This is a genomic window from Rhodococcus cerastii (assembly GCF_033042195.1).
Taxonomy (GTDB): domain Bacteria; phylum Actinomycetota; class Actinomycetes; order Mycobacteriales; family Mycobacteriaceae; genus Rhodococcoides.
The window spans coordinates 178794-235871 of the sequence record NZ_JAWLKF010000006.1 but is presented as its reverse complement, the minus strand read 5'-3'; the positions used below and the strand labels follow the sequence as shown (position 1 = coordinate 235871).

Annotated in this window: 51 protein-coding genes, 1 tRNA gene, 1 other RNA gene and 1 pseudogene (1 of these 54 cut by a window edge); 29 read left to right on the top strand and 25 right to left on the bottom strand. The window is 65.1% G+C overall.

Going from position 1 to position 57078, the window contains the following annotated elements; translation table 11 throughout:
• Together R3P93_RS13950 and R3P93_RS13945 are read left to right on the top strand one after the other, a co-directional pair.
• Window positions 1–598: the 3' portion of an MFS transporter gene (locus R3P93_RS13950; protein ID WP_068050444.1), read on the top strand. 818 nt of this gene lie to the left of the window's left edge; 598 of the gene's 1416 nt are visible here — the last part of the coding sequence; the start codon falls outside the window, past its left edge; it ends in the stop codon at window positions 596–598.
• Window positions 595–1341 (top strand): 3-hydroxybutyrate dehydrogenase, encoded by a 747-nt coding sequence (locus R3P93_RS13945; RefSeq protein WP_317533261.1) that lies wholly within the window; start codon window positions 595–597, stop codon window positions 1339–1341. The genes R3P93_RS13950 and R3P93_RS13945 overlap by 4 nt, the downstream gene beginning before the upstream one ends.
• A 234-nt stretch (window positions 1342–1575) precedes the next feature.
• Here the strand turns inward: R3P93_RS13945 and R3P93_RS13940 are convergent.
• Window positions 1576–1663 (bottom strand) — tRNA-Ser (locus tag R3P93_RS13940).
• A 95-nt stretch (window positions 1664–1758) separates the two neighbouring features.
• On the opposite strand from R3P93_RS13940, the gene ffs reads away from it, so the two are divergent.
• An RNA gene (gene ffs, locus R3P93_RS13935) (signal recognition particle sRNA small type) lies at window positions 1759–1853 on the top strand.
• 53 nt (window positions 1854–1906) lie between these two features.
• Window positions 1907–3193, top strand: a complete 1287-nt coding sequence (locus R3P93_RS13930) for an aminotransferase class I/II-fold pyridoxal phosphate-dependent enzyme (protein WP_094638959.1) — start codon at window positions 1907–1909, stop codon at window positions 3191–3193.
• Between the two features lie 61 nt (window positions 3194–3254).
• On the opposite strand, the gene R3P93_RS13925 is transcribed toward R3P93_RS13930, so the two are convergent.
• On the bottom strand, window positions 3255–4772 hold the full coding sequence (locus R3P93_RS13925; RefSeq protein ID WP_317533260.1) for a DHA2 family efflux MFS transporter permease subunit: 1518 nt from the start codon (window positions 4770–4772) through the stop codon (window positions 3255–3257).
• A gap of 105 nt (window positions 4773–4877) precedes the next feature.
• Between R3P93_RS13925 and R3P93_RS13920 the strand changes: the two genes are divergently transcribed.
• Together R3P93_RS13920 and R3P93_RS13915 are read left to right on the top strand one after the other, a co-directional pair.
• Entirely contained in the window at window positions 4878–5549 is a 672-nt protein-coding gene (locus R3P93_RS13920; RefSeq protein ID WP_317533259.1) for a TetR/AcrR family transcriptional regulator, read from the top strand.
• Window positions 5550–5721: 172 nt separating this feature from the next.
• Entirely contained in the window at window positions 5722–6966 is a 1245-nt protein-coding gene (locus R3P93_RS13915) for a lipase family protein (RefSeq protein ID WP_094638958.1), read from the top strand.
• Between the two features lie 24 nt (window positions 6967–6990).
• On the opposite strand, the gene R3P93_RS13910 is transcribed toward R3P93_RS13915, so the two are convergent.
• Window positions 6991–7320, bottom strand: a complete 330-nt coding sequence (locus R3P93_RS13910) for a YnfA family protein (RefSeq protein ID WP_068050448.1) — start codon at window positions 7318–7320, stop codon at window positions 6991–6993.
• A gap of 101 nt (window positions 7321–7421) precedes the next feature.
• Between R3P93_RS13910 and phoU the strand changes: the two genes are divergently transcribed.
• The 4 genes from phoU to R3P93_RS13890 all read left to right on the top strand — a co-directional run bounded on the left by phoU (window position 7422) and on the right by R3P93_RS13890 (window position 11902).
• On the top strand, window positions 7422–8075 hold the full coding sequence (gene phoU / locus R3P93_RS13905; protein ID WP_317533258.1) for a phosphate signaling complex protein PhoU: 654 nt from the start codon (window positions 7422–7424) through the stop codon (window positions 8073–8075).
• A 37-nt stretch (window positions 8076–8112) separates the two neighbouring features.
• Window positions 8113–8916, top strand: coding sequence for a transglutaminase-like domain-containing protein (locus R3P93_RS13900; protein WP_068050450.1), 804 nt, complete (start codon window positions 8113–8115; stop codon window positions 8914–8916).
• 119 nt (window positions 8917–9035) lie between these two features.
• Window positions 9036–9182, top strand: a complete 147-nt coding sequence (locus R3P93_RS13895; protein WP_176460212.1) for a hypothetical protein — start codon at window positions 9036–9038, stop codon at window positions 9180–9182.
• On the top strand, window positions 9167–11902 hold the full coding sequence (locus tag R3P93_RS13890) for a helix-turn-helix transcriptional regulator (protein WP_317533257.1): 2736 nt from the start codon (window positions 9167–9169) through the stop codon (window positions 11900–11902). The genes R3P93_RS13895 and R3P93_RS13890 overlap by 16 nt, the downstream gene beginning before the upstream one ends.
• A gap of 165 nt (window positions 11903–12067) precedes the next feature.
• On the opposite strand, the gene R3P93_RS13885 is transcribed toward R3P93_RS13890, so the two are convergent.
• Both R3P93_RS13885 and R3P93_RS13880 read right to left on the bottom strand, forming a co-directional pair.
• Window positions 12068–12403: a hypothetical protein gene (locus R3P93_RS13885; RefSeq protein ID WP_143536588.1), complete on the bottom strand. Its 336-nt coding sequence runs from the start codon at window positions 12401–12403 to the stop codon at window positions 12068–12070.
• Between the two features lie 54 nt (window positions 12404–12457).
• On the bottom strand, window positions 12458–13528 hold the full coding sequence (locus R3P93_RS13880; protein WP_317533256.1) for a hypothetical protein: 1071 nt from the start codon (window positions 13526–13528) through the stop codon (window positions 12458–12460).
• Between the two features lie 451 nt (window positions 13529–13979).
• Here R3P93_RS13880 and R3P93_RS13875 point away from each other — a divergent pair, with 451 nt between their 5' ends.
• Genes R3P93_RS13875 through R3P93_RS13865 form a run of 3 tightly spaced genes read left to right on the top strand, consistent with a single transcriptional unit; the run spans window position 13980 to window position 19372 of the window.
• A complete protein-coding gene (locus R3P93_RS13875; protein ID WP_068050461.1) occupies window positions 13980–14555 on the top strand; it encodes an HhH-GPD-type base excision DNA repair protein in 576 nt (191 codons plus the stop codon).
• A gap of 51 nt (window positions 14556–14606) precedes the next feature.
• Window positions 14607–17000 carry a helicase-associated domain-containing protein gene (locus R3P93_RS13870; RefSeq protein WP_317533255.1) on the top strand — a complete coding sequence of 798 codons (2394 nt, stop codon included), beginning with the start codon at window positions 14607–14609 and terminating at the stop codon, window positions 16998–17000.
• 44 nt (window positions 17001–17044) lie between these two features.
• The gene (locus R3P93_RS13865) at window positions 17045–19372 is read left to right on the top strand and encodes a DNA polymerase III subunit gamma and tau (protein ID WP_317533254.1); all 2328 of its coding nucleotides are present in this window, start codon (window positions 17045–17047) and stop codon (window positions 19370–19372) included.
• A gap of 12 nt (window positions 19373–19384) precedes the next feature.
• Here R3P93_RS13865 and R3P93_RS13860 read toward each other — a convergent pair whose 3' ends face one another.
• Window positions 19385–19621 carry a hypothetical protein gene (locus tag R3P93_RS13860; RefSeq protein ID WP_068050455.1) on the bottom strand — a complete coding sequence of 79 codons (237 nt, stop codon included), beginning with the start codon at window positions 19619–19621 and terminating at the stop codon, window positions 19385–19387.
• Window positions 19622–19855: 234 nt separating this feature from the next.
• On the opposite strand from R3P93_RS13860, the gene R3P93_RS13855 reads away from it, so the two are divergent.
• Window positions 19856–21067, top strand: coding sequence for an acetyl-CoA C-acetyltransferase (locus R3P93_RS13855; RefSeq protein WP_068050463.1), 1212 nt, complete (start codon window positions 19856–19858; stop codon window positions 21065–21067).
• Window positions 21068–21076: 9 nt separating this feature from the next.
• Window positions 21077–23212 (top strand): 3-hydroxyacyl-CoA dehydrogenase NAD-binding domain-containing protein, encoded by a 2136-nt coding sequence (locus R3P93_RS13850; protein ID WP_068050456.1) that lies wholly within the window; start codon window positions 21077–21079, stop codon window positions 23210–23212.
• A gap of 59 nt (window positions 23213–23271) precedes the next feature.
• Here R3P93_RS13850 and R3P93_RS13845 read toward each other — a convergent pair whose 3' ends face one another.
• From R3P93_RS13845 to fadD5, 5 genes are all read right to left on the bottom strand, one after another.
• Window positions 23272–23934 carry a GntR family transcriptional regulator gene (locus R3P93_RS13845; RefSeq protein ID WP_068050457.1) on the bottom strand — a complete coding sequence of 221 codons (663 nt, stop codon included), beginning with the start codon at window positions 23932–23934 and terminating at the stop codon, window positions 23272–23274.
• A gap of 12 nt (window positions 23935–23946) precedes the next feature.
• On the bottom strand, window positions 23947–25119 hold the full coding sequence (locus R3P93_RS13840) for a cation:proton antiporter (protein WP_094638738.1): 1173 nt from the start codon (window positions 25117–25119) through the stop codon (window positions 23947–23949).
• 20 nt (window positions 25120–25139) lie between these two features.
• Entirely contained in the window at window positions 25140–25622 is a 483-nt protein-coding gene (locus R3P93_RS13835) for a cation:proton antiporter regulatory subunit (RefSeq protein WP_094638737.1), read from the bottom strand.
• Between the two features lie 67 nt (window positions 25623–25689).
• Window positions 25690–26004 carry an integration host factor, actinobacterial type gene (gene mihF / locus R3P93_RS13830; protein WP_008712632.1) on the bottom strand — a complete coding sequence of 105 codons (315 nt, stop codon included), beginning with the start codon at window positions 26002–26004 and terminating at the stop codon, window positions 25690–25692.
• A gap of 246 nt (window positions 26005–26250) precedes the next feature.
• The gene (fadD5, locus tag R3P93_RS13825) at window positions 26251–27807 is read right to left on the bottom strand and encodes a fatty-acid--CoA ligase FadD5 (RefSeq protein ID WP_094638736.1); all 1557 of its coding nucleotides are present in this window, start codon (window positions 27805–27807) and stop codon (window positions 26251–26253) included.
• Between the two features lie 188 nt (window positions 27808–27995).
• Between fadD5 and R3P93_RS13820 the strand changes: the two genes are divergently transcribed.
• Entirely contained in the window at window positions 27996–29183 is a 1188-nt protein-coding gene (locus R3P93_RS13820) for a TetR/AcrR family transcriptional regulator (RefSeq protein ID WP_068050467.1), read from the top strand.
• Window positions 29184–29195: 12 nt separating this feature from the next.
• Here the strand turns inward: R3P93_RS13820 and R3P93_RS13815 are convergent, their stop codons facing one another.
• Together R3P93_RS13815 and R3P93_RS13810 are read right to left on the bottom strand one after the other, a co-directional pair.
• Window positions 29196–30092 (bottom strand): oxygenase MpaB family protein, encoded by an 897-nt coding sequence (locus tag R3P93_RS13815; protein ID WP_068050468.1) that lies wholly within the window; start codon window positions 30090–30092, stop codon window positions 29196–29198.
• A gap of 2 nt (window positions 30093–30094) precedes the next feature.
• Window positions 30095–31612 carry an aldehyde dehydrogenase family protein gene (locus tag R3P93_RS13810; protein ID WP_373455129.1) on the bottom strand — a complete coding sequence of 506 codons (1518 nt, stop codon included), beginning with the start codon at window positions 31610–31612 and terminating at the stop codon, window positions 30095–30097.
• Window positions 31613–31714: 102 nt separating this feature from the next.
• Here R3P93_RS13810 and R3P93_RS13805 point away from each other — a divergent pair, with 102 nt between their 5' ends.
• The 3 genes and pseudogenes from R3P93_RS13805 (at window position 31715) to R3P93_RS13795 (ending at window position 34348) form a co-directional block, all read left to right on the top strand.
• Entirely contained in the window at window positions 31715–32890 is a 1176-nt protein-coding gene (locus R3P93_RS13805) for an acyl-CoA dehydrogenase family protein (RefSeq protein WP_317533253.1), read from the top strand.
• Between the two features lie 6 nt (window positions 32891–32896).
• Complete coding sequence (locus tag R3P93_RS13800; RefSeq protein WP_255183170.1) at window positions 32897–33532, top strand: GntR family transcriptional regulator; 636 nt, start codon at window positions 32897–32899, stop codon at window positions 33530–33532.
• A gap of 29 nt (window positions 33533–33561) precedes the next feature.
• Window positions 33562–34348 (top strand): annotated as a pseudogene (locus R3P93_RS13795) (oxygenase MpaB family protein).
• 8 nt (window positions 34349–34356) lie between these two features.
• Here the strand turns inward: R3P93_RS13795 and R3P93_RS13790 are convergent.
• From R3P93_RS13790 to R3P93_RS13780, 3 genes are read right to left on the bottom strand one after another with little or no spacing between them, the layout of a single operon-like run.
• Entirely contained in the window at window positions 34357–36723 is a 2367-nt protein-coding gene (locus R3P93_RS13790; RefSeq protein ID WP_317533252.1) for an FdhF/YdeP family oxidoreductase, read from the bottom strand.
• Between the two features lie 48 nt (window positions 36724–36771).
• Window positions 36772–37032, bottom strand: coding sequence for an acyl-CoA-binding protein (locus R3P93_RS13785; protein ID WP_032379982.1), 261 nt, complete (start codon window positions 37030–37032; stop codon window positions 36772–36774).
• Between the two features lie 27 nt (window positions 37033–37059).
• Window positions 37060–37632: a TetR/AcrR family transcriptional regulator gene (locus R3P93_RS13780; RefSeq protein ID WP_317533251.1), complete on the bottom strand. Its 573-nt coding sequence runs from the start codon at window positions 37630–37632 to the stop codon at window positions 37060–37062.
• Window positions 37633–37655: 23 nt separating this feature from the next.
• Between R3P93_RS13780 and R3P93_RS13775 the strand changes: the two genes are divergently transcribed.
• Entirely contained in the window at window positions 37656–38588 is a 933-nt protein-coding gene (locus R3P93_RS13775) for an oxygenase MpaB family protein (RefSeq protein ID WP_317533250.1), read from the top strand.
• Between the two features lie 28 nt (window positions 38589–38616).
• On the top strand, window positions 38617–39399 hold the full coding sequence (locus tag R3P93_RS13770; protein ID WP_068050476.1) for an alpha/beta fold hydrolase: 783 nt from the start codon (window positions 38617–38619) through the stop codon (window positions 39397–39399).
• A 54-nt stretch (window positions 39400–39453) separates the two neighbouring features.
• Here the strand turns inward: R3P93_RS13770 and R3P93_RS13765 are convergent, their stop codons facing one another.
• Together R3P93_RS13765 and R3P93_RS13760 are read right to left on the bottom strand one after the other, a co-directional pair.
• The gene (locus R3P93_RS13765) at window positions 39454–40770 is read right to left on the bottom strand and encodes a class I SAM-dependent methyltransferase (protein WP_317533249.1); all 1317 of its coding nucleotides are present in this window, start codon (window positions 40768–40770) and stop codon (window positions 39454–39456) included.
• Window positions 40767–42212, bottom strand: a complete 1446-nt coding sequence (locus R3P93_RS13760; protein WP_179276523.1) for an FAD-binding oxidoreductase — start codon at window positions 42210–42212, stop codon at window positions 40767–40769. The genes R3P93_RS13765 and R3P93_RS13760 overlap by 4 nt, the downstream gene beginning before the upstream one ends.
• A 257-nt stretch (window positions 42213–42469) precedes the next feature.
• Here R3P93_RS13760 and R3P93_RS13755 point away from each other — a divergent pair, with 257 nt between their 5' ends.
• Window positions 42470–42865, top strand: a complete 396-nt coding sequence (locus R3P93_RS13755; RefSeq protein WP_317533248.1) for an SRPBCC family protein — start codon at window positions 42470–42472, stop codon at window positions 42863–42865.
• Between the two features lie 35 nt (window positions 42866–42900).
• Here the strand turns inward: R3P93_RS13755 and R3P93_RS13750 are convergent, their stop codons facing one another.
• Complete coding sequence (locus R3P93_RS13750; protein ID WP_141215222.1) at window positions 42901–43551, bottom strand: hypothetical protein; 651 nt, start codon at window positions 43549–43551, stop codon at window positions 42901–42903.
• A gap of 63 nt (window positions 43552–43614) precedes the next feature.
• Between R3P93_RS13750 and R3P93_RS13745 the strand changes: the two genes are divergently transcribed.
• From R3P93_RS13745 to R3P93_RS13730, 4 genes are all read left to right on the top strand, one after another.
• Window positions 43615–44046, top strand: coding sequence for a cytidine/deoxycytidylate deaminase family protein (locus R3P93_RS13745; RefSeq protein WP_317533247.1), 432 nt, complete (start codon window positions 43615–43617; stop codon window positions 44044–44046).
• Between the two features lie 206 nt (window positions 44047–44252).
• Complete coding sequence (locus R3P93_RS13740) at window positions 44253–44588, top strand: YbaB/EbfC family nucleoid-associated protein (protein ID WP_094638725.1); 336 nt, start codon at window positions 44253–44255, stop codon at window positions 44586–44588.
• A 3-nt stretch (window positions 44589–44591) separates the two neighbouring features.
• The gene (gene recR, locus R3P93_RS13735; RefSeq protein ID WP_317533246.1) at window positions 44592–45200 is read left to right on the top strand and encodes a recombination mediator RecR; all 609 of its coding nucleotides are present in this window, start codon (window positions 44592–44594) and stop codon (window positions 45198–45200) included.
• Window positions 45201–45326: 126 nt separating this feature from the next.
• Window positions 45327–46334: a type IV toxin-antitoxin system AbiEi family antitoxin domain-containing protein gene (locus tag R3P93_RS13730; protein ID WP_317533245.1), complete on the top strand. Its 1008-nt coding sequence runs from the start codon at window positions 45327–45329 to the stop codon at window positions 46332–46334.
• Between the two features lie 32 nt (window positions 46335–46366).
• On the opposite strand, the gene R3P93_RS13725 is transcribed toward R3P93_RS13730, so the two are convergent.
• The 3 genes from R3P93_RS13725 to R3P93_RS13715 all read right to left on the bottom strand — a co-directional run bounded on the left by R3P93_RS13725 (window position 46367) and on the right by R3P93_RS13715 (window position 49415).
• Window positions 46367–47077 carry a type 1 glutamine amidotransferase gene (locus tag R3P93_RS13725; RefSeq protein WP_317533244.1) on the bottom strand — a complete coding sequence of 237 codons (711 nt, stop codon included), beginning with the start codon at window positions 47075–47077 and terminating at the stop codon, window positions 46367–46369.
• The gene (locus R3P93_RS13720; protein WP_300519845.1) at window positions 47070–48332 is read right to left on the bottom strand and encodes a Mur ligase family protein; all 1263 of its coding nucleotides are present in this window, start codon (window positions 48330–48332) and stop codon (window positions 47070–47072) included. Before R3P93_RS13720 ends, R3P93_RS13725 begins: the two co-directional genes overlap by 8 nt.
• Window positions 48333–48518: 186 nt before the next feature.
• Window positions 48519–49415, bottom strand: coding sequence for an EamA family transporter (locus R3P93_RS13715; protein ID WP_317533243.1), 897 nt, complete (start codon window positions 49413–49415; stop codon window positions 48519–48521).
• A gap of 72 nt (window positions 49416–49487) precedes the next feature.
• On the opposite strand from R3P93_RS13715, the gene R3P93_RS13710 reads away from it, so the two are divergent.
• On the top strand, window positions 49488–50399 hold the full coding sequence (locus R3P93_RS13710) for a LysR family transcriptional regulator (protein WP_068053494.1): 912 nt from the start codon (window positions 49488–49490) through the stop codon (window positions 50397–50399).
• Here the strand turns inward: R3P93_RS13710 and R3P93_RS13705 are convergent.
• From R3P93_RS13705 to R3P93_RS13695, 3 genes are all read right to left on the bottom strand, one after another.
• A complete protein-coding gene (locus R3P93_RS13705) occupies window positions 50368–50745 on the bottom strand; it encodes an SHOCT domain-containing protein (protein WP_094638721.1) in 378 nt (125 codons plus the stop codon). The two genes, R3P93_RS13710 and R3P93_RS13705, sit on opposite strands and share 32 nt — an antisense overlap.
• A 133-nt stretch (window positions 50746–50878) precedes the next feature.
• Window positions 50879–52690 (bottom strand): 2-isopropylmalate synthase, encoded by a 1812-nt coding sequence (gene leuA, locus R3P93_RS13700; protein ID WP_068053950.1) that lies wholly within the window; start codon window positions 52688–52690, stop codon window positions 50879–50881.
• Between the two features lie 151 nt (window positions 52691–52841).
• Window positions 52842–54518 carry an FUSC family protein gene (locus tag R3P93_RS13695; protein WP_141215221.1) on the bottom strand — a complete coding sequence of 559 codons (1677 nt, stop codon included), beginning with the start codon at window positions 54516–54518 and terminating at the stop codon, window positions 52842–52844.
• Window positions 54519–54667: 149 nt separating this feature from the next.
• Here R3P93_RS13695 and R3P93_RS13690 point away from each other — a divergent pair, with 149 nt between their 5' ends.
• Both R3P93_RS13690 and R3P93_RS13685 read left to right on the top strand, forming a co-directional pair.
• On the top strand, window positions 54668–55933 hold the full coding sequence (locus R3P93_RS13690) for an aspartate kinase (RefSeq protein ID WP_032395287.1): 1266 nt from the start codon (window positions 54668–54670) through the stop codon (window positions 55931–55933).
• 3 nt (window positions 55934–55936) lie between these two features.
• A complete protein-coding gene (locus R3P93_RS13685) occupies window positions 55937–56959 on the top strand; it encodes an aspartate-semialdehyde dehydrogenase (protein WP_068054019.1) in 1023 nt (340 codons plus the stop codon).
• Window positions 56960–57078 lie beyond the last annotated feature (119 nt).

The window sequence follows — 57078 nt, the reverse complement described above, 5'->3', positions numbered from 1 at the left end:
CGTCACCTTCTCCATCACGTACCTCTCGGTCGAGGTGGGTACCGACACCTCCACGATCCTGTGGTGGATGCTCATCGCCCACGCGATCCACTTCTGCACGATTCCGTTGGTGGGCAAGCTCGCCGACCGCGTCGGACGTCGCCCGGTCTACTTCGCCGGAGCCGTCACCGCGGCAACGTGGGGCTTCTTCGCCTTCCCGATGATGAACAGCGGCCACAACGTCGTCATCATGCTGGCCATCATCATCGGCCTGATGTTCCACGCCTTCATGTACGCCACGCAGCCGGCCATCATGGCCGAGATGTTCCCGACGCGGATGCGGTACTCCGGTGTGTCCCTCGGCTACCAGGTCACCTCGATCGTCGCCGGTTCGCTGGCCCCGATCATCGCGGTCAAGCTGCTCGACGTCTACGGCTCGTCCGTCCCGATCGCGGTGTACTTGGCCGTGGCCTGCGCGATCACCGTCGTGGCCGTCGTCGTCGCTCGGGAGACCAAGGGGCTGGCGCTCGAAAGTATCGACATCGCCGACGCCAAGAACCTGGCCACCGAGGCCGAGCTGGCGAAGGCCGGCCTGCTCGACAAGACTGCACAGCGATGACCGACCTGAACGGACGCTCCGCCCTCGTCACCGGGGGAGCGTCCGGCATCGGGGCCGCGTGTGCGCGCGAGCTCGCCGGCCGAGGTGCCCGCGTCACCGTCGCCGATGTGAACGACGTTGCCGCAAAGGAATTGGCGTCGGAGATCGGTGGTGAGGTGTGGTCGGTGGATCTGCTCGACACCACCGCGTTGGACGACCTCCGGCTGGACGTCGACATCCTCGTCAACAATGCGGGTATCCAAACCGTCGCACCGATCGTCGACTTCGACCCGGGCGCATTCCGCAGAATCCAGACGCTGATGGTGGAGGCACCGTTCCTGTTGGTTCGAGCTGCGTTGCCGCACATGTACTCTCGCGGCTTCGGTCGGGTGGTGAACCTGTCCTCGGTGCACGGACTGCGTGCCTCGGAATTCAAGGTCGCCTACGTCACCGCCAAACATGCACTCGAAGGACTGTCGAAAGTGACGGCCCTCGAAGGTGCCGCCCACGGTGTGACGAGCAACTGCGTCAACCCGGGATACGTCCGAACGCCTCTGGTGGAAACACAGATTGCAGACCAGGCCAAGGCGCACGGAATCCCCGAGAACGAGGTACTCGAGAAAGTCCTGCTGACCGAGGCGGCCATCAAGCGACTCGTCGAACCGGCCGAAGTCGCCTCACTGGTGGGCTGGTTGACTTCCGAAAACGCCGGCATGGTCACTGGAGCGTCATACACCATGGACGGTGGTTGGTCGGCTCGCTAGTTCGGGCCCCGCCCCGCGTCAATGGACCACTGCATACGTCTGGCCGCGTCAATGTGACATCGACGCAGAGACGTGAACTGGGTGGATGGACCACTGCATACGTCTGACCGGTGCAGTGGTCCATTGACGCGAATGGGGTGGGCGCGAACGGGGTGGGCGCGAACCAGAGCGGACGGGTGAACCACCTCGCCTTGAACAGCAAGAAGCCCCCGTGACATGTCACGGGGGCTTCTTTGGCGGAGGATAGGGGATTTGAACCCCTGAGGGCGTTAACCCAACCCGCGTTCCAGGCGAGCGCCATAGGCCACTAGGCGAATCCTCCGTGGGGGAGCTTACCCGGTTACCCCCACCATCTCCCAAATCGGGAGGCGCGAAGGGTGGTGATGTGTTGTCGGACGGGAGACGGCTACACTTCCTATCGGATCCCGCGCGGCGCGCATCCTGTGAACTCCCCCAGGGCCGGAAGGCAGCAAGGGTCAATGGGCTCTGCCGGGTGCGCGGGGTCCCCTTTATTTCAGTGACATCGACACTGTCCGGGGAACCCGTCACCGAGAGGCCGCTCCGCATGCCAGCGCAAACCCAGTTGGGTCTGATGAACCATGAGGAGCTTGCCTCCGAGCACGAGCGGCAGAGCGCGAAGTACACGCAGCTCAAAGCCGAGAAGCTCACTCTCGATCTTACTCGCGGCAAGCCGTCGCCTGAGCAGCTCGACCTGGCTGCTGACCTGCTGACGCTTCCGGGTGCGGATTACAAGGACGGCAACGGCACCGACTGCCGCAACTACGGCGGCCTCGCGGGCCTGCCGGAACTGCGTGCCATCTTCGGCGAACTGCTCGGCATCCCGGTGAAGAACTTGCTCGCCGGCAACAACGCCAGCCTCGAGATCATGCAGGATCTGGTGGTCTGGGCGCTGCTGCATGGGCTGCCCGATTCCCCTCGCGCCTGGTCGGCCGAGCCGAACGTGCGCTTCCTCTGCCCTTCGCCCGGCTACGACAGGCACTTCGCGATCACCGAGAGCTTCGGCATCGAGATGATCCCGGTTCCGATGGGGCCCGACGGCCCGGACGTGCACGAGATCGCCAACCTGGTGGCGTCGGATCCGCAGATCAAGGGCATGTGGGTGGTGCCGAACTACGCGAACCCCACCGGTGCCGTCTACTCGGAGGACGTCGTTCGCGCGCTGGCCACCATGCCTGCGGCCGCACCCGATTTCCGACTGTTCTGGGACAACGCCTACGCGGTGCATCCACTGACCGAGGAATTCGCGCCGTCGTATGACGTGTTGGGCATGGCCGCCGAGGCCGGGTTCCCCAACCGCCCGTTCGTGTTCGCGTCGACCTCGAAGATCACGTTCGCCGGTGCCGGGGTCAGCTTCCTCGGCAGTTCCGAGGAGAACCTCGCCTGGTACCAGAAGCATTTCGGCAAGAAGAGCATCGGTCCGGACAAGTTGAACCAGCTGCGGCACCTGCGCTTCTTCGGTGATGCCGCCGGTGTGCGGGCCCACATGGCCAAGCATCGCGAGATCCTGGCCCCCAAGTTCGCTCTGGTGCAGCAGATCCTCGAGGACCGTCTCGGTGCCTCGAAGATTGCCTCGTGGACCGAACCCAAGGGCGGTTACTTCATCAGCCTCGACGTGCTCGAGGGCACGGCCGCGCGGTCGATCGCGCTGGCCAAGGAAGCCGGAATCGCTCTGACGGCCGCCGGCTCGGCCTTCCCGTACGGAAAAGATCCGGAAGACAAGAACATTCGCCTCGCCCCGAGCTTCCCGTCACTCGGTGAGCTGGAGAAGTCGATGGACGGCGTCGCGACCTGCGTTCTGCTGGCCGCGACCGAAAAGTTGCTCGAAGGCTGAACGCATGTGAGCGGAACCTCGTAGCAGGCTACGAGGTTCCGCTCACATGCGGCGAAGCCGCTCAGTGCCCGACTACTACCGCACCTTCGGGTGCCGACGGCAGTGGCCCACTCTTGAGCAGCGTGGCCGACAGCACCGCGCCGAGCAGGAAGATTCCCGACGCCCACCAGAACGTGGTGGTGTAGCTGGCAATCTCCGCATTGGCCTGCAGCAGTGCCGCATCGGTTGCCGTCGCCATGTTGGAGCTGACGTAGCTGGTCGCCGCATTGGCGGCCACGGTGCTCAGCAGCGCCGTGCCGATCGAGCCGCCCACCTGCTGCATCGTGTTCACCGTTGCCGATGCGACACCGGAATCGTCAGGGTCGACGCCCGAGATTGCGCCCTGCATTGCCGGGGCCATGGTGGCACCGAGGCCGAGGCCCATGATGACCAGGCCGGGCAGGATGTGCGTGACGTAGCTGCTGTCGACGTCGATCTGCGTCAGCAGTGCCATGCCGATCGAGGCCACGACCAGGCCGGTCGTCATCAGGATGCGGGGTCCGAAGCGGGGCAGGATCAGCGCCGTGGACAGCGTCGCCGTGAGGATCAGCGACGCGATCATCGGCATGAACGCGAACCCGGTGGTGATGGGCGTGTACTTCAGCGTGTTCTGCAGGTAGTACGTCAGGAACAGGAACACCGCGAACATGCCTGCGCCGGTGACGAATACAGCGAGGAACGATCCCGCACGAGTGCGGTTCAGCACGATCCGCAACGGCAACAACGGATGCTCGACGCGCATCTGGATGGTCACGAACACTGCGAGCAATACGACACCGGCGGCCAGGAATCCGAGGGTGACCGAGTTGCCCCAGCCGTCGGACTCGGCGTGAGCGAAGCCGTAGACGATGGAGAACAGTGCGGCCGAGACGGCGAGGGTGCCGGGGATGTCGAGCTTGGGGCGGACGTCGACCTTGTGCTTGGCCAGGAACAGGAACCCGCCGACGAAGGCGAGTGCGGCGAAGATCAGGTTGACGTACAGGCTCCAGCGCCAGTTGGCCCATTCGGTGAGCATGCCGCCCAGCAGCAGGCCGAGAGCGCCGCCGCCGCCGGCGATGGCACCGAAGATGCCGAATGCCTTGGCGCGTTCCTTGGTGTCGGTGAAGGTGGTGGCCAACAGGGACAGGGCCGCGGGGGCGAGCAGAGCGCCGAAGACACCCTGACCGGCGCGGGCCGCGACGAGCATGCCGAAGTTGACGGCCGCGCCGCCCACTGCCGACATCAGCGCGAAACCGACGAGCCCGATGAGGAAGGTGTTGCGTCGTCCGAAGAGGTCGCTCAGTCGTCCACCGAGCAGCAGCAGGCTGCCGAACGCGAGTGCGTACGAGGTGACGACCCAGGAGCGGTCGGCGTTGTCGAAGCCCAGGTCGAGCTGTGCGGCGGGGAGTGCGATGTTCACGATGGTCGCGTCGAGCACGACCATGAGCTGAGCCAGCCCGAGCGTCGCGAGAATCAGCCAACGATTCCGATGCGAACGTTCGTCGACCGGCGTGGTGTTCGACGTGGCGTCGCCCACGTTCTCCGATGAAAGGGTGGTCATAGTGTCCTCGGTTCGACTATGCGGAGGTGTACCCTCCGGTTGTAGAGATAAGGTAGCAGCTAAGTGGAGGGATGTCCTCCGCTTATCGGGTGAAACGGACATCGAATGAGTGTGAGAGCGGACACAACGGCATCGAAGCCACTACGGGCTGATGCCGAACGCAATCGACGTCGCATCGTCGACGCGGCCCGCGAACTGTTCGCCTCACACGGCATCGACATCACGCTCGACGACGTCGCGGCGCACGCCAAGGTGGGCGTCGGCACCGTCTATCGGCGGTTCTCGTGCAAGGAAGAACTGATCGACGGCGTGTTCGAGCAGCGTCTCGAAGACATGCTCGCGACCGCCGAACGGGCGCTCGAAGCCGAGGATCCGTGGGACGGGTTGGTGCAGTTCCTCGGCGATGTGTGCGCGGGAATGGCACTCGATCGCGGTCTCGGAGATGTCGTACTCGGGTCCGATCAGGGCTGTCGAGGGATCGCTCAGGTTCGCTCGCGCATCGATCCGTTCTTCGAGAAGGTCGTCGAACGAGCACTGGCATCCGGTCAGCTTCGGCCGGACGTTGCCGTCAACGACTTCTATCCGGTGCTCGGCATGATCGGCGCGAGCGTCGAATTCTCCAGCACCGTCGACGCGTCGAACTGGCGACGCTATTTCACCGTGCTGCTCGACGGTCTGCGCGGCGACGGCGTTCCAAGGTCGACGCTGCCGGGGCGGCCCTTCACCAGCGACGAGGTCGATGCGGCCAAGACGGCGATGCATCGTCGTCGACGCTGATCGTGAGGACACCGAACTAGCCCTATGCGTTGTGTGACGCATCACGTAAGGTGCGTCACGATAAGTGCTACACGGGGTAGCGCTCACTTGAAGACAAGTGATCGACGTTGGGGGTTATCAGGTGCGTTGCAAGCGCGTGTTCGGGTCGGCTGTGGCGGTAGCAGCAGTATTCATGGGGGTGACGGCACCCGCGGTATCGGCGGCACCCTCGACGGGATCGACCGTCGAATCCGATTTCTACATTCCACCGAGCCCGCTCCCCGCAGGCTCCCCGGGCGACGTGATCCGGTCCGAGCCCTCGCATCTCGCGCTGTCGGTTCCCGGGATCGGTGGCCCGCTGCCCGGTGCGGCAACCCGAATCATGTACCGCAGTAACGATTCCAACGGCGAAGCCAATGCCGTCACGGGAACCTACATCGATCCTGCCGCGGCGTGGACCGGTCCCGGCCCGCGTCCGCTCGTCGTCCTCGCCCCGGGAACTCAGGGTCAGGGCGATCAGTGCGCGCCGTCGAAGATGCTCAACAACGTCATCACCTACACCCCGCCGCTCGGCTTCATGGTCGAGTACGAGGTGCTCGCGGCATACTCGCTGCTCTCGCAGGGCTACGGCGTGGTCATCACCGACTACGAGGGCCTCGGTACGCCGGGTGCGCACACATACGTCAACCGCGCCTCGGAAGCTCACGCTGTGCTCGACGCGGCCCGCGCCGCACAGAACCTGCAGGGCACCAAGATCTCCGCCGACGGCCCGGTGGCCGCGTACGGCTACTCGCAGGGCGGCGGAGCAGCCGCTGCTGCAGCGGAACTCGCCGATGAGTACGCACCCGAGATGAACCTCGTCGGCACCTACGCCGGCGCACCTCCCGCAGATCTGAAGGCGACCCTCGAGCAGGTCGACGGCACCATTCTCACCGGAGTCATCGGATACACCCTCAACGGTCTGCTCAACTCCGACCCCGGTCTGCAGCCCATCATCGACGAGAACATCAACGACGCAGGCAAGGCCATGCTGAATCTGGTCGCGAATCAGTGTGTGGGAGAAACGATTCTGAACGTCGGGCTGCACCGCACCAACGAGTACACCAAGACCGGCGAGCCGCTCTCGGTGGTGCTGGACAGGCTGCCCGTCGCTCAGGAGATCCTGGCCAAGAACAAGATCGGTGAGCGGACGCCGAACGCTCCGGTACTGATTCAGTCCGGTACGTCCGACGACATCGTTCCCCACGGACAGGCCGTCGGACTGGCAGGGGACTGGTGCGGCAAGGGTGCCACCGTGCAGCTGAGCGCCGCGCAGGTTCCGGCCATCGTCCCGGGTTCGGGTGCCGGACACCTGATTCCGGATATCCTCGGCCTCGGCGAGGCGCAGAACTGGATCAAGGACCGGTTCTACGGGGTGCCCGCGCCGTCCAACTGCTGATCTTCTCGGTACGGCCCGCGTGCATCAGCGCGGGCCGTACATGATCACCGCGACGCCGATCAGTGCGATCGACGCTCCGGTGATGTCCCACCGATCAGGTCGGAAACCGTCGACCACCATTGCCCAGAGCAACGATCCCGCGACGAACACCCCGCCGTATGCCGCCAGAATCCGACCGAAGTTCGCGTCGGGTTGCAGGGTCGCCACGAAGCCGTAGGCACCCAGCGCGATCACCCCGGCTCCGGCCCACAGCCAGCCGCGATGCTCTCGAATCCCTTGCCATACCAACCATGCTCCGCCGATCTCGAACAGAGCGGCGACGCCGAACAGCACTATCGACTTCAACACAGTCATGGCGTTCAGCGTCGCACAGCGCCGTGGGAGGTGTAGAAACAAGTGTTCGGGGGTAAGGCCTACAGGCCCAACAGGGCCGAACGGTAGGGGTTGAGTACTTCATGCGGGACAGTTACGCCGAGACATTGGATTCGCTGGCGTCGAATTTGTCCGAAATGTCGCGAATTGCCGAGAAGGCGATGGCGGACGCGACTCAATCGTTGTTGACGGCAGACATCGTTCTCGCCGAGCAGACCATCGAATACCGCGAAGAAATCGACATGCTCGCAGTCGAATGGGAGCACGGAGCCTTCGGCTTCCTGGCCCTGCAGGCACCCGTTGCCCACGATCTACGACGCGTCGTCTCGGGCATCAACATCGTCGCCGATCTCCAGCGCATGGGGGGCCTGGCCGTGCACATCGCCGAACTGGTTCGCCGTCGCCATCCCGCGCACGTACTGCCGCCCGAGGTCGAGGGCGTGTTCGAGCAGATGGGTCGCGTTGCCGTCGCGCAGGCCGAGTCCACGCAACGCGTCCTGGAGACCCGAGACGCCGAACTCGCCGCCGACCTGCGAATTCAGGATCAGGAGATGGACGCGCTGCACCGCAGCCTGTTCATGCTGACCTCCGCGCCCGACTGGCCGCACGGCGTTCCTGCCGCAGTGGACATCACGCTGCTCGGGCGCTTCTACGAGCGATACTCCGACCACACTGTCGAGGTCGCCAAACGAGTCATCTTCCTGGTGACCGGCGATCGCCCCACCGACGAGTCATAGTCTGCGCGAACGGCTCGAAGATGGCAGGATCGGCACGATGAAACGTGATGTCTCTGCGTACCTCGATGTCGACGTGACCGAGGCCAGCACCCTCGAGTTCCAGATCGCAATTGCACCGCATCCAGGAACCGATGTGTGGGAAGCACTCTCGTTCACACTCGACGGTCAGCCGATCGAGGCGCAGGAGATCAGCGGTGCTCACGGCACCCGCATCCACAAGATTCACGCCGGCGTCGGCAAGCTCGAGGCGTCGTACTCGGCAACCATCTACGGAAACACCGAGCCCGCTCCGGTCTCCGACTACGACCTCTCGCTGTACCTGCGGCCCAGCCGCTACGCCGAAGCCGACAAGTTCTTCGGCTTCGCAGCAACGGAATTCGGCTCGTACCCACCCTCGGAGAAGTTGCTCGCCGAGGTGTCCTCGTGGGTCGGCGCGCGGCTGAGCTACGTACCGGGCAGCAGCGACCCCATCGACGGCGCAGTCGACACCCTCCTTGCCGGTGCCGGCGTCTGCCGCGATTACACCCACCTCGTGGTGGCGCTGCTGCGCGCCGTCAACGTCCCGGCTCGCCTGGTCGCGGTGTACGCGCCGGGCTGCGATCCTATGGACTTCCATGCGGTCGCCGAAGCATTCGTCGAAGGCCAGTGGCGAGTGGTGGACGCGACCTGCCTCGCCCCGCGATCGACCCTGGTGCGCATCGCCACCGGACGCGACGCATCCGACACCGCCTTCCTCGACAACCACGGCGGATCGATCATCCTCAACAGCGCCGTCGTCGGAGCCGTCGTCGACGGACCGCTGCCCTTCGACGACATCACGCAGTTGGTGTCGATCACCTGACATGTCTCGTGTGAGGTAACCGCGTCGGCTGTTCCCTAGGGCTCTCTCGCACGAGGGTTCGCCCGAAGATAGGGAACTCGCCTGATGTGTGGACGGTGCGGCGGAGCCAGAGTGGGTCCATGTACTCCACCTACGAAGTTCTGGCCGATCACGAACGCCGTGTTGCGGATTCGCTGCGAGCGTACGACCGTCGGGTGCGCAGGCGTGCACAGAACGACGGCCGGCCACGAGCGCGGCGTAGTTTGTTGGCGTGGCTCGCACTCTGATCGGACGGGACGCCGAACTTGCAGCGCTCGAACAGGTCGTCGCGGACGCTGCCAGAGGCGTACCTGCCGCGGCCGTCGTGTCCGGCGACGCCGGTGTAGGCAAAACGCGACTGCTGGCAGAATTGCGGCGCAATGCGGAAGCACGCGCAACTCGGGTACTGGTCGGGCGGTGCTTGGACCTCGGTGAGGTCGGCATTCCGTATCTCGCGTTCACCGAATTGTTCGGTCCACTCCCGCACACCACACGGACCGAGCTGTTCGATGCTGCCTTGGTTGCGCTGGCTGCAGCCGGGGCCGACCGCCCGGCGGTCCTCATCGTCGAGGATGCGCACTGGGCGGACACCTCCACCCGTGAGCTCATGACATTTCTGCTGTCGAGACTCGCGAAAACTCGTGTTGCACTGCTGATCTCGTATCGTAGTGATGATCTGCATCGCAAACACCCACTCCGACAGTCGCTCTCCGAGTGGACACGTCTGAGCTACGTCCGTCGAGTCGACCTGCCGGCTCTCGATGCCGAATCGTCGTACCGCCTCCTCGACTCGCTCCCCGCGGCAACGGATGTGGCATCCCGGGACGTCATCGTGGAGCGATCGGGTGGCAATCCGTTTTTCATCGAGGAACTCGTATCTGCCGGCCAGCGTCCGGGATCGTCGATTCCGCCCGGCCTTGCCGAGCTACTGCTGGTCCGGCTCGACGCCTTGTCGCCCACGGCGAAGTCGGTAGCCGAAACGATGGCGGTGGGTGGCCCCCGCGTCGCGCACGAGGTTTTGGCAGAGGTGACCGGTCTGGACGAGGACCGACTCGAAGACGTGATCCGCGAGATCGTCGACGCCCGGCTCGTGGAGACCGCCGACTTCTACTACGTCTTTCGGCACGCGCTCCTGGCCGAGGCCATCTACGACGACGTCCTGCCCGGCCGTCGTGCTAGGTTGCACGCTTCTTTCGTCGACACGCTCACCGAACACCGGCATCGTGGCGCTGCCGCGGACCTGGCTCGACACGCAGGATTGGCCCACGATCTGCCGAAGGCGTTCAGAGCCCACGTCGATGCGGGCCGCGAGGCGATGACGCTGGCGGCACCTGCTGAAGCCATGGCTCACCTCGCCGCCGCACTGGAACTGAGACAGCCGCAATGGGAGCCGACGGAAACGGCACTGGTGTTGGAGTACGCGGTGGCGTCGACGACAGCAGGGCAAGACCTGCGGGCGCTCTCTGTGGTCCGTGCCGAACTGGAACGGGGTGGGGATGCGTTGTCGATCCCCGATCGACTCGACTTGTTGCACGCAGAGGCGACTTCGGCTCTGGCGATCGAACGTGAGGATTCGGCCCTGGTGGCCGTCGAGCAAGCGTTGATCATCGCGGACGCGGAGGAATTCGCCCCATGGAGGGTGCACTTGACCGCTCTCGGTGCCCGGATAACCGATTCGTTGGGCAGGGAAGATCAGTCGCTCGCCTGGGCCGAGGAGTCTGTGCGTATCGCAGAGTCCCTCGGCGATCCGGGGCGGTCGGCAGATGCGCGAATTACGCTGGCACGCTTGCACGGACGCCATAATGACCCCGCGGCGTCGCGCAGGCTCCTCGTTCGTACCGCCGCACTCGCGCGAGAAAGCGGTGACATCGGGGATCTACTGCGCAGCAAGTTCAATCTCGGAATGGTCGAATTCGACGACGGCAATTTCCTGTCGGCCCAGGAATCGTTCGAGGAGGCAGTCGAGATCGCTCGTTCCACGGGCCGCCAATGGACGCCCTACGGAGTCGGGGCGCGGGTCCAGCTTGCGAACGTGCGGTACTACTCGGGTGATTGGACACTGGCCCTCGCCGACTTGGCTCGGATCGAATCGGCCGCACCACCTTTGGGTTCGGCCGAGCAGCTGTGCGCAGGATTTCAGATTCGAGCCGCGATCGGGGACGAGGAGCTCGCGGCCGACATCGAACGCGTGCGCCCCTACGAGTCTCAGGATGGCTTCATCACGATTCTGAGGAGCGCAGCTGTTGCCTATACCGCGTTGTGCAACGGGCGGTTCAGCGAAGTGATCACCTGCATAGAAGACGCTGTCGCCACCGTGGGTGCGCAATGGCACAACCCATGGTTCGGCGGGCGCATCAGACTGTCGGTACTGGGGATGGAAGCGGCGCGCCGCGGGTCTGCCGTCATCGGTGCGCAGGCCGCATTGGACATCGGATCACGCCTGCACTCCGAGATCGAACGCACAGCGAGTTCCAGCCCGTCCTACGGCTGGGAGTCGACCGCCTGGATACGGCGAGGCGAGGCCGAGTTGGGTCACCTGCGGCTCAATTGCGGATACGGGGACGCCGCCTCCGTAGTGGCGGCATGGCGTGCGGCCGTGAACGCGTTCGCAATTCAGCCGTTCGAGCGCGCCCGGGCGCTGCAGTCGCTCTCCGAAGCCCTCGAGGCGGCGGGTGACCGGTCGGCATCCGCACACGCGGCCGACGAGGCCATCGCGATCTACGACCGACTCGGGGCCACCGTGCGACTCGGCGATACGCGTCGACCCGCAGGCGCGGACCTGCTGACTCGACGCGAGTGGGACGTTCTGGAACTGCTCGGCGAGGGATGCACCAACAAGCAGATCGCCGAGCGACTCGTGATCAGCGTCAAGACCGTCAGCGTGCACGTGTCGAATGTGCTGACCAAACTCGGAGCCCAGAACCGCACGGAGGCAGCGCGATTCGCGAAAGGGAAGTCGAGTGAATAGGGCGGGGCGGCGGGGCTCCGGGCTGCGAGAACGAATCGGTTTGAGCAACGCTCGTCGGCGTGGGCACGTGGCTGGTGTGGTGTAACGGGCAGATTCGCACGCGCCCGACGAACGAATCGATGCTCTTTTCGGGGTCGTCTACGCGAGGCGTCGAACCGACACTCTCTATTTCGGCGGATGTGAGTGGAGCAAGGCGTTGTACAGCCGCACTATCGCCTTGCGTACTTCGGCAGGATCGATGTAGAGGTTTTTCTCTTTCAACGCGTCCTCGAGCGCCTTGCCATCGGAAATGTTGTCGGGCACCAGGACGTGCCACTTGCTTACCGGCCCGTGCGCGGTCGCGGGATGCATTGTTCGATAACATCTTCGAGGTCCTGCGATCCATGCCGTAAGTGCACCGTGCCCGTTGGGTATCACGCTGACGTACCGACCCGCCGGCAGCACGTCAGGAATCTCGTCCTCAGCGGCGGACGACGGAAAGTCGCCCCAGTACTGCGCCATGTTGTACCTCTCTGCGAGTCGCCCGAAATCTACTATCAATGATCGACCCGTTGGTTACGGGTTCGGCGGTCTTTTCGGAACGAAATGCGAGGAGTCGACCGTGATAGAGGCAACGACGTCGGCATTGGCAGGGTCGGCAAATGCATCCGGTGTTGTCGATCGCACGGTGCGCGTCGCTGACTCGGCTGTCAGGTCGATCTTCGACGCCGTACCGTCGGAGTCGATGCGGCGCAACATAGTTGTGCCGTCGACGCGCCACCGCGTGCCGTCGACCGCCGTAGCGCGGTCTGCTCGAACAAACCGGATGTCGTCGGGTCCGTCGACGGGAGTGAGGCGTCGGGTAACTCTGTTCAACAATCGAACTCGCTGCTCGTCCGGGTAAGTTCTGATCACTCCATGGCGTCGGTTACTGTTCATCGACGACCGTGTCCTACCCAGGAGATACAGCTGTCCCTCGTGGACTGTGGTGGTCCAGCTGCCTTCTGTGGTGTATCGCTCGATGTTCAGCTCTCCCTCGGGAGAAATGGTGCACAGGTGGATATCGTGCTCGGAGGTGATCCAGAAGCCGTCGTCGATCGCGTGTATCCGACGCGACCAGCGGTCGACCGAAGGTTCGATGGTCAGCGGCAGCAGGTAGCGAGTGACGACCGGAACTGCGCCCGCCGTATCGACCTGCAGAAGAACCGGGTCCGACGAGTGCATGACCCAGATCGAATTTCCCCTGATCGTCACAGCTCCAGCTACGAACGGTCTGAGCGAAGAGGGGTTGTCGTCGAGATCGATGTCGATCAGTACACCCGACGCGACGAAGCCGCCGTCTTCGGTGTCCTTGGACGGCCACCATTCGTGTGCGACGGGAATGGCATCGATCTCAGTGAGCTGGTTGGTTCCATCGATGGTGGTCCAGCCGTTTTCTGTCGGTCGAACTTGTTGGTCGACGAGATGCATCGAGCGGATGCGACCGTGGACGCGGGGTGGCGCGTCCACGCCGAAGTCGGTGAGCATCGCGTTGAACGTTCCGGTCAGAGTGACCTCGCCATCGGTGGGCTCGTCGGTCCACCACTGGGCGCTCCAGCCGTCGCCGTAGACGAGATGAAGCCAGAGTAGACGCCCATCGCAGTGCATGCTGGGTGCTCGGCCGTAGGCGGGTCTGGCTATGGCAGTGCGTGTTTCGTCGCACGGGCTAGGTGCATCCGCTAGCGAGTAGTGCTCGAGGGCGACGTCCGCGAGATCACCGACCGATGCGCGGGGAAAAGATCCATCCTGAATGACCCACCCTGCAACAAACACTCGAAGGGTGCGTGGAGACGAAGCGTTCATGCATTCCCCGACGCAGTAGGGGAGTCCGCACGACGAGGCGTGGCGGGCGTCGGGTCACCGTGTTCTGAACACTACATGCGTTGGTGGAAACGAAGTATCCACTCGAAAGGCTGCGGTTGTTGCTACGCGTACTTTCTCCCCGTCTGGCACGGAGTGAAGTCGGGCACCGAATGCGTCGAACAGTGTCCGTCCCACTGCACCATTTCCCGAGTCCAGATCGTCATCCATGGTGGAGGTGCATGGCAAGATCGAGGCCATGTCTCGCACACTGCACCTCGTCGGCGATCCTGAGGCCGATGCACTGCTCGCCGAGGATCCGTTCGCACTGCTGATCGGCATGCTGCTCGACCAGCAGGTACCGATGGAATCGGCGTTCGCAGGACCGAAGAAGCTCGTCGATCGTCTCGGCGACCTGAACGTCGACACCGTCGCCGACACCGATCCCGACGAGTTCGCTGCCCTGTGCGCGCAGACCCCGGCCGTCCACCGGTTCCCGGGTTCGATGGCCAAGCGCATCCAGGGACTCGCGGCGTTCCTGGTCGAGAACTACGACGGCAAGCCGCAGGAGATCTGGACTCGGGACGATCCCGACGGCGCAGAAGTGCTGAAGCGTCTCAAGGCCCTCCCCGGCTACGGCGATCAGAAGGCCCGCATCTTCCTCGCGCTGCTCGGCAAGCAGATGGGCGTCACGCCGGACGGTTGGCGCAAGGCCGCCGGAGCGTACGGCGACGACGGTGCGCGTCGATCCATCGCCGACGTGGTGGACGAGAAATCGCTGCTCGAGGTACGTGAATTCAAGAAGGCAGCGAAAGCCGCAGCCAAGAACGAATAAGTCTGTCGGTGCCCGTCGATACAGTGGCCAGAACTTTCACCGGGGGCCGGAATGACCGACAGTATCGAGACCTACGAGGGCTGGCTTGCGTCTCTCGACGAGGACGCACTGACCGATCTGCTGCATCGTCGGCCGGACGTGGCGACAGACCCGCCACCGCGCTCGTTCGGCTTGCTCGCGCAGTTGCTCGGTGCACCGTCTCGGGTGTCGATGCTGCCGCGTCGACTCGACAGCGGCGCGATGGCTCTCCTCGAATTGTTCGCGCTCATGGGCGATCTGAGCCGCGCCGAGATCGGGCACTGGGCGAGTGATGGATCGGTCAACGAGACGCCGCACATCGATGCCGCTCTCGCCACACTGACGGCCTACGGGTTGATCTGGCCGCACTCCTCACCCGGCGCAGGCACCGTCGAATACTCACCCATCGATCTGTCCGGGGTGTTCTCGCATCCGTTCGGACTTGCCCGCAGGCAACGAAAGCTGTTCCTGCACTGCGCTGTCGAGCAGGATCGGCTGGCCGTGCTGTCGATCCTCGGAATCGACCCGTCGCTCGAGCGAGGGGCGCGCGCCGACGCCGTTGCAGCCGCGATGACGCCCGAGCGCATCCGTGAACTGTTCGACGGCGGGCCGGAGGAGATGCGAGCGATGTTGTCTCGCTTCGTCGATGGCAAGCCGGTGTCACTGATCTTCGACATTCCACCGAGCGCGGGGACCCCTGCCTTCGAGCGGGGATTGTTGTACCGACTCGACGGGCACCGCGTCGAGATGCCGCTGGAGGTGAGCATCGCCCTGCGCGGGGTCGGGTGGCGTCTGCCCATCGAAGTCACGCCGCCGACCTTCGAGACCCGCGCGCTCTCGCACGACGACGTGCGGCGCACTCGTTCCATCGCACTGCTGCAGTTCTGCGAACACACGCAGGCATTGCTGACGGCCATCGACGCCGACGGCCTGACGACGATGAAGACCGGCGGCGTCAGTGCCAAGGAACTTCGGTCGCTGACGAGCAGGTTGGGATTCGCCGACGAACACGACACCGCGTTGATGTTGATGCTGGCACGCGAAGCCGGGCTGCTGGCCGAACGCGGAAAGACCGGCGTCGCGTTGACCTCGGCCTACGAGACATGGTCGACGAGTGCCCGAGCCGAACAGGCGGCGACGCTGGTGACCGCGTGGTGGAGTTCGCCCATCACTCCCACCCACCGCGTGCCCCGTGCGTCGCAGAAGACCGTTCCCGTGCTCAAGAAGATGCTCGACGACCCCGCGGCAGCGGACCTGCGCGCGACGGCGCTGACAGCTCTGCTCCGATACGAGGACGTCGACTCGCCGGTGACGGTTCTGCAGGATGCCGAGGAGTTCGCCCGGTACCTGGACTGGCACATCCCGGTCGTCTCGACGGGCGCCGGGCCCGGCCACGTGCACGCGCTGTGGTTGGAGGCGAGTCGGCTCGGGATACTGGCCGACGGTGCGCCGACCGATCTGTGCCGCACCCTCACCGAGTTCCCCGCGGGTCGAGACGGTGACCCGAGCGAAATCCGTGCGGCTCTGGCCGCACAGTTGCAGGACATGGCCGAGTGGGTTCCGTTCTCCGTTCGGCTGTTGCCCGATTCCACGGCGGTGGTGACCGGACCACCCAGTACCGAGGTGGCGTCGATTCTCGGCGCGGCCGCGCAGCCCGAGTCGAGGGACGTCGCATCGGTCTGGCGGTTCACCCCCGCGACCATCCGAGGGTTCTTCGACACCGGTGGCACCGGCGACGAGTTGATCGATGCGTTGACCGCGATGGCCGACACCGACGTACCCCAGGCTCTGAGCTACACGATCCGGGACTGCTGGCGTACCTACGGCGCCCTGGCCGTGCGCAGAATTCCCTGCGCCATCGTCTCCGAGGACGTCGTCCTGCTGACGAACATCGAGACCGACGAGTCCCTGTCAGTGCTGCAGTTCCAGCGCCTCGCTCCCACCGTTCTGGTCAGTTCGGCCACGCCGATCGACACCATCGCAGTGCTCCGCAGGCACGGATACTCCCCGGTGCGGCACTCCGACACCGGGCAACTCCAACTCGACAGCGCACCCCGGATCCGCGCGGGGGACACCCGGCCGACGCATCGTGCCGTCCACCAGGCACGGCACCGACGCGAACCACGCGAGCTCGCGCGGCTCCTGCTGGCCGGCAGCAGCGGAACCGTCGACGAGGCACGAGTGCGGTCTGCGCTGGATTCGCACAGCCGACTGCTGCCGCGAGAGCTGGATCTGTTGACCGACGCCGCAGCGCGCGGCACACCCGTCACGATCGACTATCAGAACTCCAGGGGAGCCATCGTGCGGCATGCGATCTCGGATGCGTTGCAGGACGGCCATTGGCTGTACGCGCTGTCGGAATCGACCGGAAGCCGCGAGAGCTTCGCCGTCATGAACATCAGAGCGGTATCCACCGCCGCACAATGACCGGCGATGCAACTGTGTCCGTGGTCGCCGGTACCCTTTCGGGCGTGGCCCTCTACCGGAAGTACCGTCCTGCGACGTTCGCCGAGGTCGTCGGTCAGGAGCACGTCACCGAGCCGATCAGCGTGGCGTTGGACAGCAACAGAATCAACCACGCCTACCTCTTCTCCGGGCCGCGCGGCTGCGGAAAGACTTCCTCGGCGCGGATCCTCGCCCGATCGCTGAACTGCGCCGAAGGTCCCACGTCGACGCCCTGCGGCGTGTGCAACTCCTGCGTCGCCCTCGCCCCCGGCGGACCCGGCAACTTCGACGTCGTCGAGATGGACGCGGCCAGCCACGGTGGCGTCGACGATGCCCGTGATCTGCGAGACAAGGCCGTGTACGCCCCGGCCGAATCGCGCTACGTCATCTTCATCATCGACGAGGCACACATGGTGACCCCGGCGGGCTTCAATGCGTTGCTCAAGGTCGTCGAGGAACCGCCCGAGCACCTCGTCTTCATCTTCGCGACCACCGAACCCGAGAAGGTTCTCCCCACCATCCGCTCGCGTACCCACCACTACCCGTTCCGGCTGCTCGCGCCGTCGACCATGCGCGTTCTGCTGGAAAAGATCTGCGGTCAGGAACAGGTCCCGGTCGAAGACGCGGTCTACCCGTTGGTCATCCGCGCCGGCGGCGGCTCGCCCCGTGACTCGCTCAGCGTCATGGATCAGCTTCTGGCCGGAGCCGGGCCGGAAGGCGTCACGTACCCGCGAGCACTGTCGCTGCTCGGCGTCACCGACGTCGCGCTCATCGACGAAGCCGTCGACGCATTGGCTGCGGGCGACGGCGGCGCACTGTTCGGCACCGTCGACAAGGTGATGGACGCCGGCCACGACCCACGCCGGTTCGCCATCGACCTCCTCGATCGCATGCGAGACCTGATCCTGATGAAGGCCGTGCCCGACGCCGGAGAACGCGGTCTGGTCGACGTGCCGGGCGACGTACTCGAGCGACTGCGTGACGAGGCCGATCTGCTCGGCTCGGCGACGCTGACTCGCTACGCCGAGATCGTGCACTCGGGACTCGGCGAGATGCGCGGTGCCACCGCCCCACGCCTGCTGCTCGAAGTGATGTGCGCCCGCATGCTGCTGCCCTCGGCCTCCGACGCGGAATCGGCGGTGTTGCAACGACTCGAACGCGTCGAACGTCGCTTGGACGTCACCCTTCCGGCGGGGGAGCAGGCAGCCGTCGCCCAGGCAGTTGCGGATCCGACGCGACCGCAACTGCAACCCACCGAGGAGCCCGCACCCTCGGGTCCGGCACCGGTGAGCAAATTCCAGCGACCGTCACAGCGCCCCCCGGCCGCAGAGCCGACAGCGCCCGCACCGGCACCGGCTCCGGTGGCGGCCGCACCCGCTGTCTCAGTCCCGGTGCCGACACCCGCACCAACACCGGAGCCCGAGCCGGTTCCGACACCCGCACCAACACCGGAGCCCGAGCCGACACCTGAGCCAGCTCCGACACCTGAGCCAGCTCCGGCACCCGAGCCCGCACCAACACCCGAGCCTGCGCCGGCGTCAGTATCCGAGCCCGAGTCCGTCCCGGAATCCGTTCCCGTGCAACAGGATTCGGCCCCGGTTGCCCCGGCTGCGCCGACCGCCCCGACGTCACACGAGGACTTTCCGCCGGAGCCCGAGGACGATTACGGTCCCGAACCTGATCCCGTGTTCGAGTCGGAACCGGAACCCGTGGCGGCCCCTGCCTCCGCGTCGAACGAACCCGACGCAGCTGCGGTTCGAGCGGTGTGGTCCGAGGTGCGTACGAAAGTGCGGGAGCGGAGCCGGACCGTCGAGGTGATGCTGTCCGGAGCCTCGGTGCGCGCGGTCGAGAACGGCACCATCACGCTCGGCCACGACTCGGCACCGTTGGCCAAGCGTCTGGAGGAGCCCCGCAATGCCGACGTCATTCGCGACGCTCTGCGTGACGTGTTCGGCGTCGAATGGTCGGTGGTATGTCTGGTCGGTGCCGCGGCACCACCGGAACAGTCATCAGCAAAAAAAGATGAACCGGCAGCGAAACCCGCGTCGCTGCCGAAGTTCTCGAGGCCGAGCCAGGCAGGGGCTCCCCGTCCCACGTCGGACGGGTTCGGATCAGCGGGCGACGGATCCTCGGCCGGCATCGGGGCGGACGACATTCCGATGCCGGAAGCCCCGGACTATCCGGACGAGCCCGAGCCGGTAGGCCCACCGCCGCCGGAGACTCCGGAGGACGAAGAAGAGCTGCTCAAGGCTGCCGCCGAGCCTGCCGATCCCACGGTTCGCCGGGACCCGGAAACCGTCGCGATGGAGCTGCTGGTGAGCGAACTGGGAGCGGTACCGCTCAAAGAGATCTGATCGACGGGTGACTCAGCCGACGGTGAGATCCTCGTTGTCGGCGAACACCAGGCGGCCACTGTCGAGTGCCACGGCCCAACGCCGTGCCACCGCCCATTCCCTCGACGTGGTGTCGGGGGTCTGCACGCCGAAGTCCTCGACGATGGCTCCGGTCTCGTAGGCGTCCTGACCGGACTCGTCGTCGGTGCCGGTGGTGTGAATGCGTACTTTGACGCGGGCGCCCACGGTCAGTTCGTTGTCGGTTTCCATGGAGGGTCTTCTTCCGCGCTCGGTAGATCTGATCTATCCGAGTGTCCCATGCCGACTTCGTTCAAACCTGAACTTCCGCGCCGGTCATGGAGAACGCTCGTTTCGGTCCTTATGTCGGATCGACCCGCGGCCCTACTGTGAAGTGAGCTGAGGTCTGTTGTGGCCTCGCATCGACGCGGTCGGCCAGCACGGCGACGGCGACGCCGATCGAGAATGTGGAAGGAACTGCGCGCTGTGACTACAGAGGCATTCATTTATGAAGCCATCAGGACTCCCCGAGGCAAAGGAAAGAACGGCTCCCTGCACTCGGTGAAGCCGATTTCCCTGGTGACCGGCCTGATCGACGAGCTTCGTCGACGTTTCCCCGACATGGACGAGAACCGGATCTCCGACCTCATCCTCGGAGTGGTCTCGCCCGTCGGAGACCAGGGTGCCGACATCGCCCGCACTGCCGTGCTCGCTGCGAAGATGCCCGACACCGTCGGCGGCTTCCAGCTCAACCGTTTCTGCGCGTCCGGCCTCGAGGCCGTCAACCTGGCCGCGCAGAAGGTGCGTTCGGGTTGGGACGAGCTCGTCGTCGCCGGTGGCGTCGAGTCGATGTCGCGTGTGCCGATGGGCAGTGACGGCGGCGCGTGGGCCATGGACCCCGCCACCAACTACGACACCTACTTCGCCCCGCAGGGCATCGGTGCCGACCTCATCGCCACCATCGAGGGCTTCACCCGTGAAGACGTCGACGCCTACGCCGCGCAGTCGCAGGAGCGAGCCGCAGCAGCGTGGTCCGGTGGATACTTCGCCAAGTCCGTCGTGCCGGTCACCGACCAGAACGGTCTGCTGATCCTCGATCAGGACGAGCACATGCGTCCGGGCAGCACCGTCGAATCGCTCGGCAAGCTGAACCCGGCCTTCACCGGTATCGCTGCCATGGGCGGATTCGACGACGTGGCGCTGCAGAAGTACCACTGGATCGAGAAGATCGATCACGTCCACACCGGCGGCAACAGCTCCGGCATCGTCGACGGCGCAGCCCTCGTCCTCGTCGGCAGCGAGCAGGCGGGCAAGGACCTGAACATGGTCCCGCGCGCCCGCATCGTCGCCACGGCCACCAGCGGTGCCGACACGACCATCATGCTCACCGGGCCGACCCCGGCGTCGAAGAAGGTTCTCGCCACCGCCGGCCTGACCGTCGACGACATCGATCTCTTCGAGCTCAACGAGGCGTTCGCGTCCGTCGTGCTGCGGTTCCAGAAGGATCTGAAGATCCCGAACGAGAAGCTCAACGTCAACGGCGGTGCCATCGCCATGGGCCACCCCTTGGGAGCTACCGGCGCGATGATCACCGGCACCGTGCTCGACGAGCTCGAGCGCCGCGGCGGTCGTTACGCGTTGATCACCCTGTGCATCGGCGGCGGCATGGGCGTTGCCACCATCATCGAGCGAGTCTGAGGTAAAGGCATGAGCAACAACATGATTCAGTGGGACCAGGACGCCGACGGCATCGTCACGCTGACAATGGACGACCCCAACCAGGGCGCCAACACGATGAACCAGCTGTACAAGGACTCGATGGGTGCCACCGTCGAACGCCTCGAGGCCGAGGTCGACTCCATCACCGGTGTCGTGATCACGTCCGCCAAGAAGACGTTCTTCGCAGGCGGCGATCTGCACACCCTCATCGCAGCCAAGCCAGAGGACGCCCAGCAGGTGTTCGACGAGGTTCAGGAAGTCAAGGGCCAGCTGCGTCGCATCGAGAAGCTCGGTAAGCCGGTCGTGTCCGCCATCAACGGCGCAGCACTCGGCGGCGGACTCGAGATCGCACTCGCGACGCATCACCGCATCGCGGCCGATGTTTCCGGCGTCCAGATCGGTCTGCCCGAGGTCTCGCTCGGACTGCTTCCCGGCGGCGGCGGCGTTGCTCGCATCACGCGACTGCTCGGCATTCAGACCGGTTTCATGACCGTCCTCGCCCAGGGCACCCGGTTCCGTCCGGCGAAGGCTCTCGAGATCGGTCTGATTCACGAATTGGTCGGCAGCATCGACGAATTGGTGCCGGCCGCCAAGGCGTGGATCAAGGCCAACCCCGAGGGCGGCGTCGCACCGTGGGATGTCAAGGGCTACAAGATCCCCGGTGGAACGCCGTCGAACCCGAAGCTCGCGCAGATCCTGCCTGCATTCCCGTCCAACCTGCGCAAGCAGATCAAGGGCGCACCGATGCCGGCTCCGCGCGCGATTCTCGCTGCGGCAGTGGAGGGTGCGCAGGTCGATTTCGACAACGCGTGCACCATCGAGTCGCGGTACTTCACCGAGTTGGTCACCGGTCTGGTGTCCAAGAACATGATTCAGGCGTTCTTCTTCGACCTGCAGGCGATCAACGCCGGCAAGTCGCGCCCGGACGGCATCGAGAAGACCACGTTCACCAAGGTCGCGGTTCTCGGCGCGGGCATGATGGGCGCGGGCATCGCGTACGTGTGTGCCAAGGCCGGAATCGACGTGGTGCTCAAGGACGTTGCCATCGAGTCGGCTCAGAAGGGCAAGGCCTATTCCGAGGCCATCGAGGCCAAGGCACTCTCGCGTGGCAAGACCACCCAGGAGAAGTCCGACGCTCTGCTGGCCCGTATCCACCCGACGGCCGACGCCAAGGACGTCGAAGGCGCAGACCTCGTCATCGAGGCCGTCTTCGAGTCGGAAGAGTTGAAGCAGAGGGTGTTCCAGGAGATCGAGGACCTCGTCGATCCGACGGCGCTGCTCGGTTCCAACACCTCGACGCTGCCCATCACGAGCCTCGCTCAGGGCATCAAGCGTCAGGAAGACTTCATCGGCATCCACTTCTTCTCACCCGTGGACAAGATGCCGCTGGTGGAGATCATTCGCGGCGAGAAGACGTCGGATGCGGCCTTGGCCAAGGCATTCGACCTGGTGCAGCTCATCAAGAAGACCCCGATCGTCGTCAACGACAGTCGCGGCTTCTTCACCTCGCGTGTCATCGGCACGTTCATCAACGAGGCCATCGCGATGTTGGGCGAGGGCGTCGAGCCGTCGACCATCGAGCAGGCCGGTCTGCAGGCCGGTTACCCGGCTGCGCCGCTGCAGCTCTCGGACGAGCTCACGCTCAACCTGATGCAGAAGATCCGCAAGGAAACCTACGACGCGCTCATCGCCGCGGGTCAGACTCCTCCCGAGGATCCGGCCGGTGCCGTCATCGACAAGATGGTCGACGAGTTCGAGCGTCCGTCGAAGGCCAAGGGCGCGGGCTTCTACGAGTACGAGGACGGCAAGCGCGCCGGACTGTGGCCCGGACTGCGTGATGCGTTCAAGTCGGGCTCGGCGGACATCCCGTTCGAGGACCTCAAGGAGCGCATGCTGTTCATCGAGGCCATCGAGACGCAGAAGTGCTTCGACGAGGGTGTCCTGAACACCACCGCCGACGCCAACATCGGCTCGATCTTCGGCATCGGATTCCCCGCCTGGACCGGAGGCGTGCACCAGTACGTCGTCGGCTACCCGGGTGGTCAGGCCGGCTTCGTCACTCGTGCAGACGAATTGGCCAAGAAGTACGGCGATCGCTTCCAGGTTCCCGCCTCGCTGCGCTGACCCCATGTGAGCGGAAACTCGTAGCAGGCTACGAGTTTCCACTCACATGCGCGTAGCGCTCACCCGCGGTGCGCGATCAACCTCTCGGCGCCGTCTGTGAATTGTTGCTTCATCAATTCGCAGGCGGCGTCGATGTCGTTTCGAACGAGTGCCTCGATGAGGGCCTCGTGGTTGCGTACTGTCGCTCGGCCCCAGTCGCGGTCGGTGGCGTAGAGGCGGGTGGGTGTGTAGCGGGTGGCGTTGTTGAGAAACCACGCCAGTTTCGCGGATTCGGCGAGTCGGTTGAGGACTCGGTGGAACTCGAATTCGCAGTTCTCGACGTCCTCCGGCCGACCGTTCTCGACGGCGACCGACAGTGCGGCGGTGAGCTCGGCGAGCCGGTCGAGCTCGGCCTCGGTGATCTTCGGCGCGGCGCGGCGAACCAGCTCGGCGGCGATGTGGCCCTGCAGCCAGAAGATGTCGACGATGTCGCTCGGCGTCAGGGGCGAGACCTTGTATCCGCGATGCGGGACGAGTTCGACGATGCCCTCACCCCGCAGCGTCAGCAGTGCCTCGCGAACCGGAGTGACGCTCACCCCGAGTTCGGCGGCGGTCTCGTCGAGTCGGATGAAGTCGCCTGGGCTCACCTCGCCGGACATGACGAGGTGCCGGACGTGGTTGGCCACCTCCTCCGACAGCTGCGGCCGTCGGCGCAGAACCGATGCTCGACGCTTGTCCACCATTCCGAAAGCCAATCACACGGCGGGCTTCGTGCGAAGGAGGACCTTCGCGACCGGTTCGACGACTCGGGCCGCGATGGGCCCCAGGATGGCCATCAGCAGTACGTATGCCGTGGCCAGAGCAGCCAGCTCGCCCTCGACGGCTCCCGCGGCCACGGCCAGCCCGGCGATGACGATGGAGAACTCGCCGCGGGCCACGAGGGCCGCACCGGCGCGCAGTCGGCCCGGTCGCCCTATTCCTTGACGCCTGGCCGCCCACCAGCCCGTCGCGATCTTGGTCGCTGCGGTGGCGACCGCCAGGACGATAGCCCAGCCGAGCACCGGCGGGATGGTTGCCGGATCGGTGGCGAGACCGAACACGACGAAGAACATCGCTGCGAACAGATCCCGGAGGGGTTCGAGAACGCGGGTGGCGTTGGCGGCCGTCGAGCCGGAGATCGCGATACCGAGCAGGAATGCGCCGACGGCGGCCGAGACCTGCAGTTCCGACGCGATTCCGGCCACCAGCAGGGCAGCGCCGAGGACGTTGAGGAGCATGACCTCACGGTCCTTGCTGTCGAGCAGCGAGGAGACCGAGCTGCCGTAGCGCAGAGCGATGACCAGGACGATCGTGACCACCAGCAGGGAGATCCCGAGAGCTTCGAGCCCGCCGAGGAAACTGGCACCCATCAGGACCGTGGTGAGGATCGGCAGGTAGACGGCCATCGCGAGGTCCTCGAACACCAGGATGGAGAGCACGATGGGGGTTTCTCGGTTGCCGAGCCGGCCGAGGTCGGTGAGGACCTTGGCGATGATGCCCGAGGACGAGATGTAGGTGACACCGCCCATCACCAGTGCTCCGACGCCGCCCCAGCCGAGTATCAGTGCCACCACTGCGCCCGGAGTGAAGTTCAGAGCGATGTCGACCAGGCCCGCCAGCCAGGATCGGCGCAGTCCGGTGACGAGTTCGGTGGCGGTGTACTCGAGTCCGAGCAGGAGCAGCAGCAGGATGACGCCGATTTCGCTGGCGATCTCACTGAATTCGTCGATGCCGGCGAGGCTGACGATTCCGCCGTTGCCGAAGGCGAGACCGGCGAGAAGATAGAACGGAATGGGGGAGACCCCGAACTTGCCTGCCACGCGGGCGAGTAGGCCGAGGACGAAGAACACCGCTCCCAGTTCGGTCAGAGCGAGTGCAGTCTCGGCCACCGGGTCAGACCCGACGATTGTCAGGCATTGCCGAGGATCTTGGCAGCTGCGTCCAAACCGTCGGCGGTTCCGACGGCGACCAGCAGATCGCCCGAGACGAGGGTGAAGCCGGGAGTGGGTGACGGTTGTACTTGGCCCGCGCGCATCACTGCGACGATCGAGACGCCGGTCTTGGTGCGCATCCCGGTATCGCCGAGGGGGCGGCCGTCGAAACGCGAGCCCTTCCTGACGGGGAGCTGGCGGGTGTTGATGCCGGGGAGGTCGCGATGCTGTTCCCCGAGCTGAGCGATGAGTTGCGGCGACCCGAGCAGATTGCCCAGAGCCGCCGCTTCCTCATTGCTCAACGTGATGGATTCCTGCGTCGCATCGGGGTCGTCCTTGCGCGAGACGATCAACTCGTTCGCGCCGTCCTTGCGGGTGATGACGCCTATGCGACGCCCGGAAGCGAGGGCGAAATCCTTCCGCACCCCGATTCCCGGCAGCAGGGTCACTTCGACGTTCATGGTCGAAATGCTAGCCCTGCAGGCAACGCATTATCGCCGGATCGGGTGTGAGCCCGACCCAGGTCGATCAGGATGCGACGGCAGCCAGGAGGGCTTCGCGCTGGTTTGCACCGAGGCCACCGATACGGCGGGTATCGGCGATGGACAGCTGCTCGAGCAGCTGTGCGGCGCGCACGGAACCAACACCCGGCAGGGCCTTGATCAGGGCGGACACCTTGGTCTTCTTGACGATCTCGTCGTTCTCCGCCTTGGCGAGAACGTCAGCGACGCTGAGTTCGCCGGACTTGACGGATGCGAGCAGCTTCGACCGCGCAGTGCGTGCCTCGGCCGCCTTGGCCAGCGCCGCGGTGCGCTGTTCCGGTGTCAATACTGGTAAAGCCATGGCCTGTTCTCCTCGATTGTGGTGACCCGTCGCTCGTTGACAGGTCTCGACCCTCTTGCATCGTGCCTGGTGGCTCTCCCAATCTAACCGAACAACACGACTGTCATTCCGGTCGAGCCACCGAACCTTCCCAGCCAGGCTACGTCCTATCCGATTCGGGGTGTGCCCCGACCAGCACTTCGGCCCCGTGTCGGCTCGCGAAGGGCGTCGTGTACCGGGCATGTTCGACGCCTCCCTGCCCGCCTTTCAGGCAGGTGCCGGCGAGTAGGTCTTCCGGAGTGCGACCTTGACCACCTTGCCGCTCGCGTTGCGCGGGAGGGCGTCGACGACGACCAGATCCTTGGGGTGTTTGAACCGCGCGAGATGGTCGCCGAGCCACACGAGAAGCTCGTCGAGTGTCAGGTCCGGGGTGCCGGGCGAATCGTGCAGTGCGACCACCGCGACGGGCACCTCACCCCATCTGTCGTCGGGGCGGCCGATCACCGCGGCCTCGAGAATTCGGGGGTGGGAGAACAGGACGTTCTCGACTTCGGCGCAGTAGATGTTCTCGCCGCCGGAGATGATCATGTCCTTCTTGCGGTCGACGACGAACACGAAGCCTTCCTCGTCCTGGCGTACGAGGTCGCCGGAGTGGAACCAGCCGCCGTGGAATGCGTCCGCCGTCGCGTCCGGGTTCTCCCAGTAGCCCTGCATCAATGTGGGCCCTCGATAGACGATTTCGCCGATCTCGCCCTGCGCCACGTCGTTCATCTCGTCGTCGACGACGCGCGCGGCGATGGTCGGGATGACGCGTCCGACGGAGCCGAGTTTGCGGACGGCGTCGACGCCGTCGAGCACGCAGGTGATGGGCGACATCTCCGTCTGCCCGAAGACCGCGACGTTGAGCGCTCCCGGGAACGTTGTCGACATCGCGCGCAGGACGGTGTCGGAGGCCGGGGCGGCACCCCAGGAAATGACCCGCAGGGCAAGTTCTCTCGGGTTCGCGGCCTGCTCCGCGCACATCGCCTGCCATTGCACGGGGACGAGGAAGAGATTGGTGACACCCTCGGCGGCGAGTACGTCGAGCAGGGTGCCCGGATCGAACGCACCGACCGGGTGGACGACGGTGGGAATGCCGAGCAGCAGGCTCGGCGCGAGACTGCCGAGTGCGGCGATGTGGAACATCGGTGAGGCGCAGAAACCGACCTCGTCGGTGGCGCTCATCTGCAGTGCCCGGATGCAGGTGAAGGCCTGGGCCTGCATGTTCGCGTGCGTGAGGACCGCGCCCTTGGGTCTTCCGGTGGTACCCGAGGTGTACATGATCAAGGCCGGGGCGTCGTCCGGAACGTCGACGGTGTCCGCCGGTTCAGCCGCGGACAGCAGCGCCTCGTAGTCGTCCCCGACGGTGATGATTCCGTTCAGTGAATCACTCTGCGCCACAACTGCTTCGGCCAGCGGAGTGAGCGTGTCGTCGGTGATCACCAGGGTGGAGCCACTGTTCTGCGCGAGAAAGGCCACCTCGGGCGGAGTCATCCGGAAGTTCACCGGCACCGCCAGAGCCCCGAGCGCGTTGATTGCCAGCACCGCCTCGAGGTACTCGGGTCGGTTGAGCATCACGATCAACACCCGGTCGCCGAATCCGATTCCGCGGCTCTGCAGAACGCCTGCGCATCTCGACACGCGGTCGTCGAGTTCGCGCCACGAGATCGATCGCCCCTGGAATCGGAGCGCCACGGCGTCGGGCTGCATGAGGGCGTGCCGTCGAACGTGGTTGTTCCAGTTGTTTCGGTTGGACAACCGGGGTTCGTTCGGGTGAGCGGCCATCGCCGGTTCCTCTCGTCAGCGGTAAGAGCAGGGGATCGAATGTGATGCAGCCTACAGATCGGGCACTGCTTTGTCCGGAGCTTCGTCGACTGCATTTCTGCAGCTCAGCCCTGCAATAAGTTTGCGATCATTCGCATCGATGCCGCTACTATGGGGAATCGAGACGACCGGCGGTGCAAGGGCAGGCGATGAACGAGACAGGTACGACGGCGCAGCGGCGTCGGCCACGGAATCGAAAGGCGCAGATTCTGGTGGCCGCGGCCGAGGCCTTCAGCGAGCGCGGCTATCACCCCGTCGGAATCGAGGACATCGCCGCCACCGTCGGCATTTCCGGGCCTGCGCTGTACCGGCACTTTCCCACCAAGTACTCCTTGTTCGTCCACACCGTCACGCGGATGACCGACTCGTTGGTCGCGGCAACCGATCCGGCCGTCATCGATGTGGAGGATCCGCAGGCTCGGATCGACGCGGTCATCGGTGCCATCATCGCCACCACCCTCGACAATCGGCGCACCGGTGGGTTGTATCGATGGGAGGGGCGCTATCTCGTCGGTTCGGACCGTGAGTACTTACGCCGAGCGCTGCGAACGGTGCACGAGCGGGTGACGGTCCCGCTGCGACAGCTTCGCCCCGATCTGTCCGAATCCGATGCAGCGCTGCTGGCCACCGCGGCAATCAGTGTGGTCGCCAGCATCACCGCGCATCGATCGGCGTTGTCGGCCAAGCAGATCGAGGAGTCGATGCTCGCTGCCGCACGGTCGGTTCTGTGGACCGAACTTCCGCAGCAGGGCAGCGCATCTCCTCACCGCGAATCCGTGCTCGAGCATGCATCGAAACGCGAAGAGCTGCTGCATCATTCGATCAGGCTGTTCTACCTGCACGGCTACCACGAGGTGGGCCTGGACGACATCGGCGCAGCGGCGTCGATCACTGCCTCCAGTGTGTACCGCTATTTCCCCAGCAAGGCCGAACTGCTCGAGGCTGCGTTGCACCGTGCCAACGACCAGCTCACCGACACCCTCGCCGGTGCGCTCGAGCAATCGAGCTCCCCGGTCGACGCGGTGCGGACGTTCGCCAGGCTGTACACCGAATTGACCTTCAGGCAGGGCGAACTCGTGGCCGTGTACTTCGCCGAGATCGGAAATCTGCCGGCCGATCGGCGGACGACGCTGCGCAGAATTCAGCGCCACAACATCGACGGCTGGGCGCAACTACTGCGGGAAGCACGGCCGAACACGAGCGTGGTGGTCTCGAAATTTCTGATCCACGCCGCTCTCGGGTTGGTCTTCGACGTCGGTCGCACGGTGCGGTTCGAGCGCTCCGACCGAACCATGGCCCGTGTGCAGCAGACGATGACAGCGGTACTGCTGGGGTGATCGCCGCCGGACTCAGGCAGGCGTGGCCACGGCGGTGTACGGGCAGGCACCAGCTCCCAGATCCCGAGGGCGGTAGCCGACGGGATAACCGGGGTAGGTCTTGTTCGACGCGTCGGCGGTGGCCCGCGAGTGAGTCCGCTTGGGCAGGAACCGCTCCACCCGGGCTCGGGCACGCAGAGCCCGTACGGCGGCCCGCTCGATCGTCGCCGAGCCGGACGGGAAGCCGAAGGCACCCGCCATCCTGTCGTCCAGCAATGCGAAGACTGCCTGTTTCACGGCGGGGGTGAGCGCGGCGGGGTACCACGAGCAGTACAGCTCGAGGGTGTACGTGCCGATCCGTCGGTTGTCCTCGCTGAAGCGGAACGTGCGCTCCTCGTAGTCGAGCTTGAACTGCGCGAGCTCGGTGTACGAGGAGGGAATGTTCTTGATTCCCATCCGTTTTCCCACTTCGCAGTAGAAGTGGAACGTTGCGAGTCGTTCCTTCGGATGCAGGCGACGCCATCCGTAGGTGTCGATCCACTCGATCGGCTCGTAGATGAACGTCGTCAACACGTAGAGCATGTCGTCGTTCGAGATGTCGAACTGCCCGTGCATCCGGTTGACCATCCGAAGCGATTCGCGGCCCCGCTCGGAGTCGTATCCGTGCTCGAGCAATTCGGCCATCAGCAGCGCGGTGTCGTCGTAGCGCTTCTGCGGCCTGTTCTCGAATTCGCCGGTCCTGACCAACAGAGCCGAGATGGTCGGCACACAGTAGGTACGGAACAACGCGAATTCCAGTGCACGCTGGTAGTCCCACGGAAACTCGTAGCCGGCGGTGATGCGGTGGATCGTGTGGCAATCCCGTACCGGGTCGAGTTCCTCGATGCGGCGGAGCCAGCCGAAGCGCCCCTTCTTCGGCCTGATGTCCATGGTCAGCCCCGTCCGTGACGAAGCTTGAGCGCCAGCACGGACAGCTTCATGTTTCGCGCTTTGCGCTTCATCGTCAGCAGATTGACCGGAGCTGCAAAACTCTGCACGGTCATCGATTTCACGGTGCTGAACTCACGGAGGCCGTCGGCACCGTGGATGCGGCCGAATCCCGAGTCGCCCGTGCCGCCGAACGGCAGCGCCGGAACACCGGCGAAGCCGAGCACCGAATTGACCGTCACGACACCACAATCGAGCTTCTCGGCGGCGCGTCTGCCCACCGCTCCGTCCTGGGTGAACACCGATGCGCCGAGTCCGTACTTGGACGCGTTGGCGCGTTCGATGGCCTCGTCCAGATCGCGCACCTTGTTGACCACCACGGTCGGACCGAAGGTCTCCTCGGTGATCGCCGTCGAATCCTCGGGTACGTCGGTGAGAACCACCGGGTCGATGTACGGACCGTGCAACGAGTCGAGTCCGCCGACGACCGCCTTGCCGCCCTTGGCCAGAGCGTCCTCGATCTGGCCGCGCACGATGTCGCTCTGCTTACCCAGCGTCATGGGACCGTACGACGAGGTCTTCGTTCCGCCGGGCTTCAGTGCCCTCACCGCGGCGGTGAACTCGCCGACGAATCGGTCGTACACAGGAGCCGCGACGTAGATGCGTTCGACGCCCGCGCAGGTCTGCCCGGCGTTGCCCATCGCGCCGAACGTCGCGAATTCCACTGCGGCAGTGATGTCCGCGTCTGCGTCGACGAGCATCGCGTCCTTGCCGCCGCACTCGGCGACGAGTGGGGTCAGCGACTTCGCGCAGGTGGCCATGACCTTCTTGGCCGTGGCGGTGGATCCGGTGAACGCGATCTTGTCGACACCGGATTCGACGAGGGCGGTGCCGGTGGATCCGTCGCCGGTGATCGTCTGGAACACCGGGTGCGGAGCGGCAAGCGACTGCCACTTCTCGGCCAACCAGGTCCCGACGCCAGGCGTCAGTTCGCTCGGTTTGAACACGACGGTGTTGCCTGCCGCGAGGGCGTACGCGATCGAACCCATCGGTGTGTAGAGCGGGTAGTTCCAGGGGCCGATCACTCCGACGACACCGAACGGGCGGTACCCGACGTAGGCCTTCTGATTCACCGCGAGCAGGCCCGATCCGACCTTGCGCTGCCGCAGGATCTTCTCGGCGTTGCGGGCCGCCCAGTCGAGGTGTTCGACGCCGAGCATGACCTCGAGCAGAGAGTCCTCGTCCGGCTTGCCGGTTTCGGCGGCGATGACGGTAGCGAGGCTTGCGGCGTCCTTGGCGATGGCGGACTTGAATTCGAGCAACCACCTTTTGCGTCCGACGAAGCCCTGTACGTCCCACCAGCGCGCGGCCGACCGGGCGCGAGCGACGGCGACGTCGACTTCTGCGGTGCCCGCGATCGGATACGTGGCGAGTGCGACACCTGTTCTGGGGTCGAGGCTTTCGAAGGTGCTCTCGTTCGTTCGTTCGATCTGGTCCGTCACGGGCTCTATCCTCCAGCAGATCGCATCACATATATTTGATGTGATTCAATGTTGTCCAGGACACACTATGCGTCCGATTCGGTTGCTACAACCCCCGCCGCCTCGATGTGCAGGAGCCGATTCATGAGTATCGATCTCACCCGGGAACAGACCGCGTTCGCCCAGGCTGTCGCGTCCTTCTGCGCCAAGGAAGCCGGTACCCGCGCCCAGCGGGACGCGCTCACCGAGCACGGGAAGCACACCCACAACCAGGCGCTCTACGACAAGATGGCCGAGCTGGGCTGGCTGGGTGCGATCATCTCCGAGGAGCATGGCGGGGCGGGCGGCAGCACCGTCGACCTGTGCATTCTTCTCGAAGAATCTGCCAAGGCCATGGCTCCCATCGGCGGCATCGGACCCACCCTGATCACCGGTGCGGCCTACGAGAAATTCGGCACACCCACACAGAAGGAGACCGTTCTCGGCGGCATCGTCGCCGGGCGGAGCTATTCGATCTCGATGTCCGAGCCCGAGGCAGGCTCGGACGTCGGCAACCTCAGCTGCCGCGCCGAGAAGACCGACACCGGCTGGCTGATCAACGGCCAGAAGACCTGGTGTTCCAATGCGCACTTCGCCGATCGGATCCTGCTCGTCGCACGCACCGGCAGGAGCGGAGCCGGCGGAGCGACCCAGGGAGGCAGAGCGGGTGGGAAGCACGAAGGCCTGACGATGTTCGACGTTCCGGCCGATGTCGAGGGCCTGAACATCGTCGGCATCGACACGATGGGCGGCAAGGAAGTCAACGATTTGTACTTCACCGACTGCGCGCTGCCCGAGGACGCGGTGGTCGGGGTGGAAGGGCAGGGGTGGTCTCAGCTGATGACCGGTCTGAACATCGAGCGCCTCATTCTCGCGGCGATGATGCTCGGTACGGCGCAACGAGCATTCGAAGACACACTCGACTTCATCACCCAGCGCAAGCAATTCGGACGGCCCGTCGGAACGTTCCAGGCACTACGGCACCGCATCGCCGATCTGGCCACCGAGATCGAGTGCGGACGGCTGCTGGTCTACCACGTGGCTCGGTTGGTCGACGAGAACCCGACGAAACTCTTCCCGCGCGAGGCATCGATGGCCAAGCTCAAGCTCACCGAGACCGCCAAGAAGGTGGCGCTCGAAGGCATGCAGATGATGGGTGGCTACGGCTACGCCACCGAGTTCGACATGGAAAAGCATGTCAGGACGACTCTCGTGTCCTCGATCTACGGCGGTACCAACGAGATTCAGCGCGACATCATCGGCAAGACGTACGGACTGTAGGTCATCGTGTTGCGTCGTCGACCACAGCTCGCGGAGGATGTCGCCGCCAGTATTCGCCAGCAGATCGTCACGGGTGCGCTCGAGCCAGGGGCATTCGTGCGAATCGACGAGACGGCGGCGGAGTTGGGCGTCAGTGCCACTCCGGTGCGCGAAGCACTCGTTTCGCTGCGCGGGGAAGGGCTCGTCGAGCAGGTGCCTCGACGCGGCTACCGCGTCGGTGAGCTCTCGCGCCAGGATGTGGACGACATCTTCTGGCTGCAGGGGACCATCGCCGGCACACTCGCCGGTCGGGCCGCTCGCAGCATCACACCCGAGCATCTGGATCGGCTGACCGCACTCAACGACGGTCTCCGTGACGCCGTGGCCCGCTCGGATACCGAATCGGTTGAGTACTACGAGTTCGAGTTCCACCGATTCGTGAACAAGATCGCAGGCGGAACCAAGTTGGCGTGGTTCCTCCTCGGTGCGGTCAGATACACGCCGCGGTTGTACGCGACCGACAAGCGATGGGGTGAAGATGCAGTGCGCAGTCACGAAGAACTGATCGAGGCCTTTGCGCGACGCGATGTCGAGGCCGCCGACGACGTGATGCGTCGACAGTTCCGGCAGTGGGACATCGGCGCGGAATCGACGCCGTCGTGACCGGCGATCCGGATTTTCTGCGCAAGTCCATGACCGGGCTGGGGCTGCTCGCCGGCTCGGCGAACGTCATCATGCAACTGGGGCACCCGGCCGTTGGGTACGGAGTGTTCGAGAGCCGGGTCGAATCCGGACAGATCAACCGGCACCCGATCAAGCGCACCCGAACCACGTTGTCCTATCTCGCCGTCGCGGGTATGGGCGACGACAAGACCAAGGCCGCATACCGCAAGGCGACCAACCGATCTCATGCAGCCGTGAAGTCGACGCCGGACAGTCCGGTGAAGTACAGCGCCTTCGATCCCACCTTGCAGCTGTGGGTGGCGGCGTGCCTCTACCGGGGTCTCGAGGATGTGTACGTCGCCTTGTACGGGCCACCCGATCCGGGACACCGTGGACGAGATGTACCAGGCATGCCACGTCCTGGGCTCGACGCTTCAGATGCCACCCGAGATGTGGCCCGCAGATCGAGCAGCCTTCGAGAAGTACTGGGACGCAGCGCTCGACGACATTCCTATCGACCCGACGATTCGACGCTACCTGCACGGCATCGCCTCGGCCACGTTCACCAAGCCGGCTGTACTGCATCCGCTGATCGGGCCGTTCTTCCGCTTCGTGACGACCGGATTCTTACCCCAGCGATTCCGGGACGAGATGGAATTGGCCTGGGACCCGGTCAAGCAGAGACGGTTTGCGCTGTTGCTGCGCAGCGCGTCCCTGCTCAACCGGATATCGCCGCCCGTCGTGCGCGCATTTCCGTTCAACATCCTGCTCCGCGATGTCGAGCGTCGGATGCGGTCGGGGCGAGCACTGGTCTAGTTCGAGCCTCAGCTCAGGTGATGCGGCTGCGGGTGCGACTTGTGCCCCTCGTCCGATCCCTCGTTGTCCTGATGACCGTTCGCCGTACCCTGCACGCCTGTTCCCGCCGGAACCATCGCGATGATGACCGACTTCGAGGTGGGGGTGTTGCTGTGCAGCGCAGTCGAATCCAGCGGGATCAGCGGATTGGTTTCGGGGTAGTACGCAGCGGCCGACCCACGCGGGGTGTCGTACTCGACGATGCGGAACGACGGCGCGCACCGATCCACGTCGTCGTCGTCCCACTTGGTGACGAGGTCGACTATGTCGCCGTCGCGGAAACCGAGCGCCGAAATGTCCTCTCGGTGCACGAAGACGACGCGTCGGCCGTTCTCGATGCCGCGGTAACGGTCGCTGAGTCCGTAGATGGTGGTGTTGAACTGATCGTGGCTACGCAGCGTCTGCAGGATCAGATGGCCCGGCGGAACCTGCAGCACATCGATCGGTGAGACCGCGAATTCGCCCAGGCCGCTCTTGGTTTCGAACGTCCGGCTGTCGCGCGGCGGATGCGGAAGCACGAAGCCGCCGGGGCGTCGAACATTGACCTCGTAACCCTCGCAACCGGCGACGACGCGGGAGATGTGCTTGCGGATGTTGCGGTAGTCGTCGCGGAAGCCTCTCCAATCGAGACCGTAGCGGTCGCCGAGTGTCGCCTCTGCGATGCCGCTGACGATCGCGACCTCGGAACGAAGGAACTCGCTCGCGGGCTTCAGCGGTCCGCGCGAGGAATGCACCGAGCACGTGGAGTCCTCGACCGAGATCCATTGCTCACCACTGGCTTGCACGTCCTTCTCGGTGCGGCCCAGGGTCGGCAGGATGATCGACGTCTCACCGCACACGAGGTGCGAGCGGTTGATCTTGGTGGAGATCTGCACCGTCATCCGCATCTTGCGCAGCGCCTCGAAGGTGACGTCACTGTCCGGTGTCGCCTGGACGAAGTTGCCGCCGAGTCCGAGGAAGAAATGCGCCTTGCCGTCGCGCATGGCCCGGATGGAATCGACGGTGTCCAAGCCGTGCTCGCGCGGCGGCTCGAAGTCGAACTCCGCCGCCATCGCGTCGAGGAACTTCACCGGAGGGCGTTCCCAGATACCCATCGTGCGGTCGCCCTGCACGTTCGAGTGGCCGCGCACCGGTAGCAGTCCGGCACCTGCTCGGCCGATGTTGCCCTGTGCGAACGCGAGATTGGTGACTTCCTTGATGGTCGCGACGGCATTGCGGTGCTGCGTCAGACCCATGGCCCAGCAGTAGACCGTGGCCTTGGAGTCGCGCAACATCTCGGCTGCCTCGGTGATCTGCGCAACCGACAATCCGGTCACCTCGGTGACGAGATCCCAGTCGACCTCGGCGACATGCGCCTTCCATGCGTCGAAGCCGACGGTGTAGTTGTCGAGGAACTCGTGATCGAGTGCATCCCACTTCACCAGCAGTGAGCCGATGGCCTGGAAGAGTGCGAGGTCGCCGTTGAGCTTGATCGGCAGGTGCAGATCCGACAGGTCCGTTCCCGGGCCAACCATGCCGCGCGGGGTCTGCGGGTTCTTGAAGTTGAGCAGACCCGCTTCGCGAAGTGGGTTGATGGACAGAATCTTTGCGCCGTTCTGCTTGGCCATCTCGAGGGCCGAGAGCATACGGGGATGATTGGTTCCGGGATTCTGACCGGCGAGGATGATCAGCTCGGCAGTGTGGACGTCGTCGAGCGTGACGCTGGCCTTGCCGATGCCGATGGACTCCTGCAGCGCGATGGACGTCGACTCGTGACACATGTTGGAACAGTCGGGCATGTTGTTCGTGCCGAACGCCCGGGCGAAGAGCTGATAGGTGAACGCGGACTCGTTCGAGGCGCGACCCGAGGTGTAGAAGATGGCCTCGTCGGGACTCGCGAGAGACTTCAGTTCGTCGCCGATCAGGCGGAATGCGTCGTCCCACTCGATGGGCTCGTAATGGCTGCCGCCGGGCAGCTTGATCATCGGGTGCGTGATCCGGCCCTGCTGGCCCAGCCAGTGCTCGGTGTGACTGTCGAGTTCGGCAATGCTGTGCTGCGCGAAGAACTCCGGCGTCGCCCGCGTCGTCGTCGCTTCCTCGGCAACGGCCTTCGCGCCGTTCTCGCAGAATTCCGCCGCGTGCCGGTGGCCCGGATCAGGGTCGGGCCACGCGCAGCTCATGCAGTCGAAACCCTCGGCCTGATTGAGCTTGAGCAGCGTCTGCGCGGTGCGCTTCGGGCCCATGTGCCCGAGCGCTCGCTTCATCGACACTGCGACGGCGACGGGGCCTGCCGCGTGGGTCTTCGGCTTTTCGATGTCGAGCTCGGCCTCGTCGACGTCGCTGTCGGTGCGTCTCATGCGGGTCCCTTCGTTGCGTTACCCCCGCACTCGACCATAGCCGTTGGCTCAGCCGGCGAGGAGCTTGGTCACCAGATCCACGTACTGCTGCTTCGCCGAATCCTGGCTCGTACCTTCGAGCTTCGCCCAGGCATCGAACTTCGCTCGGTTCACCATGTCCAGTCGTCCGGGCCGCTTACCCGAGGCGTCACCGATCGAACCCTGCTTGTAGAGCGAGTACAGGCTCAGTAGGTCGTCGTTGCTCGGCTTGGACGTGAGCTTCTTGACGTCTACCTGCGCGTCGGCGAACGACTGGTCGAGATCGGACATGAAGAACTCCTTCGGTTAGAGGTGGTGTCATCCTCGCACGGAGGCCTCGGAAATCAGCCGAATGCAGTGCGCCACGAGGGCTTCGCGGGTGACGGTGAGCGTGCCGTCGAGATAGCCGATGAACAGGGCCGTCAACGCCCCGACGGTTCCGACGGCGATCAGCTGTCTGTCTTCGGTGTCGGGCAGTTGGGAGTGCACCAGCTCGACGAAGCCGGGCAGGAGATCGAGACCGCGTCGGCTCAGTGCCGGTTCGGCCAACGGCGCGATGAGCAGCACCCGTCCCGTTCGCGGTTCGTCGATGATGAGTTCGACGAATGCGCGCACCGGCGCGGCGATGGTGTCCTCGGCAGTGCTCGCCTGCATCACGGCGTCGAGCAAAGCGCCCTGCGCTCTGGTGCCGACCCACGCGTACACCGCGCGGACGAAGGCGTCGCGGTCGGCGAAGCTCTCGTAGAAATACCGCTCGGTCAGGCCGGCGGTACGGCAGACGGCCCGCACGTTGACCGCGGGACCGTCCGGCGAGCCGAGGAGCTCGACCCCGGCCGCGAGCAACGCGTCGTAGCGCTTGGATCTGCGTTCCTCCAACTGTTGACTACGCATGTTGTCAACCCTAGTCTGACAACATGCGTAGTCAGCCCGATCGACCCGTCCCGCTCGGTCCGGATTCGCTCACCTGGAAGTACTTCGGCGACTGGCGCGGGATGCTGCAGGGGGTCTGGGCAGGGTCGATGCAGAACATGCATCCAGGGCTCGGGGCCGGGGTGGAGCAACACTCCACGTTCTTCGACGAGCGCTGGCAGCGGCTGTCCCGGTCCCTGTACCCCATCGGTGGGGTCGTGTTCGACGGCGATCGGGCCGAGGAGACCGCACTGCAGGTCCGCGGCTATCACACGAACATCAAGGGAATCGACTCCAAGGGCCGCAAGTACCACGCGCTCGATCCCGACACGTTCTACTGGGCGCACGCCACCTTCTTCATGGGCACGGTGCTCACCGCAGACCACTTCATGGGCGGGCTGACCGAGGCTCAGAAGGTGCAGCTGTTCGACGAGCACGTGCAGTGGTATCGCCTCTACGGCATGAGCATGCGGTCGGTGCCTGCCACTTGGCCGGAGTTCCAGCAGTACTGGGATCACATGTGCCGACACGTGTTGGAGGACAACATGGCCGCCCGCGGGGTGCTGGACCTGGCGAAGCTGGGACCACCGCCGTATGCGGCCTGGCTGCCCGAGCCGCTCTGGGCCGTGTTCCGGCGTCCGGTGGCGAGGCTGTTCGTCTGGATCACCGTCGGGCTCTACGACGAGCCGGTACGCACGCTCCTCGGCTACAGCTGGTCCGAGCGGGACGAGAAGCGCCTGGCGCTGTTCGGCAAGGCAGTGAACTTCGTGTTCGGGTTGGTGCCACCACGACGGCGACTGCACCCGAGAGGCCGCGCCGGATGGGACCGTGTCAATGGCCGAACCCCGAGAACGGCACCGTTGGTGCACACACCGGCCCGCAATCTGCCGCCCGTGGAGCGGCGATCGGACCCCTCGCACTACAGCCCCAAGGTGTAGATCGGCGCGACCGGGGTACAACGCCGGTATGCACAGTGTCAGAACCGGAAGCGGAACCCCGATCGTCCTCGTCCACGGGCTCGGGTCCTCTCACGGAAACTGGGACCCGATCGTCCCCGCCCTCGCCAAACATCGTGAGGTCATCGCCCTCGACCTGCCCGGGTTCGGAAAGACTCCGCCGCTGCCCGAGGTCTCCATCGCGTCGTTGACCGACGCGTTGCGGGAATTTCTCGACAACGAAGGTCTCTCCGACGCCGATCTCGTCGGAAGCTCGATGGGTGCGCGCATGGTCGTCGAACTGGCCCGCCGCGGTCACCGAGGCTCGATGGTGGCGCTCGATCCCGGCGGGTTCTGGAACGACCGGCAGGTCAAGATCTTCGGAGCCACGATCACCGCGTCGTTGGCACTGATGAAGAACGTGCAGCCGCTCGTGCCGTTCCTGGCCGGTAACCCGGTCACCAGAACTGCTGCACTGGCGCAGTTCTCGGCCGCGCCCTGGAAACTTCCGAGTGGGCTGGTCGAGCAGGAGCTGAAGGGTTTCTCCACCAAGACATCACCTTCGCTCGACGCCGCACGCAAGGCGCTGATCCACGGGCCGAAGCAACAGGGTTCCCCGAAAGGTTCCCTGCAGGGCTCGCTGCTCATCGGCTGGGGCCGTCAGGACAAGGTCACCACACCCAGCCAGGCCACAGTGGCGTTGGAGCGATTCCCCGACGCCACCCTGCACTGGTTCGACAAATGCGGACACTTCCCGCACTGGGATCAGCCGACCGAGACCGCGCGAGTCATCCTGCGGGGAACGGGTCGCTGACGCTCCCATGTGCGCGGAACCTCGTAGCAGGAGTCGAGTTTTCGCTCACAAGCGTCAGCCGTTCCACCAAGGCCGCAGGGGGACGTCGGCCTGTCCCTTCGGTCCGAGTTTGACGGCCAGAACCTGGTGCAGCTGAACCACATTGCGCTCGAAGCCGAGCCGGGACCCGGCCATGTACAGGCCCCAGACACGGGCTGTTCCTTCACCGGCTTCGGCGACGCAGGCGTCCCAGTTCTCGACGAGGTTCCGGCACCATCCGGCCAGCGTCAGCGCGTAGTGCTCGCGCAGGTTCTCCTCGTGCCGAACCTTGAGTCCGACGTCCTGGATCTCGGTGATGATGCGGCCCGAGCCGGTGAGCTCCCCGTCGGGGAAGACGTACCGGTCGATGAAGCTGCCGGCCTTGGCGTGCGCGCGATTGTCCGGCCGGGTGATCGAGTGGTTGAGGAGCCGGCCGCCGTCGCGCAGCTTGGACTGGATGAACGTGAAGTACGACGGGTAGTTGTGCACGCCGATGTGCTCGGTCAGCCCGATGGAGGAGATGGCGTCGAAGTTGGTCTCGGGGACGTCGCGGTAGTCCGAGAAGCGCACCTCGGCCAACTCTGACAGGCCCTCGTCGGCAATGGCCTGCTGTGCCCACGACGCCTGCTCCTGGGAGAGCGTCACACCGATCACCTTCACTCCGCGGCGGGCGGCGTAGCGCACCATCGAGCCCCAACCGCAGCCGATGTCGAGCAGGCGATCACCCGGTTGCAGGCCGAGCTTGTCGAACACCAAGCGATACTTGTTCTCCTGTGCGGCTTCCAGCGACTGATCGGCGCTCTCGAACGCCGCGCAGGTGTACGTCATGGAGGGGCCGAGTACCTTCTCGTAGAAGGCATTGGACACGTCGTAGTGATGGTGGATCGCTTCGGCATCGCGAGTCTTGGAGTGACGCAGACCTTCTGCGATGCGACGCCACCTCGGGATTGCTTCCTGGGGTGGGGGAGCGATGGGCCGCAACACATCCCAGCCGAGCGAACGGGCGATCGATGTCAGCGTCATCGCCGAGGGGCGACGGAAGTGCAGCTCGTCGCCCATCAGCGCCAGCAGCTCGTAGGGGTCGCCCGGATGGACTCCCGTTGCTTCGAGATCGCCCGAGACGTACGCGCGCGCCATGCCGAGATCGCCGGGAGCGGTTGCGAGATAAGTGGTTCCGCGGGGGCTCTTGAGGTTGAGGCCGATTCTCGCGTCCTCGGGTCCTGCGGTGCTGCCGTCGTAGGCGGTGAAGCGCAGTGGGATGTTGCCGTCGGAGATCAGTTCGAGAATCTCGGAGATCTTGAGCTTCTGGGCACCGTTCACCGTGCGATTGCCGGAGTCCTTGAACGTCGTCATCTGCGTTGCACCGCCTTCGAGTACAAATCCAACAATCGGGATTCGGGATCGTATTTCTTCTTCAACACTTCGTATCGATCGCCGCCGTACAGAACGGCGAATTCATGTTCGGTGTAATAAGCGTCCGAGTACAGCGATTTATGCCCGTCGAACTCGGTGACCTTCTTCTCGATGGCGCGGTTCGCGGCACCCTCTGGTTCGCCTGCAACGATCGGGACCGAAGACCAGAAGCCGATGTTGACGTAGGTGCGTTTCGGTTCGAGTGGATACAGCGGCCACGGCCTGGCCGGATTCGCGCCCGGTGCTGCGGGCTCACGAAGACGCAACGGGCACAACCACAACGGCTCGATCGGGATGTTGTCGAGGAACCACGCCACGAAGCCTGCGGTGTGCTCGATCGGAACCTCGACATCCTGCACGACGCGTTCGCGCGGCGGATTTCCTTTGCGTTTCTCGAGTCGGTCGCCGATGTCGTACTTACGATCGAGGCCGATCAGTTTCCAGTAGAAGCTACTGCGCCGGTACTTGCGCGGCCAGAACCGTCGGATTCTCGGGTTCTGTGTTCCGAACGCTCGGGAGCACCAGAACCAATCGGTGTCCCAGCGCCACAGGTAGTCGTGAATGGTGAGGCGGTCGGTCTTGGGTGTATCCGACGCGTGCTGGATCGATCGGTAGAAGATGTCGGCACCGGTGTAGTCGCTGACCGGTCCCGGTTCGTCGGTCTGGACGCCGAGGGTGAGGTAGCTTTCGTCGGCGCTGAACACCACACCGTCGAGGTACTGGACCTCGATGCCGTCGTACTCGCGCTCGTCGACGACGCGGTCCATCGTAGACTGCAAGGTGTCGAGATCGTGAAATCGCAGGTGGCGCAACGCGACATACGGCAACACGGGTTCGAGCTGGATCTTCAGCCGAGTGGAGTAGCCGAGGGTTCCGTACGAGTTGGGAAAGCCCCAGTAGAGATCCGCGTGTTCGCCCTCCGGTGTTGCGGTGACGATCTCGCCGCTGCCGGTGAGGACATCGATCTCGAGCACCGATTCGTGGGGGAGTCCGCTACGAAACGACGTGGACTCGATGCCGAGTCCGGTGACGGCTCCGCCGAGGGTGATCGTCTTGAGCTGCGGGACGACGAGGGGTGCCAGGCCGTAGGGAAGCGTCGCGTCGACCAGGTCCTCGTAGGTGCACATTCCGGCGACATCTGCTGTGCGCGAGGCGGGATCGACGGTGATGACCTTGCTCAGGCCCGACACGTCGAGCCCCGGTGTGGTGGTGGTCGTCCTGGCCCGGAACAGGTTGGACGTCTTCTTCGCCAGACGCACCGTCGCATCGGCGGGAATTGCGCGATAGCTGCGAAGCAGCTGCTCGACACCCGACCGGTGCGCTGCGTAACCGCTCTCCCTCGGTTCTGGCCGTCGTCCGAGAAGAGCATTCACTGAAGCCACACTCAGACGCTATATCTCGTACCGCGTGGTATCCACCGGCATCGGCGTCCCACCGGTGAAACTTCACGCAACTGTTGCCGAATCTCCGCGGAGAATCGGAGTAAATCGGACAAATGGTTGCGTCATGCATGTGTTTTGCGGGATGAGATTTATGTGTGTGAAGCACATCACACACGGTCCGGCGGGATGCCTGCCGCGCGTGCGCGGCGAGGCAGTATGGACGAACATCCCGTTCGCTATCGAAGGAGAACGTTTCCGTGGCTCAGGTCAGTGCATCCAGTTCCGCCACCATCGCCACCACACCGGATCGAGTGCTCGCTGCGCTCGCCGACTACGAGACGGTGCGCCCACGCATCCTCCCCGAGCAGTACCGCGACTACGAGGTGGTCCAGGGCGGGCAAGGAGACGGAACCGTGGCCGCGTGGACCCTGCAGGCCACCGAGAAGCGAGTGCGCAACGTCGCCGCGACCGTCACCGTCGCCGGATCGACCATCACCGAACGCGACGCCAATTCCTCCATGGTCACCACCTGGTCGGTCGCCCCGGACGGCGCGGGCACCACGGTCACCACGACGACGGAGTGGAAGGGCGCAGGCGGCATCGGCGGATTCTTCGAGAAGACCTTCGCACCGCTGGGACTGAAGAAGATATAGGCCGCGACGCTGGAGAACCTGCGCCGCGAGTTGATCTAGGCCTGCTCGAAGTCGGGGGCCTCGATGAGCTCGAGTGTTCCGACGACCACGGTGCGCATCGACCACAGGAACATCCCGTCGGGTCCACGGTCGACCGTGTCGTAGGCCCCCGGCAGTGTGTCCAGGTCGGTGCGCGCCGCGATCGCGTCGTCGTATTCACGATCGCGTCGAGCAGAGTTGTAGACCATCTCGGCCAAGGCCAGCGCATGCTCGCAGACGGTGATGACAGCCCACGTCGCCTGCTTCGGAGTGAGGTCGTATCGAGTTCGATAGCGCGTCTGCACCGAGTCGGCCATACGGATGGCGTCGATCGAGCTGGGAGTAAGGCCGATCAGATACTCCGCGATACCCGGGTTGGAGTGAACCAGCTCGCGCATCGCGGAAGCGAGGGCCAGCAACGCGTCGTGCATCGATTCGTCGTCACCGGGAAGCGGCGGCGACCACCTGCGCAGAATCTCCTCCGCCACGAGGGCCTTGAGTGAACAAAGATCGTCGATGTTGTTGTAGATCGCGACGATCGACACGCCCAGGCTTTCGGCCACCGACTTGACCGACACCTTCGGCAGCGTCAGCGCAATACCCGCCTCGGCCATGGTCTGAGGCGTCACCCGACGCTTGCGAGGGGAGGGGCTCGCAGGCTGATCCATTCCGCAAGACTACGTGCGCTCAGTACTGACAGATGTTCAGGCGCGGGGCTCTAGAATCGCATCGTGTCCTTCTCTTCCGCACTACCCGCGACCGACAGGGATCGGACGCTGGTCGAACTGGCCAGGCAGACAATCGATTCGTCGACGGATGCGGGACCTGATGAGGACGGCATCCACACGATGGGTGCGGCGGTGAGAGTGGCGGACGGCCGAACCTTCGCCGGGGTGAATCTCTATCACTTCACCGGTGGCCCGTGCGCAGAGACAGTCGCGCTTGCCGCGGCTCGGGCGGCCGGTGCGACCGAGCCGACGCACATCGTGGCGGTCGGCAACCACGGGCGCGGGGTGAAGAGCCCGTGCGGCAAGGATCGTCAGATCTTCGCCGACCTCTATCCCCTGATGCGGGTCATCATCGATTCGCCCGACGGCCTCGTCAGCGTTCTTGCCGGCGAACTGCTCCCCGCCGGATACGACCATCGCGCGGAGCAACGCTGATCCTCGTTACCGAGGACGAACCGTGCGGCATCGCCGGAAGGCACTGCGCTGAGTGTCCACCATTCGTCACCGCAGGCGCGATCCCGTGTCTGCCGCGAAATTGTGGACACTCAGGTCGGTAGGTCGATTCGACGCGCAGTGAATCACAGCGATCCAAGGTGCGGCTACGCTGGTGTTCGCTTCGACCCACGCGAGAGGACGACACAGTGCAACCCGGTGAACAGCCCGACATGGCATCGATCCTGCAGCAGGCCCAGCAGATGCAGCAGCAGCTGATGGCGGCGCAGGCCGAGATCGCGGAAACCGAAGTGACCGGCCAGGCGGGCGGTGGCCTCGTGGTCGCCACCGTCAAGGGAACCGGTGAGGTGGTCGGACTGACCATCGACCCCAAGGTCGTAGACCCGAGCGACGTCGAGACTCTGCAGGACCTGGTGATCGGCGCGATCGCCGATGCGTCTCGCGCGGCTCAGGCCGTCGCGAGCGAGAAGATGGGCCCCCTCGCTGGTGGTCTCGGAGGCATGCCCGGCCTTCCCGGGTTCTGAGCGGTGTACGAAGGTCCCGTACAGGATCTGATCGACGAACTCGGCAAGTTTCCCGGAGTCGGTCCGAAGAGCGCTCAGCGCATAGCTTTTCACCTCCTGAGCGTCGAACCTCCCGAGGTGGATCGGCTCATGCGCGCGCTGCAGCGCATTCGCGACGGTGTGCAGTTCTGCATCGTCTGCGGCACGGTCTCGGACAAGGAACTATGTCGAATCTGCGCGGACTCACGTCGTGACAGATCGATGATCTGCGTCGTCGAAGAGCCCAAAGATGTCCAGGCCGTGGAACGTACACGAGAGTTCAAGGGCCGCTACCACGTACTCGGCGGAGCGCTCGACCCACTGAACGGAGTGGGGCCGGATCAGCTCCGAATCCGAGAGTTGTTGACCCGCGTCGGAACCCAGGACGACGGCGTCGACGTCACCGAAGTCATCATCGCCACCGACCCCAACACCGAGGGCGAAGCCACTGCCACGTATCTGGTCCGCATGATGCGTGACTTCCCCGGCCTGGCCATCACTCGCCTCGCCTCTGGCCTGCCCATGGGCGGAGACCTCGAATTCGCTGATGAGTTGACGTTGGGGCGCGCGTTGACGGGGCGTCGGCGCATGTAGAGCGGCTTCGCCGCACGTGCACGAAACCTCGTAGCAGGGGTCGAGTTTCCACTCACGACCCGAGGTTATGCACACCCTGTGGATAGATTGTGACGTGGGCGCTGGAAACCGGCCATCCTGAGGTCCATGAGGACAAGACCAGCGGGTACCTGGCAGCGATTATTGGACGAGCAGCACGGAATCATCACCACGAAACAGATGCATGCTTTCGGCGTCAACAAGGATTCGATCAACCACTACGTGCAAACCGGGCAGTGGCTGAGAGTGTTTCGTGGAGTCGTCTCGGTGACCAATGGGCCGCTGACTCGTGAGATGCAATTATCTGCAGCGCTGCTGTACGCAGGGCGGGGAGCGTTGCTCAGTCACACCACCGCCGCGGAGGAATGGGGGTGGGTTCGGCCTGGGGCAGGCCCGGTTCACGTCACCGTTCCGTACGGATGCTCGGCCACCAGCAAGCCGCCGACGATGAGACACGCCAAGCAGAACTTCACCTCGGAAAGCAACGAACAAATCCATCCCGGCGTTGTCGTCCACCGTTCCCGAGCCATGGGACACATCAGTGTCGAGACGAATCCGGCGCGAACGAGCGCTGTCGATACGGTCCTCGATCTCGTTGTCGCAGAGCCGACGTCGAGGCAAGCGACGATCACATTGGTCTCGGCGATGTCTTCGGGTGGCGTGAACGTCGCGGCCATGACGAGCAAGGTCGAAGTCCGGCGACCGATGCGCTACCTCAAACCGATTCTGCACACGCTGGCTCTCATGCGCGACGGAGTCCATTCTGCACTCGAATACCGTTACGTACTCGACGTCGAGCAGGCACACGGTCTGCCGGTCGGGCAGCGGCAGGCCCCGGTATTCGTTGACGGCCGACAGCTTTTCGAGGACATTCGCTACCAGATCTGCGACCTCATCGTCAGGCTGGACGGCCAGGCCTTCCACTCTGCCAAGCAGCGGCGATTTCGCGATCGCAGACGTGACAATGCCGCGGAGCTGAGGAACCTGCCGCGGTTGATGTACGGCTGGCACGAAGTGGCCGACGACCCGTGCGGTGTGTACCGCGAGGTCCGCGAGGTGCTGGTCAGAGAGGGTTGGACCGACGCGTCGTATCCGTGTGACCGTTGCGCCTTGTGAGTGGAAGTTCGTAGTGGGCTACGAGTTTTCGTTCACGTGCGGCGCAGCCGCTCCTTGCGCAGCTCCGCAACCTCCGGCAGCTCGAGTGGAGCGAGAGTGGTGCCCAATGCACGCTCCAGCAGATAGTCCGCCAATTCCGGGTTCCGGGCGAGAACCGGGCCGTGCATGTACGTGCCGATCACCGAACCCTGCACGACGCCTTCGCGTCCGTCGCCGACACCGTTGCCGACACCGTGGGTGACCTTGGCCAACGGGGACGCATCCAGGCCGAGAGTCGTTCCGCCGCGGTGGTTCTCGAAACCGGTGAGCTTCTGAGTGAGTCCTTCGAGCGCGGGTTCGGTGACGACTTCACCGATCGAACGCGTCGCCTGCGGTGCGGTGGTGACGTCGAAGAGCGAGATGCCGTCGACGCGTTCGCCGGCAGAGGTTTCGTACCAGTGGCCGAGGACCTGGATCGCGGCGCAGATGGCGAGCACGGGCGCTCCGCGGGCAGCGGCGTTCTGTAGTCCGGGGTATCGGGTGAGGTGACGCGTCGCCAGGCGTTGAGCCGAATCCTCGGCTCCACCAAGGGTGTACACGTCGAGTGAATCGGGGACCGGATCGCTGAGGGTGATCTGCACGACCTCGGCGTCGATGTCTCGCATCCGAAGCCGCTGACGAAGAATGAGCGCGTTGCCGTTGTCGCCGTAGGTGCCCATCACATCGGGCAGGACCAGACCGATGCGGACGGTGGACTCAGACATTCTTCACCTCACGTGCCAGCGCGCGCCCGAGGTCGCGGAACGCAGTGTAATTGGCAAGCACTTCGACGCGCCCCGGCGGACAGGACGCGATGGCCTGCAACGGATCTGCGATGGTGGTGTGCTGCGAGCCCGCGTACAGCAGGCGAACTCCGAGGTCGGTCGCGCGCTCACCGGCGGCGACGACGGCGACGTTCTCGAAATGCTCGAAGCGGACATCCCACAGCCACGACAGGTCTTCACCGTCGGGTACCTGCCCGTTGACGGCGATGACGAGGCCATCGCAGGTGGGGTCGATCATCGACAGCGCCTCCTGCCAGCCGGCAGGGTTCTTCGCGAGAAGCATTCGGACGGAATGGGATCCGTACTGGATGGTGGAGTAGCGTCCGGCGACTTCGTCGACGCTCGACGCGGCGGCGACGGCATCTTCCGCGCTCGCGCCGAGGGTCACTGCGGCGGCCACGGCCTGAGCTGCGTTGCCGCGGTTGGCTTTTCCTGGCAGTGACAACGTCATCGGCAGGACGAGTCCGTCGGGCCCGTAGAGATTCTCGTCGTCGAGCCACCAGTCCGGCGTCGGGCGCTTGAAGTCGCTGCCGGTGCTGTACCAGTGCTCGCCCTCCCACAGGATGGGCTCGCCCGTGCGCGGGCAGCTGACCGAATCGCCTGCCCATCCACCGCCGGCTGCGACCCAGACGACGTTCGGTGCGTCGAATGCTGCCGAGGTGACGAGGACGTCGTCGCAGTTGGCGATGACGACGGTCTCGGGATGCCGGGCCAGTCCGGCGCGCAGTTTGCGTTCGATCATGTTGATCTCGCCCACGCGGTCGAGCTGATCGCGACTGAGGTTGAGCAACACGATGGCCGCCGGTTCCACCTCGTCGGAGACATGGGGGACGTGCAGCTCGTCGACCTCGAGAGCAGCCAGTTCGGCATCGAAGTGAGCATGCAGGGCCGCGACGATGCCGGCATCCATGTTCGCGCCGTCGGCCTGGGTGGCGACATCGCCCAGGGTGGCCAGGGCAGCGGCCGTCATACGCGTGGTGGTGGACTTGCCGTTGGTGCCGGTGACGATGACGGTGCGTCGTCCGCGACCGAGCCCGCCGAGGATGTTCGGATCGATCTTGAGGGCGACGAGTCCGCCGATCATCGATCCCTTACCTCGACCCGCTTTGCGAGACGCCCAGGTCGCCAGCTCCGCCGCGCGCAGTGCCACACGGCCACGTGCACCGATACGTCTGCGCTCACCCACTTCAACCATCCGCCGAGTCTGGCACAGAAGAGCGTGCAGTTTCACGTCGGCGGTTTCTACCCCTCGGTCATTCCGCAGGCTCCACTCCCGCTACCCCCGGGTCGTTCCGCAGGCTCCACTCCCGCTACCCCCGGGTCGTTCCGCAGGCTCCACTCCCGCCCTATTGGGTCATTCCGCAGGCTCCACTCCCGCCTCTCACACCGGTGCTTTCTCCCGAACTTCGACCGACCTTCGCACGGCCATGCCGCCGAGGCATCCGCCGATCACGACTACTCCACCGATCAGTGCGAGCACGGACGGGTTCTCGCCCAGGAAAATCCAGGCACCGGCGATTCCGACAACGGGAACCAGCAGTGAGAACGGCGCGACCAGTCCGGCGGGGTTGCGGCTCATCAGGATGCTCCAGAGACCGCTGCCGATGATGGTGGCGGGAATCACGATGTAGGCCAACGCGACCAACCCTGGCCAGCCTTGCGGACCGAACGACTCCGTCAGCGCATGCCAGCCGGTGCTCGGGCCCTCGAAGATCGCGGACAGCGCCAGCATCGGCAGCGGCGGAACGACGGTCATCCACAGCATCAGCGTCATCGGCGAATCGGACTTGGCGAGTCGGTTTCCCAGATTGCCGAACGCCCAGCCGAGGCCGGCGAGGAGGGTGAGGATCACCGGGAGCAGGGAGGCGTTCTGGGCGCGGTCCCATCCGATCAGGACCATTCCGAGGACGGCGACCGCGATGCCGATCGCCTGTCTGCGAGAGACGTGTTCGCGCAGCAGAACAGCGCCGAGAACAACGGTGAACGGGGCGGACGACTGCAGCACGAGTGACGCCAATCCGGTGGGCATGCCTGCTGCCATCGCCGCGAACAGGAATGCGAACTGCAGGAATCCGAACCCGAAGCCGTAGAGCAGCAACCACTTCAGCGGCACTTTCGGCCTGGGGACGAACAGGACGACCGGGATGGCGATGACCAGGAAGCGCAACGCGCCGAAGAAGAACGGCGGAAAATGATCGAGTCCGATGCGAATGGCGAGGAAGTTCAGTCCCCACAGCACGGCGACGGTCAATCCGAGGAGGCGGTCGCGAGTGGTCATGGCGTCCATCGTGTCCGCTGCAAATGATCAGCACAATCGAATATATCCGCATCAACAGTTAAGATTTACTGCATGAATGTCGAGCGGTTGCGGATCCTCGCGGAACTCGCCGACCGTGGAACTGTCGCAGCGGTGGCCGACGCGATGTCGATGACCCCCTCGGCGGTATCCCAGCAACTCAAGCTGCTGGCCAGGGAAGCGGGTGTGACGCTCCTCGAACCGGACGGTCGCCGGCTCCGACTGACCGACGCGGGACGCGCTCTGGTGCTGCGTACCGACGAGGTGCTCGCTGCGGTCGGCCGCGCTAGAGCCGAGATGGATCGGTACCGTGCGTCCCCGCGGGGACGCGTCCGAGTCGCGCTGTTCCCGTCCGGTGCTGCTCTGCTGCTGCCCGGGGTGCTGACGCGGTTGGGTAACTCGGACGTCGACATCGAGGCACGCGACGAGGACCTGCCTGCATCCTCGGTGCCGGAACTGTTGGCCGACTACGACGTGGTGCTCACCCACCGCGACGAGCGGGCCCCGTCGACCGCAGGCCCGCGCATCGAAGTGACGACCCTGATGCGCGAGCCCATCGATCTGGTGCTCCCGCCCGATCACGGCCTGGCGCAACATGAATCGATAGACCTCAGGGACCTGGTCGACGAACGATGGATCAGTGTCCGCGGCGGATTCCCGGTCGACGACGTGCTGCTCTCGGTAGCCGCGGCCACCGGCGTCGAACCCCGAGTGGTTCAGCGCGTGAACGATTTTCGCGTCACCGAGGTGTTGGTGGCGGCCGGTCACGGCGTGGCACTGATGCCGCGGTACGCCGTGGTGCATCCCGGTCTGGTGCGTCGAGAACTGTCCGGCGTTCGGGCCGGGCGCATCTACGAACTCGCGACCAGGCCCGACGCTCGACGCCTACCGGCGATCGCGGCCGTGCTCGACGCGTTCCGGGCGGAGGCAGACCTCAGGACAGAGCTTTGGCCTTCAGCGTCCTGAACTCGTCCTGATCGATGGTTCCGTTGTCCAGCAACGTCTTTGCGTGTGCGATCTCCTCCGATGCGGACCGACCGGCCACTTCTTTGATGTAGTTCTCCTGCTGGTCCTTGGCGTGCTGCAGGGCGGCAACCTGACGCTCGGCCATGTTGCCGCCGTTCACGATGAGGTAGATCAGCGCGGTGAAGAACGGCGCGATGATGAGGAAGAGCACCCACGCGGCTTTCACGAGCCCGGATGCTTTGTGGTTTCGGAAGAGGTCTCCGATGATCGACAGCATCACCATGAGGTAAGCCACGAATGCGAAACCGACGATGAGAAGCCAGAGAAAATCCCAGAAAGAATCCATGGCGAACTTCCATTCCCTAAAGTGCCCCGACGGCAGGTTCATTGTCGCACGCGGCGTACCAGCTGAGCGTCGATAAACAGCGAAAAGCCGCCCATTCGTGATGATATGGGCGGCTTTTCGTCGAGCAGAGAATCTATTTCAGTGCGCGGTTCACAGCCGACACCACGGCACGCAGTGACGCGGTGGTGATCGACGTCGCGATGCCGACGCCCCAGACGGTGGTGGCGACACCGGCAGGAGAGGTGACCGAGGCCTCGACGTAGGCCGCGGCCTGGGCGTCGTCGCCGGCGGACATGGCGTGCTCGGAGTAGTCGAGGACGCTGACGTCGTATCCGATGGTGGACAGTGCGTCGACGAACGAGGCGAGGGGGCCGTTGCCGGATCCGGAGATCTCCTGCTCCACGCCGTCGACCTTGACCGTCGCGGTGATCGTGTCGGTGCCACCGTCGTGCTCGGCCGCGATGACCGACTGCTTGATGCGCTCGAGGGGGCGGATCGGGGTCAGGTACTCCTCGGCGAAGACGTCCCACATCTCCTTGGGCGAGACCTCGCCGCCCTCACCGTCGGTGATGCGCTGGACGGCCTGGGAGAACTCGATCTGGAGTCGACGCGGCAGGTTCAGGCCGTGATCGGACTTCATGATGTACGCGACGCCGCCCTTGCCGGACTGCGAGTTGACGCGAATGACGGCCTCGTAGGTGCGACCGACGTCCTTCGGGTCGACGGGCAGATACGGGACCTGCCAGGTGACGTCTCCGATGTCCGAACCCTGTTCGTCCGCAGTGACTTTCATCGCGTCCAGGCCCTTGTTGATGGCGTCCTGGTGGCTGCCGGAGAAGGCGGTGTAGACCAAGTCGCCGCCGTAGGGGTGACGCTCGGCGACGGGAAGTTGGTTGCAGTACTCCACGGTTCGACGGACCTCGTCGATGTTGGAGAAGTCGATCTGCGGATCGACACCGCGGGTGAACAGGTTCAACCCGAGCGTGACCAGGCAGACGTTGCCGGTGCGCTCGCCGTTGCCGAACAGGCAGCCCTCGATGCGATCCGCACCGGCCTGGTAGCCGAGTTCTGCTGCGGCAACACCGGTTCCGCGGTCGTTGTGCGGGTGCAGTGACAGTACGATGCTGTCGCGCCGATCGAGGTTGCGGCTCATCCACTCGATCGAGTCGGCATAGACGTTGGGTGTCGCCATCTCGACTGTCGCAGGCAGATTCAGGATCAGCGGCTTGGCGGGAGTGGGATCGATGATCGCGGTGACCGCGTCGCACACCTCTTTGGCGTAGGACAGTTCGGTGCCGGTGTAGGACTCGGGGGAGTACTCGTAGCGCCAGTCGGTATCGGGGAACTTGGCTGCTTCTTCGAGGACCTTGCGGGCACCGTCGGTGGCGATCTTCTTGATGACGTCACGCTCGGCCCGGAACACCACTCGGCGCTGCAGGATGGACGTCGAGTTGTAGAAGTGCACGATGACGCTGCGGGCACCCTCGCACGCGACGAAGGTGCGCTCGATCAGCTCGGGACGGCACTGCGTCAGCACCTGGATGGTGACGTCGTCGGGGATCGCGCCGTCCTCGATGATCTCGCGGACGAAGTCGAAGTCGGTCTGACTGGCCGACGGGAAGCCGACCTCGATCTGCTTGTAGCCCATGCGAACCAGCAGGTCGAACATGCGGCGCTTGCGGGCCGGGCTCATCGGATCGATCAGCGCCTGGTTGCCGTCGCGCAGATCGACGGCGCACCACTGCGGGGTGCGGTCGATGATCTTGTCCGGCCACGTGCGGTCGGGAAGGGTGACGTGCTCGACCTCCTCGGCGAACGGCCGGTAACGGTAGGTCGGCATCGAGGAGTTCTTCTGGGTGTTCCAGGCGGGCTGGTCGCTTGGTGCGGGCCGCGAGGGCGGGGTGATGGTGCGAGTTCCCGAGGTGAATGCGTCGGCTGGTGACATGGTCTTCGTCTCTCCGTACAGATCAGAGCAATGTGTTCGACCGGCGCAACGAACCCCGCGACGGGAAGCCAGTCTGGTCTCAGACCCCGTCGCGGCTGTTAAGAAGGAGAGCTCGCAGCATGGGCTGAGTGTACTACCGCGCGCCGACCGCCTACCCCAGGGTTGACGAGTGGAATTCTGCAGTTGCTGCATCGACTCTGCGCTGCCAGTGCCCGATGTCATTCATTCGTCCGACGTCGGTGATCGTCCAGCAGTGCGCGAGGAGTTCGTACCCGAGGCGATCGACCTCGGCATGCTGCGACCACACCCGATGAGCCCACCGCCGATCGTTGTGTGCGGCCTCGGCACCGGCCAACGCGGACCCGACCAGCTCGAACTGGACGTCGCGCCGGGCGGTGAGAGCGCTCGATCCGGCCACGTCCTCGGTGCGCAACACCGTCAGCAGATCGGCGCTGAGCGTCAGGACTCGGCCGTCGGACCACTGCAATGCGCGCCTGAACGCCCCGGGAAGCAGCAGCCACAGCGCAGCGAAGGCCAGAGCGACGCCCACCGTGGTTTCCACGATCCGGTCCACGACGATGTCCTCCAGCACAGCTCCCGGATGTGTCAGTGTCCCCATCAGCAGGGCGAGCGGAGTGATGAACGTGACGGCCAACCCGTAGTTGCGCGCCACCGACACCTCGATCGCGAACTGCAACACCATCAACACCACGATGACGGCCAGACCGGTCAGCGGCGAGAGGAAGATGGCGGAGAACAGGGCCACCCCCGCGAGGGTTCCGCCGAGCCGCTGCAGGCCGCGATAGGTGCCGTGCACCCGGTCGGGACCCTGTTGCAGCACCAGGACGGCACCGAGGATCGCCCAGTCCGGTCGGCTCAGATCCAGCGCGACGCTGATCCCGCCTGCCGCCGCTGCCGCGCAGAAGACCCTGATCGCCGTGGACGATGCGTGTGAATCCCGGTGCAGCGAGCGCCGCAACCGGTAGGCGATGCTCGGCCTCGCCAGCGGCAGCTGATCCGGCACCGAGTCGACTGCCTGGTCGGCATCCATGCCTCGAGAGGTAGTGGCCGCGAACGCCCGATGGGCGTCGAACAGCCTCTGCACCAGCACCGGCCTCGACGACAACCGTGCAGCACCGGCGTCGTACACGGCGGCCCAGGCTGCGTGCAGACGCGCGGCCGCGACGTGACGATCGGCGGCAGACGGCGTCGGCGAGCTCGTGTATTTCTCGATCGCGCCCACCGCGGCTCCGACGGCCTCGCGCTCGGGTCCTCGCGGATCCCAAAGCACCCCGGACATCGACACCAGCAGCGCCGACGCGACGCCGATCGCCGCGCAGACCGCTCCGTGAACGGCGCCGATGCCGGCCCCGGGGATGTACGACGACACCGCGCACACCAGCACGAAGAAGAACGCACCCGGCGGTCCGAGTCGCAGCGCAGCGATGACGTAGACCGCCACGAGAGCCAGGAGCGAGAGCAGGGTCACCGGGATCATCTGCGCCCATCCGGTACTCCCGAGATCGAGCGCCACCTGCCCGGCCGTCGCCCCGAGCCACACCGACGCCACCAGTGCGCCGCCCGCGGTCAGGACGACCCACCAACGCGAACGATAGGGACGCCCCTCGCCGTAGATGACGGCGAAACTGCCCGAGACCACCAGCAGGGCCTCGGTGTGGAACCCGAGAACCCACGCCGCGATCGCGGGGATACCGAACGCCAGAGCCGAGCGCAGTCCACCCGGCCAGCGACGGCCGACGGCAGGGAGCCCGAAGAGCACCCGCAGACCTCGCGGGGGTGGGGGTGGGCGGTGCTCGGGAAGGGTCACCCGAACATGTTAGGTCAGGTGTATCCGCAGGCGAACCGCCCTAAAGTCCCAGCTCGGAGCTACCCGGGCCACTGCTCGGGGCATTCGCTCGGTAGGGTTACCCCGGAACAATCGCCCGATTGTCGGCTATCCAGCGGAGGTAAACAGGCGTGGCTCTCATCGTCCAGAAGTACGGTGGATCGTCGGTGGGAACCGCCGAACGTATCCGACGCGTCGCTGAACGAATCGTCGAGACCAAGAAGGCAGGCAACGACGTCGTCGTGGTCGTGTCGGCCATGGGCGACACCACCGACGAACTACTCGACCTGGCCCAGCAGGTGTGCCCGGCCCCGCCGGCCCGCGAGATGGACATGCTGCTCACCTCGGGTGAACGCATCTCCAACGCGCTGGTCGCGATGGCCATCCACTCGCTCGGTGCCGAGGCCCGGTCGTTCACCGGCTCCCAGGCAGGCGTCGTCACCACCAGCGTGCACGGCAACGCCAAGATCATCGACGTCACCCCCGGCCGCGTGCGCAGCGCCCTCGACGAGGGTTCGATCGTGCTCGTCGCCGGATTCCAGGGCGTCAGCCAGGACAGCAAGGACGTCACGACGCTCGGTCGCGGTGGGTCCGACACCACCGCCGTCGCGCTCGCCGCGGCCCTGAACGCCGACGTCTGCGAGATCTACACCGACGTCGACGGCATCTTCACCGCCGATCCGCGCATCGTGCCCAACGCCCGGCACCTCGACACCGTCTCGTTCGAGGAGATGCTGGAGATGGCCGCCTGCGGCGCGAAGGTGCTCATGCTGCGCTGCGTCGAATACGCGCGTCGCTACAACGTTCCTGTTCACGTGCGCTCGTCGTACACCACGAAACCCGGAACGATCGTCTCCGGATCTATGGAGGACATTCCAGTGGAAGAAGCAATTCTCACCGGCGTCGCACACGATCGCAGCGAGGCGAAGGTCACCGTCGTCGGCTTGCCCGACACCCCCGGCTACGCCGCCAAAGTGTTTCGCGCGGTGGCGGATTCCGAGATCAACATCGACATGGTGTTGCAGAACGTGTCCAAGATCGACACCGGCAAGACCGACATCACCTTCACCTGCCCCAAGGCCGACGGCCCGACGGCAGTGGAGAAGCTCACCAAGCTCCAGGCCGAGATCGGCTTCGCTCAGGTGCTCTACGACGACCACATCGGCAAGGTCTCCCTCGTCGGTGCAGGCATGAAGAGCCACCCCGGCGTCACCGCGACGTTCTGTGAGGCCCTCGCCGACGCCGGCATCAACATCGACCTGATCAGCACCTCGGAGATCCGTATCTCGGTGCTGTGCAGTGACACTCAGCTCGACGAAGCAGTACGCGCGCTGCACGCCGCCTTCGATCTGGGCGGCGACGAAGAAGCCGTCGTACACGCAGGGACAGGACGATAGACGATGACCACAGTTGCAGTCGTAGGAGCCACCGGCCAGGTCGGTGCCGTCATGCGAACCCTGTTGGAGGAGCGTAACTTCCCCGCCGACACCGTTCGATTCTTCGCCTCCGCCAGGTCCGCGGGCAAGAAGCTGCCGTTCCGCGGCGAGGAGATCGTCGTCGAGGACGCCTCCACCGCAGACCTCGCCGGAATCGACATCGCACTGTTCTCCGCGGGTGCAACTCTCTCGCGTGAGCAGGCACCGCGTTTCGCCGCAGCAGGTGCCACCGTTATCGACAACTCCTCGGCGTTCCGCAAGGACTCGGACGTGCCGCTGGTGGTCAGCGAGGTCAACCCCGAGGACGCGAAGAACCCGCCCCGCGGCATCATCGCCAACCCCAACTGCACCACCATGGCCGCGATGCCGGTGCTCAAGGTGCTGCACGACGAAGCAGGCCTGCAGCGCCTGATCGTCTCGAGCTACCAGGCCGTGTCCGGCAGCGGACTCGCCGGTGTCGAGGAGCTCGCCACCCAGGCGCGCGCCGTCATCGGCGACGTCGAAAAGCTGGTGCACGACGGTTCGTCGGTGGATTTCCCGGCCCCGAACAAGTACGTCGCGCCCATCGCCTTCAACGTCCTGCCGCTGGCCGGTGCGTTGGTGGACGACGGATCCGGCGAAACCGACGAGGACCAGAAACTGCGCAACGAATCGCGCAAGATCCTCGGCCTGCCCGACCTGCTGGTGAGCGGCACCTGCGTCCGCGTGCCCGTGTTCACCGGTCACTCGCTGTCGATCAATGCCGAATTCGCCAACCCGCTCTCGGTGGAACGCGCTCGTGAGCTGCTCGCCTCCGCCCCGGGCGTCTCTCTGGTCGACGTGCCGACGCCGTTGCAGGCCGCAGGCGCGGACGATTCCCTCGTCGGCCGGATCCGCCAGGACCCGGGTGTTCCCGAGGGCCGCGGATTGGCACTGTTCGTCTCGGGCGACAACCTGCGTAAGGGCGCGGCGCTCAACACGATTCAGATCGCCGAGCTGCTGGTCTGACGCCGTGGGCGGGGTGGGGGCCCCCCGGGGCGCCCAACCCCCCCCCCCCTCCCGTTCCGCGGGGGGCCACCCCGCGGGCGGCGGCGCTGTGGGCGGGGGCGGCGGCGCGACGCACCCGG

Excerpts from the sequence above, each read along its gene's own strand:
- R3P93_RS13945 (WP_317533261.1), top strand. The coding sequence starts at position 595 with ATGACCGACCTGAACGGACGCTCCGCCCTCGTCACCGGGGGAGCGTCC.
- R3P93_RS13930 (WP_094638959.1), top strand. The coding sequence starts at position 1,907 with ATGCCAGCGCAAACCCAGTTGGGTCTGATGAACCATGAGGAGCTTGCC.
- R3P93_RS13925 (WP_317533260.1), bottom strand. The coding sequence starts at position 4,772 with ATGACCACCCTTTCATCGGAGAACGTGGGCGACGCCACGTCGAACACC.
- R3P93_RS13920 (WP_317533259.1), top strand. The coding sequence starts at position 4,878 with ATGAGTGTGAGAGCGGACACAACGGCATCGAAGCCACTACGGGCTGAT.
- R3P93_RS13915 (WP_094638958.1), top strand. The coding sequence starts at position 5,722 with ATGGGGGTGACGGCACCCGCGGTATCGGCGGCACCCTCGACGGGATCG.
- R3P93_RS13910 (WP_068050448.1), bottom strand. The coding sequence starts at position 7,320 with ATGACTGTGTTGAAGTCGATAGTGCTGTTCGGCGTCGCCGCTCTGTTC.
- phoU (WP_317533258.1), top strand. The coding sequence starts at position 7,422 with ATGCGGGACAGTTACGCCGAGACATTGGATTCGCTGGCGTCGAATTTG.
- R3P93_RS13900 (WP_068050450.1), top strand. The coding sequence starts at position 8,113 with ATGAAACGTGATGTCTCTGCGTACCTCGATGTCGACGTGACCGAGGCC.
- R3P93_RS13895 (WP_176460212.1), top strand. The coding sequence starts at position 9,036 with ATGTACTCCACCTACGAAGTTCTGGCCGATCACGAACGCCGTGTTGCG.
- R3P93_RS13885 (WP_143536588.1), bottom strand. The coding sequence starts at position 12,403 with ATGGCGCAGTACTGGGGCGACTTTCCGTCGTCCGCCGCTGAGGACGAG.
- R3P93_RS13880 (WP_317533256.1), bottom strand. The coding sequence starts at position 13,528 with ATGCACTGCGATGGGCGTCTACTCTGGCTTCATCTCGTCTACGGCGAC.
- R3P93_RS13875 (WP_068050461.1), top strand. The coding sequence starts at position 13,980 with ATGTCTCGCACACTGCACCTCGTCGGCGATCCTGAGGCCGATGCACTG.
- R3P93_RS13870 (WP_317533255.1), top strand. The coding sequence starts at position 14,607 with ATGACCGACAGTATCGAGACCTACGAGGGCTGGCTTGCGTCTCTCGAC.
- R3P93_RS13860 (WP_068050455.1), bottom strand. The coding sequence starts at position 19,621 with ATGGAAACCGACAACGAACTGACCGTGGGCGCCCGCGTCAAAGTACGC.
- R3P93_RS13850 (WP_068050456.1), top strand. The coding sequence starts at position 21,077 with ATGAGCAACAACATGATTCAGTGGGACCAGGACGCCGACGGCATCGTC.
- R3P93_RS13845 (WP_068050457.1), bottom strand. The coding sequence starts at position 23,934 with ATGGTGGACAAGCGTCGAGCATCGGTTCTGCGCCGACGGCCGCAGCTG.
- R3P93_RS13835 (WP_094638737.1), bottom strand. The coding sequence starts at position 25,622 with ATGAACGTCGAAGTGACCCTGCTGCCGGGAATCGGGGTGCGGAAGGAT.
- mihF (WP_008712632.1), bottom strand. The coding sequence starts at position 26,004 with ATGGCTTTACCAGTATTGACACCGGAACAGCGCACCGCGGCGCTGGCC.
- fadD5 (WP_094638736.1), bottom strand. The coding sequence starts at position 27,807 with ATGGCCGCTCACCCGAACGAACCCCGGTTGTCCAACCGAAACAACTGG.
- R3P93_RS13820 (WP_068050467.1), top strand. The coding sequence starts at position 27,996 with ATGAACGAGACAGGTACGACGGCGCAGCGGCGTCGGCCACGGAATCGA.
- R3P93_RS13815 (WP_068050468.1), bottom strand. The coding sequence starts at position 30,092 with ATGGACATCAGGCCGAAGAAGGGGCGCTTCGGCTGGCTCCGCCGCATC.
- R3P93_RS13805 (WP_317533253.1), top strand. The coding sequence starts at position 31,715 with ATGAGTATCGATCTCACCCGGGAACAGACCGCGTTCGCCCAGGCTGTC.
- R3P93_RS13790 (WP_317533252.1), bottom strand. The coding sequence starts at position 36,723 with ATGAGACGCACCGACAGCGACGTCGACGAGGCCGAGCTCGACATCGAA.
- R3P93_RS13785 (WP_032379982.1), bottom strand. The coding sequence starts at position 37,032 with ATGTCCGATCTCGACCAGTCGTTCGCCGACGCGCAGGTAGACGTCAAG.
- R3P93_RS13780 (WP_317533251.1), bottom strand. The coding sequence starts at position 37,632 with ATGCGTAGTCAACAGTTGGAGGAACGCAGATCCAAGCGCTACGACGCG.
- R3P93_RS13775 (WP_317533250.1), top strand. The coding sequence starts at position 37,656 with ATGCGTAGTCAGCCCGATCGACCCGTCCCGCTCGGTCCGGATTCGCTC.
- R3P93_RS13770 (WP_068050476.1), top strand. The coding sequence starts at position 38,617 with ATGCACAGTGTCAGAACCGGAAGCGGAACCCCGATCGTCCTCGTCCAC.
- R3P93_RS13765 (WP_317533249.1), bottom strand. The coding sequence starts at position 40,770 with ATGACGACGTTCAAGGACTCCGGCAATCGCACGGTGAACGGTGCCCAG.
- R3P93_RS13750 (WP_141215222.1), bottom strand. The coding sequence starts at position 43,551 with ATGGATCAGCCTGCGAGCCCCTCCCCTCGCAAGCGTCGGGTGACGCCT.
- R3P93_RS13730 (WP_317533245.1), top strand. The coding sequence starts at position 45,327 with ATGAGGACAAGACCAGCGGGTACCTGGCAGCGATTATTGGACGAGCAG.
- R3P93_RS13725 (WP_317533244.1), bottom strand. The coding sequence starts at position 47,077 with ATGTCTGAGTCCACCGTCCGCATCGGTCTGGTCCTGCCCGATGTGATG.
- R3P93_RS13720 (WP_300519845.1), bottom strand. The coding sequence starts at position 48,332 with ATGGTTGAAGTGGGTGAGCGCAGACGTATCGGTGCACGTGGCCGTGTG.
- R3P93_RS13715 (WP_317533243.1), bottom strand. The coding sequence starts at position 49,415 with ATGACCACTCGCGACCGCCTCCTCGGATTGACCGTCGCCGTGCTGTGG.
- R3P93_RS13710 (WP_068053494.1), top strand. The coding sequence starts at position 49,488 with ATGAATGTCGAGCGGTTGCGGATCCTCGCGGAACTCGCCGACCGTGGA.
- R3P93_RS13705 (WP_094638721.1), bottom strand. The coding sequence starts at position 50,745 with ATGGATTCTTTCTGGGATTTTCTCTGGCTTCTCATCGTCGGTTTCGCA.
- leuA (WP_068053950.1), bottom strand. The coding sequence starts at position 52,690 with ATGTCACCAGCCGACGCATTCACCTCGGGAACTCGCACCATCACCCCG.
- R3P93_RS13685 (WP_068054019.1), top strand. The coding sequence starts at position 55,937 with ATGACCACAGTTGCAGTCGTAGGAGCCACCGGCCAGGTCGGTGCCGTC.